Origin of the sequence: Pseudoxanthomonas suwonensis (genome assembly GCF_000972865.1) — a bacterium.
Taxonomy (GTDB): domain Bacteria; phylum Pseudomonadota; class Gammaproteobacteria; order Xanthomonadales; family Xanthomonadaceae; genus Pseudoxanthomonas; species Pseudoxanthomonas suwonensis_B.
The window spans coordinates 3,313,538-3,369,335 of sequence record NZ_CP011144.1 but is presented as its reverse complement, the minus strand read 5'-3'; the positions used below and the strand labels follow the sequence as shown (position 1 = coordinate 3,369,335).

49 protein-coding genes, 2 tRNA genes and 1 pseudogene (2 of these 52 cut by a window edge) are annotated in these 55,798 nt (G+C 70.5%); 14 read left to right on the top strand and 38 right to left on the bottom strand.

What is annotated here, in order from left to right; all coding sequences use genetic code 11:
• Positions 1-449: the 5' portion of a phosphate/phosphite/phosphonate ABC transporter substrate-binding protein gene (locus WQ53_RS13905; RefSeq protein WP_052633308.1), read on the bottom strand. Its footprint begins 427 nt before the window's first position; 449 of the gene's 876 nt are visible here — the first part of the coding sequence; the start codon lies at positions 447-449; the stop codon falls past the left edge of the window.
• 93 nt (positions 450-542) lie between these two features.
• Positions 543-1,337, bottom strand: coding sequence for an RNA methyltransferase (locus WQ53_RS13900; protein ID WP_052633307.1), 795 nt, complete (start codon positions 1,335-1,337; stop codon positions 543-545).
• 92 nt (positions 1,338-1,429) lie between these two features.
• Here WQ53_RS13900 and WQ53_RS13895 point away from each other — a divergent pair, with 92 nt between their 5' ends.
• The gene (locus WQ53_RS13895) at positions 1,430-2,254 is read left to right on the top strand and encodes an inositol monophosphatase family protein (RefSeq protein ID WP_052633306.1); all 825 of its coding nucleotides are present in this window, start codon (positions 1,430-1,432) and stop codon (positions 2,252-2,254) included.
• 1,108 nt (positions 2,255-3,362) lie between these two features.
• Here WQ53_RS13895 and secF read toward each other — a convergent pair.
• The 9 genes from secF to WQ53_RS13850 all read right to left on the bottom strand — a co-directional run bounded on the left by secF (position 3,363) and on the right by WQ53_RS13850 (position 14,310).
• Complete coding sequence (gene secF, locus WQ53_RS13890) at positions 3,363-4,328, bottom strand: protein translocase subunit SecF (protein WP_052633305.1); 966 nt, start codon at positions 4,326-4,328, stop codon at positions 3,363-3,365.
• Positions 4,329-4,344: 16 nt separating this feature from the next.
• Complete coding sequence (secD, locus tag WQ53_RS13885; protein ID WP_052633304.1) at positions 4,345-6,186, bottom strand: protein translocase subunit SecD; 1,842 nt, start codon at positions 6,184-6,186, stop codon at positions 4,345-4,347.
• A 58-nt stretch (positions 6,187-6,244) separates the two neighbouring features.
• Positions 6,245-6,586 (bottom strand): preprotein translocase subunit YajC, encoded by a 342-nt coding sequence (yajC, locus tag WQ53_RS13880; RefSeq protein WP_052633303.1) that lies wholly within the window; start codon positions 6,584-6,586, stop codon positions 6,245-6,247.
• Positions 6,587-7,597: 1,011 nt separating this feature from the next.
• The gene (tgt, locus tag WQ53_RS13875) at positions 7,598-8,713 is read right to left on the bottom strand and encodes a tRNA guanosine(34) transglycosylase Tgt (protein ID WP_052634103.1); all 1,116 of its coding nucleotides are present in this window, start codon (positions 8,711-8,713) and stop codon (positions 7,598-7,600) included.
• A gap of 69 nt (positions 8,714-8,782) precedes the next feature.
• On the bottom strand, positions 8,783-9,790 hold the full coding sequence (locus WQ53_RS13870) for an ABC transporter ATP-binding protein (protein WP_201774013.1): 1,008 nt from the start codon (positions 9,788-9,790) through the stop codon (positions 8,783-8,785).
• Positions 9,787-11,436 carry an ABC transporter permease gene (locus tag WQ53_RS17330; RefSeq protein WP_052633302.1) on the bottom strand — a complete coding sequence of 550 codons (1,650 nt, stop codon included), beginning with the start codon at positions 11,434-11,436 and terminating at the stop codon, positions 9,787-9,789. The genes WQ53_RS13870 and WQ53_RS17330 overlap by 4 nt, the downstream gene beginning before the upstream one ends.
• A gap of 58 nt (positions 11,437-11,494) precedes the next feature.
• Positions 11,495-12,589 carry a Fe(3+) ABC transporter substrate-binding protein gene (locus tag WQ53_RS13860; protein ID WP_082113046.1) on the bottom strand — a complete coding sequence of 365 codons (1,095 nt, stop codon included), beginning with the start codon at positions 12,587-12,589 and terminating at the stop codon, positions 11,495-11,497.
• A 157-nt stretch (positions 12,590-12,746) separates the two neighbouring features.
• On the bottom strand, positions 12,747-13,808 hold the full coding sequence (queA, locus tag WQ53_RS13855; RefSeq protein WP_052633301.1) for a tRNA preQ1(34) S-adenosylmethionine ribosyltransferase-isomerase QueA: 1,062 nt from the start codon (positions 13,806-13,808) through the stop codon (positions 12,747-12,749).
• A 70-nt stretch (positions 13,809-13,878) separates the two neighbouring features.
• Positions 13,879-14,310 (bottom strand): Lrp/AsnC family transcriptional regulator, encoded by a 432-nt coding sequence (locus WQ53_RS13850; protein WP_052633300.1) that lies wholly within the window; start codon positions 14,308-14,310, stop codon positions 13,879-13,881.
• Positions 14,311-14,444: 134 nt separating this feature from the next.
• On the opposite strand from WQ53_RS13850, the gene WQ53_RS13845 reads away from it, so the two are divergent.
• Both WQ53_RS13845 and WQ53_RS13840 read left to right on the top strand, forming a co-directional pair.
• On the top strand, positions 14,445-15,941 hold the full coding sequence (locus tag WQ53_RS13845; protein WP_052633299.1) for an aminotransferase class III-fold pyridoxal phosphate-dependent enzyme: 1,497 nt from the start codon (positions 14,445-14,447) through the stop codon (positions 15,939-15,941).
• 88 nt (positions 15,942-16,029) lie between these two features.
• The gene (locus tag WQ53_RS13840) at positions 16,030-17,592 is read left to right on the top strand and encodes an N-acyl-D-amino-acid deacylase family protein (protein WP_144409334.1); all 1,563 of its coding nucleotides are present in this window, start codon (positions 16,030-16,032) and stop codon (positions 17,590-17,592) included.
• A 17-nt stretch (positions 17,593-17,609) separates the two neighbouring features.
• Here the strand turns inward: WQ53_RS13840 and WQ53_RS13835 are convergent, their stop codons facing one another.
• The 3 genes from WQ53_RS13835 to WQ53_RS13825 form a co-directional block, all read right to left on the bottom strand.
• On the bottom strand, positions 17,610-18,257 hold the full coding sequence (locus WQ53_RS13835) for an inorganic diphosphatase (protein ID WP_052633297.1): 648 nt from the start codon (positions 18,255-18,257) through the stop codon (positions 17,610-17,612).
• 120 nt (positions 18,258-18,377) lie between these two features.
• Positions 18,378-19,772, bottom strand: a complete 1,395-nt coding sequence (locus tag WQ53_RS13830; RefSeq protein WP_144409333.1) for a purple acid phosphatase family protein — start codon at positions 19,770-19,772, stop codon at positions 18,378-18,380.
• Positions 19,769-20,887: a phytase gene (locus WQ53_RS13825; RefSeq protein ID WP_052633295.1), complete on the bottom strand. Its 1,119-nt coding sequence runs from the start codon at positions 20,885-20,887 to the stop codon at positions 19,769-19,771. Before WQ53_RS13825 ends, WQ53_RS13830 begins: the two co-directional genes overlap by 4 nt.
• A 219-nt stretch (positions 20,888-21,106) precedes the next feature.
• On the opposite strand from WQ53_RS13825, the gene WQ53_RS13820 reads away from it, so the two are divergent.
• Positions 21,107-23,923: a TonB-dependent receptor gene (locus WQ53_RS13820; protein WP_158497848.1), complete on the top strand. Its 2,817-nt coding sequence runs from the start codon at positions 21,107-21,109 to the stop codon at positions 23,921-23,923.
• Positions 23,924-24,044: 121 nt separating this feature from the next.
• Positions 24,045-24,674, top strand: coding sequence for a uracil phosphoribosyltransferase (upp, locus tag WQ53_RS13815; protein ID WP_052633293.1), 630 nt, complete (start codon positions 24,045-24,047; stop codon positions 24,672-24,674).
• A gap of 337 nt (positions 24,675-25,011) precedes the next feature.
• On the opposite strand, the gene WQ53_RS13810 is transcribed toward upp, so the two are convergent.
• From WQ53_RS13810 to rsmD, 7 genes are all read right to left on the bottom strand, one after another.
• Positions 25,012-26,772, bottom strand: coding sequence for a glycoside hydrolase family 9 protein (locus WQ53_RS13810; RefSeq protein ID WP_144409332.1), 1,761 nt, complete (start codon positions 26,770-26,772; stop codon positions 25,012-25,014).
• Between the two features lie 100 nt (positions 26,773-26,872).
• Positions 26,873-27,763: an MBL fold metallo-hydrolase gene (locus tag WQ53_RS13805; protein WP_052633291.1), complete on the bottom strand. Its 891-nt coding sequence runs from the start codon at positions 27,761-27,763 to the stop codon at positions 26,873-26,875.
• A 52-nt stretch (positions 27,764-27,815) separates the two neighbouring features.
• Positions 27,816-29,582 (bottom strand): gamma-glutamyltransferase, encoded by a 1,767-nt coding sequence (gene ggt, locus WQ53_RS13800; RefSeq protein ID WP_052633290.1) that lies wholly within the window; start codon positions 29,580-29,582, stop codon positions 27,816-27,818.
• A complete protein-coding gene (locus WQ53_RS13795; protein ID WP_052633289.1) occupies positions 29,579-29,857 on the bottom strand; it encodes a YfhL family 4Fe-4S dicluster ferredoxin in 279 nt (92 codons plus the stop codon). The genes ggt and WQ53_RS13795 overlap by 4 nt, the downstream gene beginning before the upstream one ends.
• Before the next feature lie 174 nt (positions 29,858-30,031).
• On the bottom strand, positions 30,032-30,535 hold the full coding sequence (locus WQ53_RS13790; protein ID WP_052634100.1) for a hypothetical protein: 504 nt from the start codon (positions 30,533-30,535) through the stop codon (positions 30,032-30,034).
• A 48-nt stretch (positions 30,536-30,583) separates the two neighbouring features.
• Positions 30,584-31,084 carry a pantetheine-phosphate adenylyltransferase gene (coaD, locus tag WQ53_RS13785; protein WP_052633288.1) on the bottom strand — a complete coding sequence of 167 codons (501 nt, stop codon included), beginning with the start codon at positions 31,082-31,084 and terminating at the stop codon, positions 30,584-30,586.
• Between the two features lie 12 nt (positions 31,085-31,096).
• Positions 31,097-31,771 (bottom strand): 16S rRNA (guanine(966)-N(2))-methyltransferase RsmD, encoded by a 675-nt coding sequence (gene rsmD, locus WQ53_RS13780; RefSeq protein WP_052633287.1) that lies wholly within the window; start codon positions 31,769-31,771, stop codon positions 31,097-31,099.
• A 96-nt stretch (positions 31,772-31,867) separates the two neighbouring features.
• Between rsmD and ftsY the strand changes: the two are divergent.
• The 3 genes and pseudogenes from ftsY to WQ53_RS13765 all read left to right on the top strand — a co-directional run.
• Positions 31,868-33,019, top strand: a pseudogene (ftsY, locus tag WQ53_RS13775) (signal recognition particle-docking protein FtsY); the annotation flags it as partial.
• Between the two features lie 56 nt (positions 33,020-33,075).
• On the top strand, positions 33,076-34,170 hold the full coding sequence (mutY, locus tag WQ53_RS13770; protein ID WP_428992252.1) for an A/G-specific adenine glycosylase: 1,095 nt from the start codon (positions 33,076-33,078) through the stop codon (positions 34,168-34,170).
• Positions 34,167-34,439, top strand: coding sequence for an oxidative damage protection protein (locus WQ53_RS13765; protein ID WP_052633285.1), 273 nt, complete (start codon positions 34,167-34,169; stop codon positions 34,437-34,439). The genes mutY and WQ53_RS13765 overlap by 4 nt, the downstream gene beginning before the upstream one ends.
• 60 nt (positions 34,440-34,499) lie before the next feature.
• On the opposite strand, the gene WQ53_RS13760 is transcribed toward WQ53_RS13765, so the two are convergent.
• From WQ53_RS13760 to lexA, 6 genes are all read right to left on the bottom strand, one after another.
• Positions 34,500-34,985: a DUF6491 family protein gene (locus WQ53_RS13760; RefSeq protein WP_052633284.1), complete on the bottom strand. Its 486-nt coding sequence runs from the start codon at positions 34,983-34,985 to the stop codon at positions 34,500-34,502.
• A 136-nt stretch (positions 34,986-35,121) separates the two neighbouring features.
• Positions 35,122-35,197: transfer RNA gene (locus tag WQ53_RS13755), tRNA-Phe, on the bottom strand.
• Positions 35,198-35,335: 138 nt separating this feature from the next.
• Positions 35,336-38,467 carry an error-prone DNA polymerase gene (locus tag WQ53_RS13750; RefSeq protein WP_052633283.1) on the bottom strand — a complete coding sequence of 1,044 codons (3,132 nt, stop codon included), beginning with the start codon at positions 38,465-38,467 and terminating at the stop codon, positions 35,336-35,338.
• Positions 38,464-39,909, bottom strand: a complete 1,446-nt coding sequence (locus WQ53_RS13745; protein WP_052633282.1) for a Y-family DNA polymerase — start codon at positions 39,907-39,909, stop codon at positions 38,464-38,466. The genes WQ53_RS13750 and WQ53_RS13745 overlap by 4 nt, the downstream gene beginning before the upstream one ends.
• A gap of 3 nt (positions 39,910-39,912) precedes the next feature.
• Complete coding sequence (gene imuA / locus WQ53_RS13740) at positions 39,913-40,536, bottom strand: translesion DNA synthesis-associated protein ImuA (protein WP_052633281.1); 624 nt, start codon at positions 40,534-40,536, stop codon at positions 39,913-39,915.
• Between the two features lies 1 nt (position 40,537).
• A complete protein-coding gene (lexA, locus tag WQ53_RS13735) occupies positions 40,538-41,146 on the bottom strand; it encodes a transcriptional repressor LexA (protein ID WP_201774056.1) in 609 nt (202 codons plus the stop codon).
• Positions 41,147-41,667: 521 nt separating this feature from the next.
• On the opposite strand from lexA, the gene WQ53_RS13730 reads away from it, so the two are divergent.
• From WQ53_RS13730 to dxs, 5 genes are all read left to right on the top strand, one after another.
• On the top strand, positions 41,668-41,880 hold the full coding sequence (locus tag WQ53_RS13730) for a hypothetical protein (RefSeq protein WP_052633279.1): 213 nt from the start codon (positions 41,668-41,670) through the stop codon (positions 41,878-41,880).
• Between the two features lie 92 nt (positions 41,881-41,972).
• Positions 41,973-42,515, top strand: coding sequence for a lipocalin family protein (locus WQ53_RS13725; RefSeq protein WP_052633278.1), 543 nt, complete (start codon positions 41,973-41,975; stop codon positions 42,513-42,515).
• Positions 42,516-42,564: 49 nt separating this feature from the next.
• Positions 42,565-43,041 (top strand): LEA type 2 family protein, encoded by a 477-nt coding sequence (locus WQ53_RS13720; RefSeq protein ID WP_052633277.1) that lies wholly within the window; start codon positions 42,565-42,567, stop codon positions 43,039-43,041.
• Positions 43,042-43,094: 53 nt separating this feature from the next.
• Entirely contained in the window at positions 43,095-43,742 is a 648-nt protein-coding gene (locus WQ53_RS13715) for an HNH endonuclease (RefSeq protein ID WP_052633276.1), read from the top strand.
• A gap of 233 nt (positions 43,743-43,975) precedes the next feature.
• On the top strand, positions 43,976-45,907 hold the full coding sequence (gene dxs / locus WQ53_RS13710; protein ID WP_052633275.1) for a 1-deoxy-D-xylulose-5-phosphate synthase: 1,932 nt from the start codon (positions 43,976-43,978) through the stop codon (positions 45,905-45,907).
• Between the two features lie 263 nt (positions 45,908-46,170).
• Here the strand turns inward: dxs and WQ53_RS13705 are convergent, their stop codons facing one another.
• From WQ53_RS13705 to WQ53_RS17460, 3 genes are all read right to left on the bottom strand, one after another.
• Entirely contained in the window at positions 46,171-47,241 is a 1,071-nt protein-coding gene (locus WQ53_RS13705) for a TraB/GumN family protein (protein WP_052633274.1), read from the bottom strand.
• A gap of 634 nt (positions 47,242-47,875) precedes the next feature.
• Complete coding sequence (locus tag WQ53_RS16870) at positions 47,876-48,562, bottom strand: hypothetical protein (protein ID WP_144409331.1); 687 nt, start codon at positions 48,560-48,562, stop codon at positions 47,876-47,878.
• A 185-nt stretch (positions 48,563-48,747) separates the two neighbouring features.
• On the bottom strand, positions 48,748-49,092 hold the full coding sequence (locus tag WQ53_RS17460) for an SH3 domain-containing protein (protein ID WP_428992294.1): 345 nt from the start codon (positions 49,090-49,092) through the stop codon (positions 48,748-48,750).
• A 556-nt stretch (positions 49,093-49,648) separates the two neighbouring features.
• Between WQ53_RS17460 and WQ53_RS13700 the strand changes: the two genes are divergently transcribed.
• Positions 49,649-49,897 (top strand): tyrosine-type recombinase/integrase, encoded by a 249-nt coding sequence (locus WQ53_RS13700; RefSeq protein ID WP_236685865.1) that lies wholly within the window; start codon positions 49,649-49,651, stop codon positions 49,895-49,897.
• 81 nt (positions 49,898-49,978) lie between these two features.
• On the opposite strand, the gene WQ53_RS13695 is transcribed toward WQ53_RS13700, so the two are convergent.
• From WQ53_RS13695 to infC, 8 genes are all read right to left on the bottom strand, one after another.
• Positions 49,979-50,055, bottom strand: a tRNA-Pro gene (locus WQ53_RS13695).
• A 73-nt stretch (positions 50,056-50,128) separates the two neighbouring features.
• Positions 50,129-50,485: a MerR family transcriptional regulator gene (locus tag WQ53_RS13690; RefSeq protein WP_028916088.1), complete on the bottom strand. Its 357-nt coding sequence runs from the start codon at positions 50,483-50,485 to the stop codon at positions 50,129-50,131.
• On the bottom strand, positions 50,478-50,783 hold the full coding sequence (locus WQ53_RS13685) for an integration host factor subunit alpha (protein ID WP_052633272.1): 306 nt from the start codon (positions 50,781-50,783) through the stop codon (positions 50,478-50,480). Before WQ53_RS13685 ends, WQ53_RS13690 begins: the two co-directional genes overlap by 8 nt.
• A gap of 17 nt (positions 50,784-50,800) precedes the next feature.
• The gene (pheT, locus tag WQ53_RS13680; RefSeq protein ID WP_052633271.1) at positions 50,801-53,245 is read right to left on the bottom strand and encodes a phenylalanine--tRNA ligase subunit beta; all 2,445 of its coding nucleotides are present in this window, start codon (positions 53,243-53,245) and stop codon (positions 50,801-50,803) included.
• A gap of 63 nt (positions 53,246-53,308) precedes the next feature.
• Positions 53,309-54,319 carry a phenylalanine--tRNA ligase subunit alpha gene (gene pheS, locus WQ53_RS13675; RefSeq protein WP_052633270.1) on the bottom strand — a complete coding sequence of 337 codons (1,011 nt, stop codon included), beginning with the start codon at positions 54,317-54,319 and terminating at the stop codon, positions 53,309-53,311.
• Between the two features lie 109 nt (positions 54,320-54,428).
• Complete coding sequence (gene rplT, locus WQ53_RS13670) at positions 54,429-54,788, bottom strand: 50S ribosomal protein L20 (protein ID WP_024868244.1); 360 nt, start codon at positions 54,786-54,788, stop codon at positions 54,429-54,431.
• A 13-nt stretch (positions 54,789-54,801) separates the two neighbouring features.
• Positions 54,802-54,999: a 50S ribosomal protein L35 gene (rpmI, locus tag WQ53_RS13665; protein WP_024868243.1), complete on the bottom strand. Its 198-nt coding sequence runs from the start codon at positions 54,997-54,999 to the stop codon at positions 54,802-54,804.
• A gap of 378 nt (positions 55,000-55,377) precedes the next feature.
• Positions 55,378-55,798, bottom strand: the 3' portion of a protein-coding gene (gene infC, locus WQ53_RS13660; RefSeq protein WP_082113041.1) for a translation initiation factor IF-3. 101 nt of this gene lie beyond the right edge of the window; the window shows 421 of its 522 coding nt (coding positions 102-522); its start codon lies beyond the right edge, outside the window; its stop codon occupies positions 55,378-55,380.

Below are 55,798 nucleotides of genomic sequence, written 5' to 3'. Positions count from 1 at the left end.
AGTCGCGCGTCCAGCAGTTCGGTCATCGGCACCATGTAGGCGCTGGTGGACGCGGTGCTCTGCAGGGCCAGGGTGTGGCCGCGCAGGTCGGCGAGGGTGCGGATCGGGCCGTCCTTCCTGGCGAAGAACACGGTGTGGTAGCTGCTGACCCCGTTGCGCTCGGTCAGCAGCAGCGGCTTGGCCGCGGCGCGCTGCTGCAGCTGCACGGCGGTGCTGGCGGTCTCGGTGACCCAGTCGACCCGGTTGCGGCGCAGATAGCTGGCCATCTGCTGGGGGTCGCGCGCCATCAGGATGCGGCCCTCGGTGATGCCGACGTCGCGCATGCGCGGCACGACGTAGTCCAGCAGCGGCTTGAGCTGGTCGTGGTGCGCGCTGGGGTCGTCGCTGATGCGGCCCAGGACCAGGACGTGCTCATCCTCGGACGCGTGGGCCGGCAACCCCATGGCCATGACGGCAGCCCAGCACGCCGCCTGGATCCATCTACGCACTCTGGACAACGCACGCCCCTTCGCTGATATGCGCAAAGCCTAGCCGGAAACGGCTCAGGACGACAGACGGCCGGCGTCCCCGGCCAGCCGCGCCATCCGCTGCGCATCGGCCAGCACCCCGCGCAGCAGCCGGACCTCGTTCACGGTCAGGTCGGTGCGCAGGAACAGCCGGCGCAGCTTGCGCATGGCCGATTCCGGCGCGCGGCCCTTGTGGAAGTCGATCGCCTCCAGCGTCTCGGCCAGCTGCGAGAAGAATCCCTCGACCTGCTCGTGCGTGGCCGGCAGCCCGTCCGGGTGCGGCGTCGTCCCATCCTCCGCGGGCCCGCCGGCCAGCAGCGCGCGGCGCAATTCGTAGGCCAGCACCTGCACCGCCGCGGCCAGGTTGAGCGAACTGAACGCCGGGTCGGACGGGATGTGCACCGAGGCGTGGCACAGCTGCAGTTCCTCGTTGGTCAGGCCGGTGCGCTCGCGGCCGAAGACCAGCGCCACCGGCCCGCCGGCCGCGAAATGCAGCAGCCGGCCCGCGGCCGCGTCCGGGTCCAGCTGCTCCAGCTGCACCCGCCGGCTGCGCGCGGTGCAGCCGAGCACCAGCCGGCAGTCGGCCACCGCCTGGGCCAGGGTCGCGTGGACCGGGGCGGCCTCGAGCACGTCCTCGGCCCCGGCCGAACGCCGGTAGGCGTCGTCGTCGAGGGGCTTTTCCGGGGACACCAGGACCAGTTGCGACAGGCCCATGGTCTTCATCGCGCGGGCGGCCGCACCGATGTTGCCCGGGTGCTGGGTGCCGACCAGGACGATGCGGACATGACCGGCCGCGCCGGTGGCGGTGGATTCGTTCAGGGGAGTTGCCATGGCGCAAATGGTAAACTGCGCGGCCGGCCATGCGGGCCGGACCGCTCTTTCCCTTCGCCCGTTCCGTCCCTGCCCTTCCGGGAGCCTTCGCCATGCAATCCCCCGCCGTCAACGTCATGGTCAAGGCCGCCCGCCTCGGCGGCAACGTGCTGCTGCGCCACATCAACCGCCTGGACGCGCTCAACGTGGTCCAGAAGCAGCGCATGGACTACGCCAGCGAGGTCGACGCGGATGCCGAGAAGGTGATCGTCAAGGAGCTGCGCCGGGCCTACCCCGACTATGGCGTGCTGGGCGAGGAAAGCGGCCACCAGCCGGGCCGGCAGGGCCGCTTCCAGTGGGTGATCGATCCGCTCGACGGCACCAGCAACTACCTGCGCGGCTTCCCCCACTACTGCGTCTCGATTGCCCTGGTCGACAACGGCGAGCCGATCGACGCGGTGATCTTCGACCCGCTGCGCAACGAGCTGTTCACCGCCAGCCGCGGCGCCGGCGCGGTGCTCAACGACAAGAAGATCCGCGTGGCCGACCGCAAGGACCTGGCCGGCACCGTGGTCGGCACCGGCTTCCCGCCGCGCGAGCGCGCCCGCGCCGGCGCCCAGCTCAAGTGCGTGGATTCGCTGCTGGTCCAGGCCGAGGATGTGCGCCGCACCGGTTCGGCCGCACTCGACCTGGCCTACGTGGCCTGCGGCCGCCTGGACGCCTACTTCGAGGCCGGGGTGAAGGCCTGGGACATCGCCGCCGGCGTGTTGCTGGTGCGCGAGGCCGGCGGCCGGATCTGCGACTTCCGCGGTGCAGGCACCCCGCGCCTGGACGAGCGCGGCCCGGAGGCGCGGCAGATCATCGCGGCCAACGTGAAGGTCGCCGACGAGCTGCAGAAGCTTGTGGTCAACACCGGGTACGCCGCGGCGTTCAACTGAGTGTGCTGGCCGCCATGCGGCTGCCATGAATGAAAAAGCCGCCCAATGGGCGGCTTTTTTTCTGGTTCAACCACCGCCGTCCCCGCGTTCAACTCACGCCATCCCCGCGTAGGCGGGGACCCAGCTTTCTGCCTCTGACAGGGGACGTTGGCTTCGGACGGGGCCGCCGTGTCGTTGCGGCTGGAGCAAAAGCGCTGGCTTCGGGCGGGGCCGCCGTGTCGTTGCGGCCTGGAGCAAAAGCGCTGGCTTCGGACGGGACCGCCGTGTCGTTGCGGCCTGGAGCAAAAGCGCTGGCTTCGGAACGGGCCGCCGTGCCCAGGGGGTCTGGCGCATCGCTCCGCTCCGGCGTCCTGCCTCCAAGTCGCGACCGCAGCACATCCATGTGCTGCTTGCGCCAGACCCCCTGGGCACGACGGCCTCGTGAGCTTTGAGGGCGCGGCTTCGATCTGGGAACAACAGCAACAGCAACAGCAAATGCACCCCTCCCCGGCTCCTCCCCTTCGCCTGCGGAGAAAGAAAGGGGGCAAGCCCACGGCACTGCCTTCTGTAGGAGCGGGCATGACCGCGACACGGGCGTCGGAATCATGAGGGCATCGCCTGTGCCGACGGCGTCGGGTCGCCGGCTGAACCCGGCTCCTACAACAGCCACGACGCGACCGCTCTTCTGTAGGAGCTGACTTCAGTCGGCGACACGGGCGTCGGGATCATGAGGACGTCGCCTGCGCCCACGGCGTCGCGTCGCGGGCAAGCCCGGCTCCTACAAGAGCCAAGACCGGCAGCCGTGGGCTGTCCTCCGGCCGAACGGAGCCACGACCTGGAAGCTCCCGAAGACGTGGCGGGCCGGGAGTATTGCGGCAGCGGCCAGGGATGGCCGCGTCGGCGAGTCGGCACACGGATGTGCCGCCGAGACGACCGCAATACTCCCGGCTCGCCGCGGCTCAGACCGAAGCCGCGCCACGATGCGTCCGGGCAGCCGAAGTCGATGAACGCGCCGCCGCGCGCTGCGGCAACCACACTCTTGCGGTTGCGGTTGCAAGCAACGCTAGTGCCAAAGAAGAAGCCGCCTTGCGGCGGCTTCTTCCAGAACGGATGTCTGCAACAGAAGCCGTCAGGGCCGCCGCGCCAGCGCCGCCTCGTCCTTGGCCTTGGGCAGCAGGTCCTGCTTGGTGACCTTCAGCGGGCCGACGGTCAGCAACGGGCAGGCGATGAAGATCGAGGACAGGGTGCCGACCACCGCGCCGATCATCTGGCTCAGGGCCAGGCCTTCCAGCGAGCCGCCGCCGTACAGGTACAGCGCCAGCACCGACAGGAAGAACACCACCGAGGTGATGATGGTGCGCGACAGGGTCTGGTTGATCGAGCGATTCATCACCTCCAGCGGCTCCACCCGTAGGCTGCGGAAGTTCTCGCGGACACGGTCGAACACTACGATCGTGTCGTTGATCGAGAACCCCATCACCGACAACAGGCCGGCCAACACCGTCAGGTCGAACTCGCGCCCGGTCAGGGAGAAGAACGCCGCGACCAGCAGCACATCGAACAGCGTGGTCAGGGTCGCGACCACCGCGAACTTCAGCTCGAAGCGGAAACCGATGTAGATCAGGAAGCCGACCACCACGAACAGCGCGGCATACAGGCCGTTGCGGGCCAGTTCCGCGCCGACCTGCGGGCCGACGAACTCGGTGCGCAGCAGGTGTGCCTGGTTGTCAGGGGTCGACGCCGCCGCCAGCACGTCCTGGGCGGTGCGGTTGTTGGCGTCGGTGGTGGTCTGGCCGTCGCGCGGCTGCAGCCGGACCAGCAGGTCGGTGCCGCTGCCGAAGCTCTGCACCTGCGCGCCGTCGTAGCCGGCCGAGGCCAGGCGCTCGCGCACGCCATCGACGCTGGCGGCACGGTCGAAGCGCACCTCGACCACGGTGCCGCCGGTGAAGTCCAGCGCGTAGTTGAAGCCGTTGATGGCGATGGTCGCCACCGAGGCGACGAACAGCAGCGCGGCGATGCCCATCGACACCCAGCGCATCCGCATGAAGTCGATGCGGGTGTCGTTGGGGACCAGGGTAAGCGGGAAGATCTTCATATGCGGTTTCCTCCCGTCAGATGGCCAGGGACTTGAGCTTCTTGCGGCGGGCGTACACCAGGGTGACGATCGCGCGCGAGACGGTGATGGCGGTGAACATCGACGCGAAGATGCCGATCATCAGGGTCAGGGCGAAGCCCTTCAGTGGACCGGTGCCGAACGCGTACAGGGCGATGCCGGCGATGATCGCGGTCAGGTTGGCGTCGAGGATGGTGCCACTGGCCTTCTCATAACCGGTGACAATCGCCGCCTTCGGCGGCACCCCGGCGCGCAGTTCTTCGCGGATGCGCTCGTTGATCAGCACGTTGGCGTCCACCGACAGGCCGATCGACAGGGCCAGGCCGGCGAAGCCGGGCAAGGTCATCGTCGCGCCGAACCGGGACATCACCGCGACCACGATCAGCAGGTTGAACAGCAGCGCGATGCCGGTGATCAGGCCGAACATGCGGTAGTAGACCGCGAAGAACACCAGGGTGAACAGGAACGCGTACAGCACCGCGGTCACGCCGCGCTCCACGTTCTCCTTGCCCAGGCTGGGACCGACGATGCGCTCCTCGACGAAGTCCATCGGCGCGGCCAGCGAGCCGGCGCGCAGCAGCTTGGCCAGCTCGTCGGCCTCCGCCTTCTCCAAGCCGGTGGTCTGGAAGTTCTTGCCGAACACGCCGCTGATGTTGGCCACCGAGATGACCTCTTCCTTGACCCGGAAGCTGCGCACCTCCTCGCCGTTGACGATCGTCACCTGCGGGATGCGCTCGGTATAGACCACCGCCATCGGCTTGCCGACGTTAGCGCTGGTGAAGTCGAACATGCGGTCGCCGCCGACGTTGTTCAGGGTCACGCTGACCGCCGGCTGGCCGTTCTGGTCGATCGCGCTGGTCGCGGCGACCATCTGGTCGCCGGTGACGATCACGCGCTTGTTGAGCAGCACCGGGGAGCCGTCGCGGCGGTAGTAGACCTTGGCCTCGGGCGGCACGCGGCCGGTGGCCAGCGCGTCGGCGGCGTTGCCGTCGAACACCGCGCGGTACTCCAGGGTGGCGGTGGCGCCGATCATGCGCTTGGCCGCGGCGGTGTCCTGCACGCCCGGCAACTGGACCACGATGCGGTCGCTGCCCTGGCGCTGGATGATCGGCTCGGCCACGCCCAGCTGGTCGACGCGGTTGCGCAGGGTGGTGATGTTCTGCTCGATCGCCGAACCGGCGATCTGGTTCAGCTCGGCCTCCGGGACGCGCACGGTCAGGCGGGTGCCCTGGCCCTCCACGCTCAGGGTCGGCATGACCTTGGTCAGCTGCTCCCGGGCCCTGGCCGGATCGGCGTCGGAGGCCAGGGTGACGACGATGCTGTGGTCGGGGCGACGGTCGACCGCGGTGTAGCGGATGCGGTTGTCGCGCAGGGTGACGCGCACGTCCTCCACGTAGGCGTCCAAGCGCTTCTCCAGCGCCGCCTGCTGGTCGACCTGCAGCACGAAGTGCACGCCGCCCTGCAGGTCCAGGCCCAGCACCATCGGCTGCGCGCCGAGGCGGTCGAGCCACGGCGGGACGTTGGAGGCCAGGTTCAGGGCGACGGTGTAGTTCTCGCCCAGGCTGGTGCGCAGGGCGTCGGCGGCCTGGGTCTGGGCCTCGGCGTCGAGCAGGCGCACCAGCAGGCTGTCGTTCTCCACCGCCACCGACGTCGGCTGCACGCCGGCCTCGTCCAGGTAGCCGGTCACCCGGGCCTTCAGCGCATCGTCCAGCGCCGCGCCGCGGTTGCCGGTGACCTGCACGGCGTAGTCGCTCTGGAAGATGTTGGGCAGCGCGTACAGCAGGCTGAGCGCCAGCACGAGCAGGATGACGAAGTACTTCCAGCGGGGAAATTCGAGCATTGCGGGACCCCGCGCGGCCCCGCCACGCGGGACCACGCTCAACGGTGGGACGGGAGGATCAGGCGGACTTCAGGGTGCCCTTGGGCAGGACGTTGCCGATGGCGCCCTTCTGCACGCGGACGCGCACGTTGTCGGCGATCTCGACGGTCACGAAGTTGTCGCCGATGTCGGTGACAGTGCCGGCCACGCCGCCGGAGGTGATGACCTCGTCGCCGCGGGACAGCTTGTCGAGCATGGACTTGTGTTCCTTCTGCCGCTTCATCTGCGGGCGGATCATCAGAAAGTACATGATCGCGATCAGGATGATCGGGAACAGCAGCATGCCGAAGCCACCGCCCTGCGGCTGGCCGCCAGCGGCCTGGGCGTAGGCGGTCGGGATCAGGAAGTCGAGGAAGCTCATCGGGATCGTCCAGTTGTGCGGAAAATAGCCGGGGATTATGCCATAGGGGCGGGCCCAGGCCTTTGCAAGCCCGGGTTGTGACCATTTTCACGGCTGCGGGTTCCCTGGGGGGACGGGCGATGCCTTGGCCGGGATGAACGGGCGGCTTGCTCGGTTCCAAGGACTTCGGGGTATGGACTGTCGCGCCTTGAAGAGCCAGAAGCCGAAGCTCCGGCGTCGGAAGGGCCGGACATGCCTGATAAAAGCGCTGGCTCCGGGCGGGGCCTAGACGTGTCGGGGTGCCTGGAGGAAAAGCGTTGGCTCCGGAAGGGGCTTGGACGTGTCGAGTGCCTGGAGGAAAAGCGCGGGCTTCGGACGGGGCTTAGACGTGTTCGGGTGCCTGGAGGAAAAGCGCGGGCTTCGGCCGGGGCCGCCGTGCCCAGGGGGTCTGGCGCATCGCTCCGCTGCGGCGTCCTGCCTCCGAGTCGCGACCGCAGCACATCCCTGTGCTGCTTGCGCCAGACCCCCTGGGCACGACGGCCTCGGGAGCTTTGGGGGCGTGGCTTCGATTGGTGGAGCAACAGCAACGGCTAAAGCACCCCTCCCCGGCCCTCCCCTTCGCGTGCGGCGAAAGGGAGGGGGTAAACCCACGACGGCGCTGCCTTCTGTAGGAGCGGGCATGACCGCGACAGGGGCGTCGGAATCACGAGGGCGTCGCCTGGGCCGACGGCGTCGAGTCGCGGTCATGCCCGCTCCTACAAGAGCTGTGCATTGCTTCTCGCCTGTAAACGGAGCCACGACGCCAAAGCTCCCGAAGACGTGGCGGGCCGGGAGTATTGCGGCAGCGGCCAGGGATGGCCGCGTCGGCGAGTCGGCACAGGGATGTGCCGTCGAGACGACCGCAATACTCCCGGCCCGCCACGGCTCAGCCCGAAGCTGACCACACCCGGCGCTTTTGACTTTGCGGTTGCGGTTGCGGTTGCGCCCCGCGGTCATGCCGCACCCCTCGCCAGGAAAAGCGAGCCGGGAACCCTACCCGCCCCGCGCGGCGTAGAAGGCGCTGCGGAAGGCCTGGAAGCGGCCTTCGGCGATCGCCGCGCGCATGTCGGCCATCAGCTTCTGGTAGTACCAGAGGTTGTGCAGCGTGCCGAGCATCGGCGCGAGCATCTCGTTGCAGCGGTCCAGGTGGCGCAGGTAGGCGCGGCTGTAGCCACCGGCGCAGGCCACGCAGCCACAACCGGGCTCGATCGGGTCCAGGTCGCGCTCGTACTTGGCGTTGCGGATGCGCACCGTGCCGAAAGAAGTGAAGTAGTGGCCGTTGCGCGCGTTGCGGGTCGGCATCACGCAGTCGAACATGTCCACCCCGCGGGCCACGCCCTCGACCAGGTCCTCCGGCCGGCCCACGCCCATCAGGTAGCGCGGCCGGTCGGCCGGCAGCCGCGGATGCAGGTGCTCGAGCATCGCGTTGCGCTCGTGCTCCGGCTCGCCCACCGCCAGCCCACCGATCGCGTAGCCGTCGAAGCCGATGTCCTGCAGCCCGTCCAGCGAACGGCTGCGCAGGTCCGGGTAGACGCTGCCCTGGACGATGCCGAACAGCGCCGCGTCGTTGCCCAGCTCGTCGTGCGCGTCGCGCGAGCGCCGCGCCCAGCGCAGGCTCAGTTCCATCGAGCGCCTGGCCACGTCTCCGGTCGCCGGATACGGCGTGCATTCGTCGAAGATCATCACCACGTCCGAGTCGAGCACCTGCTGGATGCGCATGCTCTCCTCCGGCCCGAGGAACACCTTGGCCCCGTCGGTCGGTGAAGCAAAGGTCACGCCCTGCTCGGTGATCTTGCGCCGGTGCGCCAGCGAGAACACCTGGAAGCCGCCGGAGTCGGTGAGGATCGGCCCGTCCCAGCGGGTGAAGCCGTGCAGCCCGCCGTGCGCGCCGATCACCTCCAGGCCCGGGCGCAGGTACAAGTGGAAGGTGTTGCCGAGGATGATCTCCGCGCCCAGCGCGTGGACCTGGTCGGGCAGCACGCCCTTGACCGAACCGTAGGTGCCCACCGGCATGAACGCCGGCGTCTCCACCGTGCCGCGCGGGAAGGTCAGGCGGCCGCGGCGGGCGGTGCCGTCGGTGGCCTGGAGCTGGAATTGCAGTCGGGACATCGGCAGGGGAACGGACAAGGCAAGCTGGCCATTGTCGCGCATCGGCGCGGGCGCGACCCAACCGGCCATTCAGGGCTCGGGGAAGCGGACCAGGCCGTCACCCAGAACGCGGAAGCGCAATTCGTGCCCGGGCGCGGCGTCCAGCCCGGCCGGCAGGTCGGCCTCGAAGCGCGCGCCCGACTCCAGCGCCAGCACCGCCACCGTGTCCGGGCCGCGGAAGGCCCGCTCCAGCACGGTCGCCCAAACCGCACCGTCGGGGTCGGGCCGCAGGTGCTCCGGGCGCAGCAGCACGTCCCCGGTCCCCGGCAGGCCCAGCGTCTGCGCCGGCACCAGCGCCCCGCGGCCGACGAACCCGGCCACCATCCGGTCGGCCGGCGTCCGGTACAGGGTCGCCGCATCGCCCCACTGCAGCAGCCGGCCGCGGTCCATCACCCCGATCCCGTCGGCCATCGCGAAGGCCTCGGCCTGGTCGTGGGTCACCAGCAGCGCGGTCGTGCCGGTGGCCTTGAGCAGCCCGCGCACCTCGCCGGCCAGCCGTTCGCGGGTGTGGATGTCGAGGTTGGAGAACGGCTCGTCCAGCAGCAGCAGGTCAGGCGCCGGTGCCAGCGCACGGGCCAGCGCCACCCGCTGCTGCTGGCCACCGGACAGCTCGTGCGGATAGCGCCCGGCCAGCGTCGCCAGCCCCACCAGTTCGAGCATCGCCCGCACCCGCTGCGCCCGCGCGTCGCGGGCGAGCCGGCGCAGGCCGAAGCCGACGTTGCCTGCCACGTCCAGGTGCGGGAACAAGGCGTAGTCCTGGAACATCACCCCCACCCGGCGCCGCTCCGGCGGCAGGTCCACGCCGTCGCCGGCGACGGTGCGGCCGTCCAGCACGATGCGCCCGGCCTGCAGCGGCTCGAACCCGGCGATCGCGCGCAGCACGGTGGTCTTGCCGCAGCCGGAAGGTCCCAGCAGGCAGCCGATGCCGCCGCGCGGCAACCGCAGCGACAGCGCCTCGACCACGGTGCGGCGGCCGCCGGCCGCCGGATAGGCGACCGCGATGCGGTCCAGTTCGAGCATCGCCGGCGTATCGCTCATGGGTTTGCGTCCTCCCCTCCCGGCGCAGCCATCCTGCCGTGCGCAACCCCACTGCGCGCCAGCAACAGCACCGGCAGCAGCCCGGCCAGCACGATCAGCAGCGCGGCGATCGCGCCGTCCTCGTAGGCGCCGCGCGCGGCGTCGGCGTACAGCCAGGTGGCCAGCGTCTCGAAGTTCACCGGCCGCAGCATCAGCGTCGCCGGCAGTTCCTTCATCGCGTCGACGAACACCAGCAGCGCGCCGGCCGCCAATGCCGGCCGCAGCAGCGGCAGGTGCACGCGGCGCAGCATGCCGCCGGAGCCCTCGCCGAGGCTGCGCGCGGCCTGGTCCAGCGAGGCCGGCACCCGTGCCAGCCCGGCCTCGGTGCTGCCGGCGCTGATCGCGAGGAAGCGCAGCATGTAGGCGATCACCAGCGCCGCGACCGAGCCCATCAGCAGCATGCGCGGCTCGCCACCGAACGCGCGCAGCACCGTCCCGGCGCCCACATCGAAGACGGACAACGGCAGCAGCAGGCCCAGCGCCAGCACCGTGCCCGGCACCGCATAGCCCAGGCTGGCCACGCGCAGGCTGGCCGCGGCCAGGCCGGGACGCCGCCGTGCCTGCGCCAGGCGCAGCGCCCAGGCCACCACCAGCCCGGCCAGCACCGTGGCCAGCGTCGCCAGGGTCGCCACCCACACGGTGTTGCCGGCGCTGTCCAGCAGCTGCGGCGACACGCCGTGGGAGCGCAGCCGCGCCAGGCTGGCATGCAGCAGGTAGGCGGCCGGCAGCAGGAACCCCAGCGCCACCGGCAGCAGGCCCAGCGCCAGCGCGCACGCGGCCGCCGCGCCGCGCAACCGCCGCGGCGCCATCGGCCGCGGCCGCTGCGCCGTCGCGTAGCGCTGGCGGCGCCGGCCGTAGCGCTCCAGCACCACCAGCAGCAGCACCAGCACCAGCATGCCCAACGCGATCTGCGCCGCGCCGGGCAGGTCGCTGCGGGTGACCCAGGTCGTGTAGACCGCCACGGTCAGGGTCTGCACGCCGAGGAATTCGGAGGCGCCGATGTCGTTGAGCGCCTCCAGCAGCGCCAGTGCCATGCCGATCGCGATCGCCGGCCGCGCCAGCGGCAGGGCGACGCGCCGGAACAGGCCGGCCTGGGTCACGCCCAGCGAGCGCGCCGCCTCAAGCAGGCTGCCGGCCTGGGTGAGGAACAGCGCGCGGGTGGTCAGGTAGACGTAGGGGTACAGCACGAAGCCCAGCAGCAGGATGCAGCCAGCCAGCGAGCGGATGTCCGGCAGGCGGAAGTCGCGCGGGCTGGCGATGCCCAGCACCCCGCGCAGCGCGGTCTGCACCGGGCCGAGCGGATGCAGCAGGTCCAGGTAGGCGTAGGCGATGATGTAGGTCGGCATGGCCAGCGGCAGCAACAGCGCCCAGGACAGCGCCCCGCGACCGGGAAAGTCGTAGGCGGTCACCAGCCAGGCGCTGCCGGTGCCGAGCAGCGCGCACAACGTGCCCACCCCGGCCAGCAACAGCAGCGTGTTCAGGCCCGCGCGCGGCAGCACGTACGCGGCCAGGTGCGACCACAGCCCGTCGCTGCCTTGCGCCGCGGTCCAGGCCAGGGCCAGCAGCGGCGCCAGCACCAGCAGCGCGACCGCGCCGGAGGCCAGCATCCAGGCGCGATCGCCGCCGCGTCCGGCGGCTGGGGCTGCACTGCTCACCGCGCCGGCGTCACTGGTCGAAGCCGACCCGGTCCACCAGCTCGCTGGCCTGCCTGCGGTGGCGCGCGATCTCGGCCAGCGGCAGCGGATCGACCTTGAGCGGACCGAAGCTGGCGACCACCGGGTCCAGTTCCACGCCGGCCTTCACCGGGTACTCGTAGTTGGCCCGCGCGTACAGGCTCTGCGCCTGGTCGGACACCAGGTACTCGAGCAGCCGCACCGCGTTGTCGCGGTTGGGCGCGTGGCGCGCCACCGCCGCGCCGCTGATGTTGACGTGGGTGCCGCCGTCGGGCGCGCCGGCGAACACCGGGCGCACGACCTTGATCGCCTCGCCCCACTGGTGCTGCTCCGAGCCCGGCTCGGCGTTCTTCATCCGGCCGACGTAGTAGGCGTTGGCGATACCGATGTCGCAGATGCCGCCGAGGATGTCGCGCGCGACCTCGCGGTCGCCGCCGGCGGCCTTGCGCGCGAGGTTGGCCTTGACCCCGCGCAGCCACTGCTCGGTGGCCGCCTCGCCCTGGTGGGCGATCATCGCCGCGATCAGGCTGGTGTTGTACGGGTGCTGGCCGGAACGGATGCACACCCGGCCCTTCCACTCCGGCTTGGCCAGGTCCTCGTAGGCGAAACCGTCCAGGGCCAGGTCGTTGTCCACGTAGAGGATGCGGTCGCGCAGCGACAGCGCGTACCACTGCCCCTGCGGGTCGCGCAGGTGCGCGGGGATGGCCTGGTCGAGCACTGGCGAGGCGATGGGCTGGGTCAGGCCGGCATCGACCAGGTCGAGCAGGTTGCCGGTGTCGACGGTCATCAGCACGTCGGCCGGCGAACGCTCGCCTTCGGCGCGCAGCCGCTCGGCGAGGCCGTCGCGCACGAACACGGTGTCGACCCGGGTGCCGGTCTCGGCGGTGAAGGCGTCCAGCAGCGGCTGGACCAGCCCGGGTTCGCGGGTGGTGTAGAGCGTGACCGCGCCGCCCGGCTGGGCGGGCGCGGCGGCGGCGGCATCGGTTCCGGCGCTGGACGGCTCGCGGCCGCAGGCCGACAGGCACAGCGCCAGGGCGGCGGCGAACAACGACGCGGCAGGCGTCTTGAAGCGGTGGCGGGATGTCATGCGTAGTCCTCTTGCAGGCGTGGGCGCTCTGGCGATGCCCGCCGTGGGCGGCTTGAGCAGAACGTCCGGCCGTGGCGACCGGTCCGCGTCGCGGAATGGGTGGTTCGATACCAGGGGGCGATACTAAACAGTCGCGACGCCGCGACCAAGCCGCGGCTCAGCGCTCGGGCGCGTCGTCCGGCGGGTACAGCAGCATCGCGTCGCCGTAGGAGAAGAAGCGGTAGCGCTGTTCCACCGCGTGCCGGTAGGCGTCGAACACGCGCTGCTTGCCGGCGAAGGCCGAGACCAGCATCAGCAGCGTGCTCTCGGGCAGGTGGAAGTTGGTCAGCAGCGCATCGACGCTGCGGATCCGGTAGCCGGGGAAGATGAAGATGCGGGTCTCGCCGGCGAACGGGCGCAGCTCGCCCTCGGGCCTGGCCTCGCTGCGGTGCCAGGCGCTTTCCAGCGCGCGCACCACGGTCGTGCCCACCGCGATCACCCGGCCCCCGGCCTCGCGGGTGCGACGCACCTGCGCCACCAGCTCGGCGCCGACGTTGAGCCACTCGCTGTGCATGGTGTGCTGGCGCACGTCCTCCACCCGCACCGGCTGGAAGGTGCCGGCGCCCACGTGCAGGGTGACGTGGCCGAAGCGCACGCCGCGCTCGCGCAGTGCGGCCAGCAGCGGCTCGTCGAAATGCAGGCCGGCGGTCGGCGCGGCGACCGCGCCGACCTGTTTCGCGAACACGGTCTGGTAGCGCTCGGTATCGTCCTGGCCCGGCTCGCGGCGGATGTATGGCGGCAGCGGCAGGCGGCCGACCTTCAGCAGCCATGGCTCCAGCCCGTCCTCGACCTCGAAGCACAACCGGTAGAACTCGCCGTCGCGGCCCAACACCTCGGCCTCGCCACCGCCGTCGAGCGCGATCCGGCTGCCGGCCTTGGGCGATTTGCTGGCGCGCACCTGCGCCCGCGCCTGCTCGTCCGGCAGCAGCCGCTCGATCAGGATTTCCACCCGTCCGCCGCTGTCCTTCTGCCCGAACAGGCGCGCCGGGATCACCCGGGTGTCGTTGAACACCAGCAGGTCGCCCGGCTGCAGCAGTCCAGGCAGGTCGCGCACGTGCAGGTCGGAGAACGGGCCGATCGACGGCGGCACGACCAGCAGGCGGCTGGCCGAGCGCTCGGCCAGCGGGGCCTGGGCGATCAGTTCCTCGGGCAGGTCGTAGTGGAAGTCGGACTTCTTCAAGGCGGCGGATTCGGCGCTGGGCGCGAGCCGGCCATTGTAACGACGTACCCGCGCCCGGCCGCAGCGCCGTTCAGCGCTCGAACTTGGTCGACAGCACGATCGCCGAGGAGGTGCGCTCGACCCCGTCGATCGCGCCGATCCGGTCGGTCAGCACGTCCATCTGCTGCACGTCGTCCACCACGCCCAGGGCGATCAGGTCGAAGCTGCCGCTGACCGACTGCAGGGTCCGCACCTCGGGCATGGCCTGCAGTTCCTTGACCACCGCCGCCATCCGCTTCGGGAACACGGTGATCATGATGTGGGCGCGGATCCGGGCCTGGTCCACGGCCTCGTCCACCCGCACCGTGTAGCCGCGGATCACCCCTGCACGCTCGAGCCGGTCGATCCGGCTCTGCACGGTGGTGCGTGACAGGTCCAGCCGCCGCGCGATCTGCGCGGTGGAGGCGCGCGCGTCCTCGCGCAGCAGGGACAGGAGTTGTTCGTCGGCCTCGGTGATCTTCATTCCGCCCACCCGATTTCGTCGAATCGACGAAAAACGGCCGATTCCTGCCCGGATCATAGCTGCCAAACGACGATCCCATCCAGATAATAGGGACGGAAGCCCGTACCAGGGCGCCGTCGTTCCGGGAGAACCGCATGTCCGTCCTCGCCCCCCTCGCCCCGCTACGCGCCCACCCCGGCCAGCGCCTGACCGCCGGCCTGGACGATGCCACCGTCGTCCGCCTGGCCGGCTCGCACCCGGACCTGGCCGCGGCGATCGAGGCGGCGGCCGCCGAGTACGCGCGCCTGGCCGGCGACATCGGCGGACTGCTCGACCTGGACGAGGCGGCGCAGATCGAGGCGCTGCAGGCCGGGTTCGTCAACTTCTACGCCGACGATGCCATCACTCCGTACGTCGCCCTGGCCGCGCGCGGCCCGTGGGTGGTCACGCTCAAGGGTGCGGTGCTGTACGACGCCGGCGGCTACGGCATGCTCGGCTTCGGCCACGCCCCGGCGGCGGTGTTGGAGGCGCTGGCGCGGCCGCAGGTGATGGCCAACGTAATGACCCCGAACCTGGCCCAGGGCCGCTTCATCTCCATGCTGCGCCGGGAGATCGGCCACACCCGGGGCGGCTGTCCGTTCGAGCGCTTCATGTGCCTCAACTCCGGCTCGGAGGCCGTGGGCCTGGCCACCCGCATCGTCGACATCAACGCCAAGCTGCAGACCGATCCGGGCGCGCGCCATGCCGGGGCGACGATCAAGCGCGTGGTGGTCAAGGGCAGCTTCCACGGCCGCACCGACCGGCCCGGCCTGTATTCGGACTCCAGCCGCCGCGCCTACGTGCAGCACCTGGCCAGCTACCGCGGCGAGGACTCGGTGATCACGATCCCGCCGTACGACGTCGCCGCCCTGCGCCGGGCCTTCGCCGACGCCGAGGCCAAGGGCTGGTTCATCGAGGCGGTGTTCCTGGAGCCGGTGATGGGCGAAGGCGACCCCGGCCGCGCGGTGCCGGTGGACTTCTACAAGGCCGCTCGCGAGCTGACCCGCGGCCACGGCAGCCTGCTGCTGATCGATTCGATCCAGGCCGGCCTGCGCGCGCACGGCGTGCTGTCGCTGGTCGACTATCCCGGCTTCGAGGGCGTCGAGCCACCGGACATGGAGACCTATTCCAAGGCGCTCAACGCCGCCCAGTTCCCGCTGTCGGTGCTGGCGGTGACCGCGCACGCCGCGGGCCTGTACCGGAAAGGCGTGTACGGCAACACCATGACCAGCAACCCGCGCGCGCTGGACGTGGCCTGCGCCAACCTCGGCCTGCTCACCCCGCAGGTGCGCGACAACATCCGCGTGCGTGGCGAACAGGCCATGCGCAAGCTCGAGCAGCTCAAGGCCTCGCTGGGCGGGCTGATCACCAGGGTCCAGGGCACTGGCCTGCTGTTCTCCTGCGAGCTGGCCCCGCAGTTCAAGTGCTATGGCACCGGCTCCACCGAGGAATGGCTGCGCGCGCACGGGGTCAACGTGATCCATGGCGGCGAGAACTCGCTGCGCTTCACCCCGCACTTCCTGATGGACGAGGAGGAGCTGGACCTGCTGGTGTCGATGGTCGGCCGCGCGCTGCGCGAAGGGCCGCGCCGGGAACAGGCCTCGGCGGCCTGACCCGCCGCGATCGGCAACAGGGGACGGGCCGCGCGTGCCCGTCCCATCCGCGGCACCTTCGCATCGATCGGTCGCACGGGAGAACGGCATGGGATGGTCACGACGCGGTTTCCTGGTGGCGACGGCGGCAGGCGCCGCCTCGGCCTCCCTGTCCGGCTGGGCCAGGGCCGCATCCGGCTCCGCGCCGGCCCTGCTGCTCCGCGACGTGCGCGTGGTCGACGGCACCGGCGCGCCGGCGCTGGCCGCCGACGTCCTGGTGCGCGGCGACCGCATCGAGCACATCGGCCGCATCGCCGCCAGCGCAGCGCGCGGCGCGCGCATCGTCGAAGGCGGCGGCCGGGTGCTGGCACCGGGCTTCATCGACCTGCACGTGCACGGCGATCCGACCACCCAGTCCTACGCGAGCCACCTGGCGATGGGCGCCACTACCGTCGTGCTGGGCCAGGACGGCGCCAGCCCGGCGGCGGGCGACGGTACCGCCGGTGGCATCCGGGCCTGGTTCGAAGCGCTCGAACGCGCCCTGCCGGACATCAACGTCGCCACCACGTCCGGGCACGGTTCGCTGCGCCGGCAGGCGGGCATCGACGATGGCACCCGCGTGCCCTCGGCCGCCCAGCAGGCGCGCATGGCCGCACTGCTCGAGGCCGACCTCGCCGCCGGCTCGTTCGGCATGTCCACCGGCCTGGAATACGTGCCCGGCCTCTATGCCTCCCCGGCCGAGATCGCTCCGCTTGGCCAGATACTCGCGCGCCACGACGCGGTGGCGATGAGCCACCTGCGTTCGGAGGACGAGGACAAGGTGGATGCGGCGATCCGCGAGCACGTCGAGGCCAGCCGTCCGGCGCGCACCCACGTCTCGCACCTGAAGGTGGTGCACGGCAAGGGCGCCGGGCGCGCCGAACGCACGCTCGCCGAACTGCAGCGCATGCGCGAGTCCGGCATCCCGCTGACCGCCGACGCCTATCCCTACCTCGCCAGCTATACCGGCATCGGCATCCTGTTCCCGGAATGGGCGCTGCCGCCCACCGACTATGCGCAGGTACTGGCCAACCGGCGCGACGAACTGCGCGCCTGGGTGGAGCAGCGCCTGCTCCGCCGCGGCGGGCCGGACGCATTGCTGTTCGGCACCGGGCAGCATGCCGGCAGGACCCTGGCCCAGGTGGCGCAGGCCGACGGCCGGCCGTGGCCGGAGGTGCTGCTGGCGCTGGGGCCGCGCGGCGGCCAGGCGGCGCACTTCGTGATGGACAAGGAGCTGCAGGCACGGATCCTGGTCGACCCCCACGTAGCCATCGCCAGCGACGGCTCGCCCAGGGGACGGCACCCGCGCGGCCACGGCACCTTCGCCGCCTGGATCGAGGACTTCGTGGTGAACGAGCGCCGGGTGTCGCTGGAGGAAGCCGTGCGCAAGGCCACCGGCCTGCCGGCGCGGATCCTGGGCCTGAAGGACCGCGGCACGCTACGCGCCGGCGCGATCGCCGACCTGGTGCTGTTCGACCCGGCCCGGGTGCGGGCGCGCGCGGATTACGTCGATCCGTTCGCGCTGGCCGAAGGCTTCGACCTGGTGCTGCTCAACGGGCAGCCCGCCTACCAGGACGGCGAGCCCACCGGTGTCCGCGGGCGGCTGGTGCGGCATCGCGCCGCCGGGGCCTGACGCCGCGCCGACGGCGGCTACCTGCCCGCTTCGCGCCGGGCCTGGTCCGCGTTCCCGGCGAAACGGTCCAGCGACTGCCGCACCAGCGCCCTGGCTTCGGCGGCATCGCCCCAGCCGTCCAGTTCGATCGGATTGCGACCGGCCGGCAGATCCTTGTAGACCCGGAAGAACGCCTCGATCCGCTGCCGCTCGATCTGCGGCAGGTCGGCCAGGTCGCGGATGCCGGCATAGGTCGGATCGATCTTGTCGGTGGGCACGCCGATGATCTTCTCGTCCTGCTCGCCCTTGTCGGTCATGCGCAGCACCCCGATCGGGCGGAAGCGGATCAACACGCCCGGATGCAGCGGTTCGCGGGTCAGCACCAGCGCGTCGAGCGGATCGCCGTCGCCGGCCAGCGTGCGCGGCAGCGAACCGTAGTTGGCCGGATACACCACCGGCATCGACTGGAAGCGGTCGACGAAGACCAGGCCCTGCTCGTTGATCTCGTACTTGGTGAAGCTGCCGGCCGGGATCTCCACCGCCAGCAGCACCTCGCCGGGCGCCGAGTCCGGCTGCGCGACCAGGAAAGGATGGACGACGTGGTCCGAAGCAACTGCATCGGCCGACGGGAAAAGCGCCGAGGCCAGGACGGCGACCAGGGCGATGGCGGGACTGCGCAGGATCATGGGTAGCTCCGGAGAAGATGGCGCCGTGTCGCACGGCGTGGCGTCGGGAAACAGGAAGCCGTTGGGCGATCTGCGGCAGAATCGTTGCGAAGCCGCATCCGGCGCCGGCAGTGCCGGCGCCTATTCCCAGCAACGGTCGGCGCGCCCCTTGAGCGTTGCCGCGCGTTCGCAGTCGCGCTGCGGTATCCGTTCCTCTTCCAGTTCGCGCAGCCGGCGACCACCGTCGGGCGCCCGCTCCAGTTCGAAGGCGTCGTACAGCCTGCCGGTGGCGGTGCGCGCCTCGTAGCGCAGCCGGTCGCCGTCGACGCGCAGCACCTGGAACAGCTGGGTGTCCTCGGCCACCGGCGCCATGGTTAGGCGCGCTTGCGGCGACAGCCGGTACTGCTTGGCGCCGGCCACCGACACCACGAACTGCGGTGTGGGCTGCCCGGGCACGCGGCCGCCGCGGCGGCCATAGACGTGGTCGTGCCCCTGCAGCACCAGGTCGACCCGACGGCGCTCCAGCACCGGCAGCACGTGCCTGCGCAGCAGTTCGTTGTCGCGGTCCTGGCGTGGCGAGAACATCGGCTGGTGGACGACCACGATGCTCCAGCGCCGCGTGTTCCCGGCCAGCACGCGATCCAGCCAGGCCGCCTGGGCGCGCGCCGTGCCCAGGTCCAGCGCGGAGGTGCCGTCCAGCACCACCACGCGCACGTCCTGCGCATCGAACCAGTAGGTGGTGGCGGCCGCGCCCTCGGCGCCGTTGCCCGGCAGCGCGAAGGTGCGCGGCCAGTGCGCGCCGAGCACGCGCCGCTCCTGCGGGGTGTCCTCGAACTCCTCGAAGTACTCGTGGTTGCCGGCCGCCGGCGCGACCAGCATCGAGGTCGGCAGCGACTCGCCGGCTTCGAACCACTCGCCCCACTCGTTGTCGTCCTCGCCGTCGCCGCCGCTGACCAGATCGCCGGCGAACAGCGCCAGCCGCGCGTCGGGCGCATGGCGCATCGCCTCGCGCACCACCCGCGTGGTCAGGCTCGTGTTCTTGTTCTGGGTGTCGCCGAAGTACAGCAGGGTCAGCGGCGTGCCCGGCGACGCTGGCGTGCGGGTGTGGTGCCACGGGCTCCAGGTGCCGCCGCCCTGCACCCGCCAGGCGTACAGGGTATCGGCCTGCAGGCCATCGACCTCGGCGCGGTGGTGGTGGCCGATGCCGTTCTCGGTGCGCAGCGCGGTCGTCGCCGCGCGCACCTGTCGCGGCACGCCCATGTCCGGAGAATCGCCGGCCAAAACGATCTCCAGCACCGGCGCCGCCACACTGGCGTCGGTACGCCAGGCGACGGCAAAGCCGGTCGCCGCATCCTGCACGGGCGAGGCGACGATGCGGTCGGGGAAGACGCTCGGCGCATGGCGCGCCACGCCTGCCGGAACGCGCGTGTTCGGTTCCGGCGGCCGCGGCGCCTCCTGCGGCGGCGCGAACGTGGCGGCAGCGACCAGCCACGCGGCCAGCACGGCGCGCAATCCGGAGGAGTGCACGCACCTCATGCGACGGGACATGCCGGCAGTGAAAGCGTCCTCGCCATCTCCCGCCAGTCCAGCGCGACCACGCCCTGGTCGTCGTGCACCGCGTACAGCACGCCTTCCGGGAACCGGTCGGATGCCACATCGTGCAGCCAGATGCCGTCGGTGTTGGCGACCATCACGCCCGTCACCGCGCCGACGTGCGCCAGGCCGCGGCGATCGAACAGGTGGAACACGGTGCGACCCTTGCCCTGCTCGGTGGTGATCCACCAGCCACTGCCGTCGGCGCACGACTTGAGCATGATGCCCTCCGCCTGGGCCTCGAACACGTCGCGACCGACGGTCCTGCCGCTGAAGCGGCCGGCCAGGTCGTAGACCTTGAGCTCGTTGGCGTAGGTTTCGTCCTCCTCGGCGATCAGCAGGCGGTCGTTGGCCGGGTCGCCCCACAGCGACTCGACCACACGCAGTGCGCCTGCCGGCGTGGTGTCGCCGAAGGCGCCCAGCGCACGCACCTCCAGCCCGTCTCCCCGGCGATCCAGCGCGTAGCGGTGCACGCGGCGGTCCAGTTCCTCCAGCGGCGGCAGGATGTCGTTGCCCTGCGCATCCTCTCCCTGGTCGTAGGAATCGGTGACATAGAGCTCGTAGCCCGTATCGGTGCGGTTGACCCACAGGCCATAGGGCTTGACCAGGTCGTCGGCGGCGAACGTGGCCACGTGCGCGAACTCCGGCAGGCGCAATACCTGGACCCGGTGATTGTCGCGTTCGACCACGAACAGCAGGTCGTCGACGGTGGCGATGCCGTTGGGGCGCTCGAACTGGCCCGCACCCGTGCCGGCGGAGCCCACGCTGCGGAGGGTCTCCCCGGTGGCGCCGTCGTAGACCACCAGCTTGTCGGTGGCCTTGGCGGTGGCGATCAGCCAGGTCTTCCCATCGGGCGCGGTCCAGGCGGCCGGCGAGTCGATGTTGTCTTCCGGCGTGAGTGCGGTAACGAAGGCTTCGGCCACGACCGGGAGATCGCGCGCGGCATCCACCGCAGGCGCCGGCTCGGCGGCAGGCGCAACCACCGGTTCGGGTGCGGGCGCTACCCCGCAAGCCGCCGGAAACAATGCAGCAACTACTGCCATGAACCTCAGCCTCATCTCGATCCTCGATTCTCACGGATGTCCGCGCAAGGCGGCGATCCTATGAATGCAATGTTGCGGTTCGATGACGCGCGCAAGAGACGGTCATGGACTCGCATGCGCATGGGCTCTGCGTGCATCGCTTTCATAATGTCGAAACATTGCCGGGTGAAGGTTTCGTTACGCCATGGGACGCATTCCATGGCGCCTCTCCTCCATGACGAAGCCATTGTCCACATGAATCTGAGACTTTCCGCCGTTGCAACGGCGATCGCCACCGTGCTTGCACTGTCGGCCCATCCGGTGAATGCGCAGCCAGCCCCGTCCGTCGCCGAAGAAGGCAATGCCGGCACCGTCATCGGCCAGGTCAAGGAGGCCACGCGCGGCGTCTACCTGGACGGCGCCCGCGTGACCCTCAACGGCACCCAGGTCGTGACCCAGCGCGATGGCAGCTTCCGGATCACTGGCGTTGCGTCCGGCAGGTATCGCCTTTCCGTCGACTATCTGGGCTACCAGCCGCAGGAAGTCGAAATCGAGGTCGGCGGTTCGCGCGGCGTGCGCGTGGACGTCACCCTGCGCAGCACCGCCATCGCCACCGATGCGATCGACCTCGAGCGCGTGGACGTCCGCGCCATGCGCGACGCCCAGGCGATGGCGCTGAACCAGCAACGCAGCTCGGTGAACTACGTCAACGTCGTCTCGGCCGACCTGCTCGGCCAGTTCCCTGACAACAACATCGCCGAATCGACCCAGCGCATCCCGGGTGTCTCGATCGAGCGCGACCAGGGCGAAGGCCGCTACGTGACCGTGCGCGGCGCGCCCAAGGAATACACCACCGTCTCCATCGACGGCGTGCAGCTGGCCAACCCCGACTCGACCACCCGCGGCGTCGAGCTGGACACCATTCCTTCCGACGTGATCTCCGCCCTGGAAGTGACCAAGGCCATCACTCCCGACATGGACGGCGACGCCATCGCCGGCAACATCAACATCCGCACTCAGAGCGCGCTGGACCGCGACGGCATGACCCTGCGCGCGTCCGCCGGCGCGGGACGGTACCAGCTGGGAAGCGGCGACAACGAGCGGTACAACGCGACCGTCGGCAACCGCTTCGGCGCCGACCGCAACATCGGCGTACTGGTATCGGCCTCGCACAGCCGCCAGGGCCGCTTCACCGACAACGTCGAGACCCTGTACCAGCAGTTCGACGACGGCCGCATCATGCCGACCGAGGTCCAGATCAAGGACTACGAAGGCACCCGCACGCGCACCGGCGTCACCGGCCGCTTCGACTTCCGGATCGACCCGGGCAACCTGGTCTACTTCATCGCGTCCGACTCCACGTTCAAGGACCACGAGTACCGCGACAACCTCATCATCACGATGGACCAGCACACGGCCGCGTCCACCCAGACCGTCGGCAATGTCCGCGCCACGTTCGACAAGGAACTGCGCGAGCGCACCTACGACAAGAACATCCGCACCTACAACCTGGGCGGCGAGCACTACGTCGGCGACGACTGGACCTTCGAATGGCAGGCGTCGCAGAGCAAGGCGGAAAAGGAAACCAGTCCGCGCATGCAGTACATCTTCCGGTCGAACGTGCGTCCGCGCATGGACTACGACTACAGCAACCACGATTTCCCGATCTGGACGATCCTCGGACGCCCCGACGCCCCGGCCACCGGAGTCGACCTGCCGGAAAGCTGGTTCGCGTTCCGCCGCCTGAACGACCGTTACGAGTACGGCGAGGAGAAGGAAACCGGACTGCGCTTCGACGCCGACCGCAAGCTGGACTCCATCGGCGACGAGGGCAGCATCAAGTTCGGCCTGCGCGCGCGCCTGCGCGACAAGTTCTTCGACGACGAGCGCTACCGCAACGGCTCGGTGGCGGACTTCAACGCGCTCGGCATCACCATGTCCGACATGCTGTGCGATTCGATCTCGAACAACTTCGGCTACTTCCTCGCCGGACGCAGGTTCTGCCGCGACATCTTCCGGAACTACGCCGGCCCGCTGCAGGACAGCGCCAACCACCAGCGCCTCATCCCGGACTCGATCAGCGGCGACTACCGCGCCGAGGAGGACATCCACGCCGCCTACGTGCGCCTGGACGGCACCTGGGACAAGCTGACCATGATCACCGGCGTGCGATACGAGCGCACCAAGACCCATGGCGAGGCCGCGCAGTACAACGAGGACACCGGCGAGATCACGCCGCTGGCCGCTGGCCGCGACTACGGCCACGTGCTCCCGAGCCTGCATTTCCGCTACGAGTCCGGGCCCGACAGCATCCTGCGCGCGTCGTACTCGACCGCGCTGAACCGCCCGGACTTCATGCACACGGCGCCGTACCGCACCATCGGCGAACTGGAAACCTCGCCGGTCGCCGAGGGCAACCCGGAGGCCAAGGCGGCCTATGCCCACAACCTCGACCTGTCCTATGAGTACTACATCCGCCCGCTCGGGCTGCTTTCGGCCGCCGCGTTCTACAAGCGGATCAACGATCCGCTGTTCGTGGCCACCCACTCCGAGGACATCGGCGGCGGCCTCAGCCGCCAGGTGACCCGCCCGGAGAACGGCGACCGCGGACGGATCTACGGCTTCGAGCTGGCCTGGCAGCAGACGTTCGACTCGCTGCCTGCGCCGTTCGACGGCCTCGGCATCTACGGCAACTACACCTACGCCGATTCACGCGCCGACCTGCCTTTCGGCGAAGGCAGCACCGAGCTCCCGGGCACCTCGCGCACCAACTACAACCTTGCGCTGACCTACGACAAGTACGGGATCACCGCGCGCCTGGCCTACAACTACCGCTCCAAGTTCATCCAGTCCTTCGACGTGGAATCGCCGGAACTCAACGTGTACTGGGGCGATCGCGCCAGCCTCGACCTCTCCGCCAGCTATGCCCTGACCGACAACTGGCGCCTGTTCGCGGAGGCCAACAACCTCAGCAATACCAAGCAGGTCCGCTTCCAGGGCCAGCGCAGCCGCGTGCTGGAGATGGAGAGCTTCGGCCGCTCCTGGCTGGCGGGGGTCCGCTACGAGTTCTGAGCGATGCGGTTTGCATGCAGGCAAGGGCCGGGCTTCCCGGCCCTTGCTTTTTGCGCAGGGCGCGCGCTGCGGGAGCCGGACGGCATCGCGTACCCTATGCCATCCCTTACGGCACGCGCCCATGAAGACCGTCGAAGTCCGCCACCCCTTGGTCCAGCACAAGATCGGCCTGCTGCGCGACGTCGGGCTCAGCACCAAGGGTTTCCGCGAACTGGTGACCGAGCTGGGCACGCTGCTGGCCTACGAGGCCACCGCCGACCTGGAGACCGAGACGGCGACCATGCAGGGCTGGGCCGGCGAGGTGGAAGTGCGCCGGATCGCCGGCGCCAAGATCACCCTGGTGCCGATCCTGCGCGCCGGCCTGGGCATGCTGCCCGGCGTGCTGGCGCTGATTCCCGCGGCGAAGGTGAGCGTGGTCGGGCTGCAGCGCGACGAGGCCACGCTGCAGCCGGTGCCCTACTTCGAGCGCCTGACCGGGCGCCTGGACGAGCGCGACGCGCTGATCCTGGACCCGATGCTGGCCACCGGCGGCACGCTCATCGCCACCATCGACATGCTCAAGCGCGCCGGCGCGCGGCGGATCAAGGGCGTGTTCCTGGTCGCCGCGCCCGAGGGCCTGGCGGCGCTGGAGGCCGCGCATCCTGACGTGGAGGTCTACACCGCCGCGATCGACAAGCGCCTCAACGAGAAGGGCTACATCCTGCCCGGCCTGGGCGATGCGGGTGACCGGATCTTCGGTACCCGCCTTTAGGCGCCGTCCGGCCTGTGTGTCCGCCACGCCGGCACAGGCGACTTCCTTGTGGTTCCGACGCCCGTGTCGCCGGCTGAACCCGGCTCCTACAGGAGCAAGGCTGCAGCTCGTCTGTCTTCTGTAGGAGCTGGCTTCAGCCGGCGACACGCCACGCTGGGCACAGGCGACTTCCTCGTGGTTCCGACGCCCGTGTCGCCGGCTGAACCCGGCTCCTACAGGGGCAACGCTACAGCTCGTCTGTCTTCTGTAGGAGCTGGCTTCAGCCGGCGACGCGACGCGCTGGCACAGGCGACTTCCTCGTGGTTCCGACGCCCGTGTCGCCGGCTGAACCCGGCTCCTACAACGGCGTCAGCTGCTGCAGCGCGGCGGCGACGTAGACCAGCGGCGCGTTCCAGTTGATCGCGATCTCGTTGCTGGCGTAGCTGCAGCCGTGGTCGAGCCACGACAGCGCCGGCAGCGAGGAGGGATAGGCCACCCCCGGGCAGTCGCCGGCATCCTGCTGCCGCGGATTGGGCCCGCCGGACAGCCAGCCGGGCACCGGCGCCGCGATGCCGTCGGCCTGCGAGGGCCGGTGGTGGATGTGCTGCGGCGTGCGCAGGCCATGGCCGGTCACGAACGACACCCCCAGCGGGTTGCGCCCGAGCACGTAGTCCAGCTGCGACTGCGCCGCGTCCAGGTACTCGCGCCGCGGCGCGAGCCGGTAGCCCTGCAGCAGCACCATCGCCTGGTTCAGCGCCATCGCGTTGCTGCCCCAGACGAAATCCGGCGGCTGCATCGCCACCCGCCAGGGCGAGGCCTGCCACCGCCCGGTCAACCGCGCCGCCAGGCCGCCGACGGCAGCGGCCACCCGTTCGCGCGCGGTTGCGTCGGGCAGGCGGTGCGGGTGCTGCGCCAGCGAGATCCAGCCCAGCGTGCCCACGTCGGACCACGAGGGTACCGTCGGCACGGCGGCGTGGCGTTCGAATGCCTGCCAGTAACCGGACTCGCCGGTCAGCAGGTACAGCTCGGCCGCGGCCCAGGCGAATTCGTCGTCCAGCTTCGCATCGCCGTAGGCGCCGGTATGCACGTCGTCCGGCTGCCGGTAGGCGACGTCCGGATGCGCCTGCGCCCAGCGCCAGGCCGCTTCGGCGGCGGCGCGCATCCGCGCCGCCACGCCGGGGAACTGCGCCTCGTAGCCGGCGTAGACCCGGCTGGCCGTGGCCATCACCGCGGCGAAGTCCAGCGCGGCCGCGGTGGTCTTCTGCACCACGTAGCGCCGTTCGGTCGCCTGCTCCGGCATCACCTCGCCGTCGAAGCGCAGGTTGGTGAGCTTGTGGTACACGCCGCCGTCGCCCGGATCCTGCATCGCCAGCATCCACTCCAGGTTCCACCAGGCCTCGTCGAGGATGTCCGGCACCGCGTCGCCGCTCTCGGGGATGCCCAGGTCGCGGCCGCGGAAGAACGCCGGGAAGTGCTCGTACGCGGCCAGCAGGGTCCAGGTGGTGATGCCGGAATTGACGATGTACTTGTTGTAGTCGCCGGCGTCGTACCAGCCGCGCGGCGCGGAGATCAGCGTGCCGGCCGGCCTTCCTGGCGAGGCCGCCGACGCGTGGATTTCGACCTCGGTGTCGGGATGGCCGCCGGTATGCGCGTACGCGCCGGCATGCGCGGGATCGAGCGCGCTGCCGGAACGGTTGAAGTAGAACGCCTTGAGCGCGGCGTCGGCCAGGCCGGCGTAGGCCTGGGCGTCGACCGGGAACGGATCGGACGGCGGCATGCCCTCGATCCGGATCCGGTAGCGTCCCGGCGCCTCCAGCGCGCCGAGGTCGGCGATGGCCGCGTCGCGCGCGGCCGGCTCCCAGGACGCGGGTGCCCCCGTTTCCCCGTGCAGTACCACCTGCCCGTCCCCCTCGCGCACCACCTCGAACTCGCGCGAACGGTCGCTCTCCACCACCGCCAGCTTGCGCGAGCCGGGCAGGAAACCGAGCTGGTTGATGCGGATCTGCCCGGCCGCGGCGGCGTCGCCCGCCGTCTCGGCCGCGTGCGCGGGCGCAGGCGGCACCGCAGGCGCGAACAGGGACCCAAGGGCGATCAGGCAAACGATTCGCGAGCGCAGCATGCGCATGGCCTCCGGCTGGACCGGTGCATCGTCACCGCAGCGCCCGGCGCGAGCAAGTCGCCACCGGGAATAGCCGGCGGCGGCGTCAGGCATAGGCCGCTCAGGCCGCCAGCGGCCGCGCCTGCAGTTCGGCGACCTCGTGCTCGGTGCCGAAGCGGCCCTTGGCGTCGCGCACCACCCGCGCCAGGGCGCAGCCCGGGTCGTGGGTGAAGAACAGGTGCACGTTGCGCGCCAGCTTGTCCTCGAGGAAGGCGCGCTTCTCGTCGATCAGCAGTTCGGCGTTGCGGTCGTAGCCCATGGTGATCGGCAGGTGCACCCAGGAACGCCCGGGTATCAGGTCGGCACAGAACGCCACCCCGCCGTGCGGCTGCCCGTCGACGGTTTCCGGCCCGGCGATCTCGGCCAGCATCAGGCCGGGCGTGTGCCCGTCGCTGAAGCTGAAGCGCACCGACTGGCCCAGCGCGCGCGAATGCGGGCCGTCGACGATCTCCAGCCGGCCGCTGGCCTCCAGCAGCCCCGGCAGTTCCGGGATGAAGCTGGCGCGGTCGCGCGGATGCGGATGCCGGGCCCGTTCCCAGTGCGCGGCGCCGACCAGGTAGGTGGCGTTGGGGAACAGCAGTTCCGGTCCACGCCCTTCGGCCCACGGCGCCAGCAGGCCGCCGGCGTGGTCGAAGTGCAGGTGGCTGAGCACCACCACGTCGATGTCCTCGTGCTCGAAGCCGGCCGCGCGCAGCGATTCGACCAGCACGTGGCGGTCCTCCTGCACGCCGTAGCGCTCGCGCAGCCTAGGCTCGAAGAACGCGCCGATGCCGGTCTCGAACAGCACCGTCCTGCCGTTGAGCGGGCTGGCCAGCAGCGCACGGCAGGCCAGGTCGATGCGGTTGTGCTCGTCGGGCGGGGACCACTGCTCCCACATCGCCTTCGGCGCGTTGCCGAACATGGAGCCGCCGTCGAGCTTCTGCGAATTGCCGCGTATGGACCAGAGTTTCATATGAGGCAAGACTAGCCGCGGGACGGTTAAGAATCCGCAAGCCGGACCGCCTTCAGGGCGTGGCGGCCGCCGGCACCGCTGGTCGCACCTGCGCGCTGCCGACGTCGTTGCGCGGGTCGCTGCCGCCGCCGAGCACGTTGCCGCGCCGGTCCCACAGCACCGTCTGCATGTTGCCCCAGGTGTGGCTGGACGCGCGGCCGGACACGGTGTCCTCCGGCAGCCTGAGGGTATGCCCCTTGGCCCGCAGCTGCGCAGCCAGGCCGGGGTCGAAGGCGCCGCTCTCGGCCTGGACCACGTCCGGCATCCACTGGTGGTGGTAGCGCGGCAGTGCCGCCGCCTGCTGCGCGTCGAGGCCATCGGCGAAACCGAGCGCGCCGAGCAGGACCATGGTGATGATGCGGCTGCCGCCGGGCGTGCCCAGCACCGCCACATGGTCGGGCGAGACCATGAAGGTCGGGGTCATCGAACTGAGCGGGCGCTTGCCCGGCTCCGGGGCGTTGGCCTCGAAGCCCATCACCCCGAACGCGTTGGGCTGGCCCGGCTGCAGGGCGAAGTCGTCCATCTCGTTGTTGAGCAGCACGCCGGTGCCCGGCGGCACCAGGCCCGAACCGAACAGCAGGTTCACCGTCTGGGTGACCGCGGCGCGGTTGCCGTCGGCGTCGACGATCGAGAAGTGGGTGGTCTCCTCGTCCTCCAGCGGCGTCGGCCGGCCCGGCAGCATGTCGCTGGGCGTGGCCTTCTCCGGGTTGATCGTGGCACGCAGGCCGGCGGCGTAGTACGGGCTGGTCAGCACGTCCACCGGTACGTGCACGAAGTCCGGGTCGCCCAGGTAGAAGGTGCGGTCGCGGAAGGCGCGGCGCATCGACTCGATGGTCAAGTGGGTGCGCAGCGCCGGATCGAGTTTGGCCAGGTCCCAGCCGGCCAGGATCTGCATCATCTGCGCCAGGGCCACGCCACCGGACGACGGCGGCGGTGCGGTCACCACCTCCCAGCCGCGGTAGTTGAAGCGCAGCGGTTCGCGCTCGCGCACGCGGTAGGCGGCCAGGTCAGCGGCGGTCCAGCGGCCGCCCTCGGCGCGCACGCCGGCGACCAGCTTCCTGGCCACCGGGCCGCGGTAGAAGCCGTCGAAACCGTGCGCGGCAAGCTGCTCCAGGGTGCGCGCCAGGTCCGGCTGCTTCAGCGTTTGCCCCGTCTTCGGCGGCTGCCCGCCGACGAGGAATACGCCACGGGTACCCGGATAGCGCTCCATCACCGCGCGCCGCGCGGCATAGCCGCGCTCCAGCCGCCCGTAGACCGGGAAGCCGTCGCGGGCCAGCCGGATCGCCGGGGCCAGGCTGTCCGCCAGCGGCAGCCGCCCGTACTTCTCCGCCACGTGGACCAGCGCCGCTGGCAGGCCGGGAATCGCCGCGGCCCAGGGGCCGTTCTCGGCCAGGTCCGAATCCAGCTTGCCGTCCGCGGTGCGGTAACGGTCCATGGTCGCGGCGGCCGGCGCGGTCTCGCGCGCGTCGATGAACACGTCGCGCCCGTTGTCTGCCTGGTGCAGCAGAAAGAACCCGCCGCCGCCCAGGCCCGAGCTGATCGGCTCGACCACCGACAGCGCCGCCGACACCGCGACCGCCGCATCGAACGCGTTGCCGCCCTTGTCGAGCACCTCGAAGCCGGCGTCGGTGGCCAGGCGGTGCGCGCTGGCGATGGCGGCCTGTCCCGGGCGCTGGGCCAGGGTGGCGGAACCGTCGGCGGCCGCGGCCAGTGCCGGCAGGGCGATGCCCGGGAAGAACAGGAACAGCGCCAGCATCAGGCGTGGCAGCGCACGGGTCATCGGGCCTCCGGCAGGTAGATCTCGGGGTGTTCGCGCTCGAGCCCGCGCAGCTTGGCCAGCAGCGCTTTCTGGCTCTCGGGGTGTTCGGGATCGGGGTCGATGCACTCGACCGGGCATACCACCACGCACTGCGGTTCGTCGAAGTGGCCGACGCATTCGGTGCAGCGCGCCGGGTCGATCACGTAGATGGTCTCGCCCATCGAGATGGCCTGGTTCGGGCAGGCCGGCTCGCAGACGTCGCAGTTGACGCAGAGGGCGTTGATCTTGAGGGACATTGGTGCAGTTCAGGAGTACCCGTCGTTCCCGCGTAGGCGGGAACCCAGTGACTTTGCTTGCTTCGCGATTTCGCTAGGCTGCTAAAAGCAAAAGCGATGAGTCACTGGATCCCCGCCTGCGCGGGGATGACCTTCCCGCAAAGGCCCGGCCGCAAGCGGCCGGGCGCGGGAAGGTCACTTGGCTTCCACGAACACGTAATCGGCACCGGTCGGCGCCAGCCCGGCCTGCACCCGCTCGTTGTCGACGGCGTCGCCGATGAACAGGATGCGCACGCCCGAGAGCGTGTTCTCCGGCACGTCAGCGAAGGCATACAGCATCAGGTCGGCCATCCTGGCCGAGGCCGGCGAGCCGAAGGCCAGCAGGTTGCCCTTCTGCACGCCGCGGGCCATGGCGGTCTTGGCCGCCTCGGCCTGGCGCTCGTACTTGGCCTCGAACTCCGGATCGGACTCCGGCGGCAGGTAGTACAGGAACGGGTTGTTGGTGATGGTGCCCATGTTCTCCTGCACCACCGCCGGCAGGTAGGCCTTCCAGCCGGCATCGTCGTCCTTGGCCGGCGCGACCAGCACCTTCTTCTCGGCCGCCTCGTTGCCCACCGCCGCTTCCTTCTTGCAGGCAGTCAGCGCCAGCGGCGAAGCCAGCATGCAGGCGAGCAGAAGCGCGCGCGTCGTCTTGTTCATCAGGAACCTCCCGTCGTTCATTGAATCGTTCATTGGAAACGCTGTGAATCACTCGGAAACCGCACCACGCCTCGCCTCCCGCAAGGCCGTGGCCACCGCCGGCGGCACGAAGCCCGAGACGTCGCCGCCCAGGCGGGCGATCTCGCGCACCAGCGAAGATGAGATGAAGCTGTACTGTTCGGCCGGGGTCAGGAACAGGGTCTCGACCTCCGGGATCAGGTGGCGGTTCATGCTCGCCATCTGGAACTCGTACTCGAAATCCGACACCGCGCGCAGCCCGCGCAGCAGCACGCCGGCGCCGACGTCGTGGACGAAGTGGGCCAGCAGCGAGTCGAAGCCGCGCACCTCGACGTTGGCGTGTCCGGCCAGCGCCTCGCGCGCCAGCCCCACGCGCAGCTCCAGCGGCAGCGTCGGACCCTTGGCCTGGCTGGCGGCCACGCCCACGATCACCTTCTCGAACAGCGGCGCGGCCCGGTCGACCAGGTCGATGTGGCCATTGGTGATCGGGTCGAAGGTGCCGGGGTAGACGGCAGTGCGGCGTTGGACCACAGGCTGGTGCGCTCAGGGTGCCGGATTGGCGGCGGCCAGTGTATCAGCGCGTTCATTGTCCGGTGTATCGCCCGGCACGCCCGCGCGCCCCGGCCCCGGGCCGCGATACAGCGCCGCATGCGCCTGCGCGGTGCGCAGTTCCCGGTGCAGCGTCCAGCCCGGCGGCCCGGGCTGCACGTCGGGCGACTCGAGGTAGAGCCAGCCGTCGGGCGCCAGCCGCGGCAGCAGCGCCTGCAGCGCGGGCTGCCACAGGCCGGCGGCGAACGGGGGATCGAGGAAGGCGATGTCGAAGCCGGCCGCCGGGTCCATCCCGGCCAGCCAGCGCAGCGCGTCGTCCTGCACCACCTGCACCCGCCCGTCCGCCTGCAGCCGCCGCACCGCCTCGCGCAGGCAGGCGGCCTGCGCCGGATCGCGCTCGACCAGCACCGCCTGCGCGGCTCCCCGCGACACCGCCTCCAGGCCCAGCGCGCCGCTGCCGGCGAACAGGTCGAGCACGCGGCTGCCCGGCAGCGCCGGCTGCAGCCAGTTGAACAGCGTCTCGCGGACGCGGTCGGAGGTCGGGCGCAGGCCTTCCAGGTCCGGCACCGGCAGCCGGGTGCCGCGCCAGCGCCCGCCGACGATGCGCACGCTGCCCGGCGCGCGCGCGGGCTTGGCCTGCGTGCGGGGCCGACGCGGCGGTCTGTTCATCGGGGGGCGAACGGGGGCGGTGCTAGCATGGCGCGCATTCTCCGACATCCGCAGGCAATGGTCAGTTTTTTCCGCCGCAAGAAGCCGCAGGACAGCCCTGCATCCCCCGCCGGCAGCCGCTACAGCGCCGAGGAACTGGCCGCCGCGTTCCCGCAGGCGCCGTCCGCCGCCACGGCCGAGGATGTCGATGCCGCCGCCGGTGCCGCCCTGGTCGAACCGGTGGTGGTGGAACAGACGCCGGTCGAGGAAACCAGCGAGGCGGTGATCGGCGCCGATCCCGGCATCGTGGCCGATGCCGGCGAGGTGGTGCAGCCGGCGGCCGCGGCGGGCAAGTCCGGATGGCGCGAGCGCCTGCGCAACAGCACCTTCGCGCGCAGCGTCGGCAGCCTGTTCTCGCGCAACCCCAAGCTCGACGACGACCTGCTCGACGAGATCGAGACCGCGCTGCTGAGCGCCGACGTCGGCGTGGCCGCGACCACCGCCCTGATCGAAGACCTGCGCAAGCGGATGAAGGCGCGCGAGTTCGCCGACACCAGCGCCCTGCTGGCCGCACTGCGCGGCGAACTGGTCGCGCTGCTGCGCCCGGTGGCGCAGCCGCTGGCGATCGACCGCGGCGCCCGGCCCTTCGTGCTGCTGACCGTCGGCGTCAACGGCGTCGGCAAGACCACCACCATCGGCAAGCTGGCGCGCCGCTTCAAGGACGAAGGCCGCGGCCTGATGCTGGCCGCCGGCGACACCTTCCGCGCCGCGGCGGTGGCCCAGCTGCAGGCCTGGGGCGAGCGCAACGGCGTGACCGTGATCGCCCAGGGCCAGAACGCCGATGCCGCCTCGGTCGCGTTCGACGCGCTGCAGGCGGCCAAGGCGCGCGGCACCGAGGTGCTGATCGCCGACACCGCCGGCCGCCTGCACACCCAGGTCGGGTTGATGAACGAACTGGGCAAGATCAAGCGCGTGCTGCAGAAGCTCGACCCGGCCGCGCCGCACGAGGTGCTGATGGTGATCGACGGCACCACCGGCCAGAACGCGCTGAGCCAGCTGCGCCAGTTCCATGCCGCGGTCGGCGTCACCGGCCTGGTGGTGACCAAGCTCGACGGCACCGCCAAGGGCGGCGTGGTGTTCGCGCTGGCGCGCGAGTTCGGCATCCCGATCCGCTTCGCCGGCATCGGCGAACGGCCCGAGGACCTGCGCGTGTTCGACGCCGAGGCCTTCGTCGACGCCCTGCTGCCGGAAGCGCTGGGCGGCAGCTGAGCATGCCCGTCGCATCGCGAGGCCGCCGACGGCACGCCGCAAGCTCCGCGTCTGACGTGCCGGCCCTGGCCACGGCCGGCGACACACCGGCGACGGCAGGCCAGCCCGCGACCGACGACGGCTTCGCCCCGCGCCTGCTGGCCTGGTTCGACCGCCACGGCCGCCACGACCTGCCCTGGCAGCACCCGCGCGCGCCATACCGGGTGTGGCTGTCGGAGGTGATGCTGCAGCAGACCCAGGTCGCCACGGTCATCCCCTACTTCGAGCGCTTCCTGCGCGCCTTCCCCGACCTGCCGGCGCTGGCCGCCGCGCCGGCCGACGCGGTGATGGCGCAGTGGGCCGGCCTCGGCTACTACAGCCGCGCGCGCAACCTGCACGCCGCGGCGAAGCTGTGCGTCGAACGGCATAGTGGCGACCTGCCGCGCGACTTCGGCGCGCTGCTGGCGCTACCCGGGATCGGCCGCAGCACCGCCGGCGCGATCCTGGCCCAGGCCTGGGGCGACCGTTTCCCGATCATGGACGGCAACGTCAAGCGCGTGCTCGCCCGCTACCACGGCATCGAGGGCTGGCCCGGCCTGCCGGCGGTGGAGAAGGCGATGTGGGCGCTGGCCAATGCGCACCTGCCGCAGGCGCGCCTGGCCGACTACACCCAGGCGCAGATGGACTTCGGCGCGACCCTGTGCACCCGCGCCAATCCGGCCTGCGTGCTGTGCCCGCTTCAGGACGGCTGCGCCGCGCTGGCCACGGGTCGCACCGCTACGCTGCCGACGGCGCGACCGGGCAAGGCGCTGCCGGAACGCAGCGCGGTGGTACTGCTGGCCGAGGACGCGCAGGGCCGGATCCTGCTCGCCCGGCGCCCGCCCACCGGCGTGTGGGCCACGCTCTGGTCGCTGCCGCAGGCCGACGACGAGGACCAGGCGCGCAACTGGTCCGTGCGCCACCTGGAAGGTGACTGGAACGCCGAAACGTTGCCCGAACTGCCGCATGCCTTCAGCCACTACCGCCTGCGCCTGCAGCCGCGCCGTCTGCGCCAGGTCGCGGCGAAAGCCGCGGTCGGCGACAATCCCGACCTGCGCTGGGTGGCGCGCGAGGAACTGCACGCCTTCGCCCTGCCCGCGCCCATCCGCAAGCTGATCGAATCCCGGACATGAGCCGCACCGTCTTCTGCCAGCACGAACAACGCGACACCGAGGGCCTGGATTTCGTGCCCTGGCCCGGCGAACTGGGCCGACGCATCCATGCCCACATCGGCAAGAGCGCCTGGGCCGCCTGGCTGGCGCACCAGACCATGCTGATCAACGAGAACCGGCTCTCGCCGCGCGACCCCAAGCACCGCGCCTTCCTGGAAGGCGAGATGGAGAAGTTCCTGTTCGGCGGCGGCGCGCAGAAGCCGGCCGGCTACGTGCCGCCGGAAGCCTGATCGCGAACCCAGCAAAGACAGGGCCCGGCGCGAGCCGGGCCCTGTTCGCGCGAAAGCCGCTCAGTTGGCCGGCGGATTTTCGGCCGGCGGCGGATCCGTGCGCGTCTCGCTGTTGGCCTCGCGGATCTCCTCGCGGCTCTGGTTGAGCGCACGGGTGTCGATCGGACGGATCTGGGTGATCCGGCACGGGATGCGCCCGACCTGGCTCATGCCCGGACCGTGCGGCGTCACGGTGTCGAAGCCGGCGGTCACGGTGTTGGCGAAGTTGGAGATCGAGATCGAAACCGCGAACTGCAGGTCCTGGCACGAGGTGACGTCGAGCAGCCAGGCTTCGTTGGGCCGGGTCCAGACCACCAGCGCGTTGTTGCCCAGCGGAGTCCAGCCGTTGAGCCGGCCGAACAGGCGGAAACTGCGCACCGGCTCGCCGGCATGCGCCTCGTAGAAGGCCAGTCTCTCCGCCGGGGTCGCCCGCGGCGTGCTGCTGCACGCGCCCAGTCCGACCGTCATCACCATCGCCAGCATCAGCACCGAAAGCAACCGCTTCATGGCCTATCCTCCTGATGGGACTACCTGAACAATCATGCTCCCAATGCGGTCGACTGCCAATATGCCTGTGCCGACGCTACCGCCCAAAAGCAAAAAGGCCTGCATCGCTGCAAGCCCTTGACGTTCCACCAGTGGATGGTGGCCGGGGAGGGAATCGAACCCCCGACACGGGGATTTTCAATCCCCTGCTCTACCAACTGAGCTACCCGGCCGTGCGCGGCAAGGCCGCGACGAGGGGCGGAATCATACCGGCAGCCTCCGGATCAGACAAGCAGGCGATTGCGGCAAGCCGTTGGCCGCGATGCCGGGTCCGCATCCACCCACGCACTGAGCCGACGCCTGGTGGCGTCTCAGCGGAAGTCGCGGCTGCGCACGTCCAGCCCGTCCAGCAGCGGGGTCAGGTCGTGCAGGCGCCGGGCCAGCAGGTGGCGGACCTGGCCCGAGGTCTCCAGCCGGCCCTCCACCATCAGCAGCCGCGACTGCAGGAACTCGCGGCGCTGGCGCGCGGCCAGGTCGCGGCGCACGATCACGTTGAGCAGGCCGTGCTCGTCCTCGAGGGTGACGAAGGTGACGCCGCTGGCGGTCTGCGGGCGCTGGCGGCCGGTGACCAGGCCGGCGGCGAGGATCCGGCGCCCGGACTCGACCCCGTCCAGCTCGTTCGAGGCCAGGCAGCGGCGCGCGCGCAGTTGCCGCCGCAGCAGCGCCAGCGGATGCCGGCCCAGCGTAGTGCCGAGGCTGGCGTAATCGGCATGCATGTCCTCCCCGGCGCTGGGCAGCGGCAGCGCCACTTGCGCTTCGCGCGGCGCGCTGGACGCAGCCAGCAGCGGCCGCGACGGCTCCACGCCCGCCGCGGCCCAGCGCGCGCGGTGGCGGTGCCCGGCCAGGCCGCGCAGCGCGCCGGAGTCGGCCAGGCACTCGCGCATGGCCGCATCCAGGCCGGCGCGCCCGGCCAGGTCGGCGACGTCGGCGAAGGCGGCCTGCGCGCGTGCCTGCTCGATGCGCACGGCCGCGTCCTCGCCGAAGCCGCGCAGCAGGCGCAGTCCCAGGCGGATCGCCAGTGCATCGCCGCGTTCCGGTTCCAGGCTGCAGTCCCAGCCGCTGTAGCGCACGTCCAGCGGCCGCACCGCCACGCCGTGCCGGCGCGCGTCCTGCAGCAGCTGGTCGGGGCTGTAGAAGCCCATCGGTTGGCTGTTGAGCAGCGCGCAGGCGAACTCGGCCGGGTGATGGCACTTGAGCCAGGAGGTGGCGTAGGCGATCAGGGCGAAGCTGGCGGCGTGGCTCTCCGGGAAGCCGTAGCTGCCGAAGCCCTTGATCTGCTCGAAGATGCGTTCGGCGAATTCGGGCGGGTAATTCCTTTCGAGCATGCCGGCGATCAGCTTTTCGCGATGCTTTTCCAGACCGCCATGGCGCTTCCATGCCGCCATCGAACGGCGCAGCCCATCGGCCTCGCTGGCGTCGTAGCCGGCAGCGACCATCGCGATCTGCATCACCTGTTCCTGGAACAGCGGCACGCCCAGGGTGCGCCTCAACACCTGCTTCAGTTCCGGCGAGGGATAGGTCACCTTTTCCTCGCCGGTGCGCCGGCGCAGGTACGGATGGACCATGTCGCCCTGGATCGGCCCGGGGCGCACGATCGCCACCTCCACCACCAGGTCGTAGAACTTCTCGGGCTTGAGCCGCGGCAGCATCGCCATCTGCGCGCGCGACTCGATCTGGAACACGCCGATGGTGTCGGCGGCCTGGATCATCCTGTAGGTGTCGGCATCCTCCTTCGGGATCGTGGCCAGGGTGTAGTCCACGCCATGGTGCCGCTCGATCAGCTCGAACGCCTTGCGCACCGCGGTCAGCATGCCCAGCGCCAGCACGTCGACCTTGAGCAGGCCCATCGCCTCCAGGTCGTCCTTGTCCCACTGGATCACGGTGCGCCCGTCCATGGCCGCGTTCTCCACCGGGACCATGGTGTGCAGCGCGCGCTCGGAGACGACGAAACCGCCGGGATGCTGCGACAGGTAATGCGGGAAGTTCACCAGTTCGCCAGCCAGTACGATGATCCGGTGCATCAATGGGCTTTCCGGGTCGAAGCCCTGTTCGCGCAGGCGCTCGCCGGTGGGCAGTTCGTCGCCCCAGTGGCCGATGGTGGACGTCAGCCGGCCGATCGCGTCCTGCGGCAGGCCCAGCACCCGGGCCACGTCGCGCAGCGCGCCGCGGCCGCCGTAGGTGGTGGCCACCGCCGCCAGCGCGGCGCGCTCGCGGCCGTAGCGGGCGAACACGTACTGGATCACCTCCTCGCGGCGCTGGTGCTCGAAGTCGACGTCGATGTCCGGCGGCTCGTCGCGGTCGGCGGAAATGAAGCGTTCGAACAGCAGGTCGTGCCCGGTCGGGTCCAGTTCGGTGATGTGCAGGGCGTAGCACACCGCCGAATTGGCCGCCGAGCCGCGGCCCTGGCAGAGGATGTGCTGCCCGCGCGCGTAGGCGACGATGTCGTGCACGGTCAGGAAATAGGACTCGTACTTCTTGGTCGCGATCAGCGCCAGTTCCTTCTCGATCAGCGCGGCGGCCTTGGCGGGGATGCCTTTTTCCCAGCGCTCGCGGGCGCCGCGCATGACCAGTTCGCGCAGCCAGCTGGTCGCGTCGTGCCCGGCCGGCACCAGCTCGTGCGGGTACTGGTAGTCGATGTCCTTCTTCAGGTCGAAGCCGATGCAGCGCCCGGCGATCCGCAGCGTCTCCTCCCGCCACTCGCGCGGATACAGCGTCGCCAGCACCGGCAGCGGGCGCAGGTGACGCTCGCCGTTGGGGAACAGCAGGCCGCCGGCCTCGGCCACGGTGGTGCGGTGGCGGATCGCGGTCATCGCGTCCTGCAGCGCGCGGCGGCCGCGCGCGTGCATGTGCACGTCGCCGCTGGCCACCAGCGGCAGCGCCAGTTCCGCGGCCAGCGCCTGCCAGCGGGCGATGCGTTGCGCGTCGTCGGCCTGGCAGTGCAGCCCGGCGGCCAGCCAGGTGCGCCGCGGGAAGCGCGCCCGCAGCCAGCGGCCGTGCGCGGGATCGGGTTCGGCGCCGGCCAGCCACAGGCACAGCAGGCCTGCGCCGATATCGTCGAAGTCCTCGCCCAGCAGCCGGTACTCGCCCTTGGGCGCGCGCCGGCGGGCGCGGGTGATCAGCCGGCACAGATCCCGGTAGCCGGCCGCGTCCTCCACCAGCAGGACCAGCTTCGGCCCGCCCTCGACCTGCAGTTCGCTGCCGACGATCAGCGGCAGGCCGGTTTCCCGCGACGCCTGCCAGGCGCGGACGATGCCGGCCAGGCTGCACTCGTCGGTGATCGCCAAGGCGCGGTAGCCCAGCCTCAGCGCGCGCTCGAACAATTCGCGCGCGCTGGAGGCGCCGCGCTGGAAACTGAAGTTGGACAGGCAGTGCAGTTCGGCGTAGCCGCATTCCACCGGCGGACGCGCCGGCAGCGGGCGCAACGGGACCAGGGACGCGCTCATGCGAACCACCCGTGCAGCATCCAGCCGCCTTCCCTGCCCTCCCCGCGCTTGTCTCCTGTGGCCGCCGGCCGGTACGCCCAGGCGTCCTGGCCCAGGCGCGTACGCAGCCGGTAATAGTCCCGGCGCAGGTCGGCGGCGTCCCACCAGCCGGTCTCGATCCGCTCCGGCCCGGACAGGACCTGCGCCACCGCGCCGCGCAGCGGGATCGGGCCCGGCAGCAGCCAGCCCGGGCGCGGCGCGGTCGTCGCCGGCGCGGTGGGTCGCGCGGTCTCCGCCACGCTCTCGCCGCGCCAGGCGCATTCCGGGCGATGGTCGGCGTGCACGCGCAGGCCGTGCACCGCATCCTCGCCCAGCCGCGCGCGCAGCCGTTCGCGCAGCTGCTCCCAGGGCACGGCCTGCTGCACCCGCGGCTCGAACAGGCCGCGGTGCGCGGGCACGAACGCCGGCAGTTCGTCGGCGTGCAGGGCCAGCGCGCGCACCGCGGCCGGCACCTGCACGCGCTCCAGGCGGCTGCGCGCGATCTCGAACAGCAGCGCCGGGTCGCGCTCGGCGGCGAGCAGGCCGACCTCCAGCGCGGTGTCGGCGCGGCCCTCATGCTCCAGGCGCAGGACGAAGCGCTGCACGCCGCCGTCGCGCCCGGCCAGGAACGCGGCCAGGTCGGCGGTCAATCGCCGCAGCGGGAACAGCAGCGCCTGCGAGGACTCGACCTCGTAGCCCAGCTCGAGCCGGGCGTCGAAGCGGTCCGGCGGCCGGTACCACTCCAGCAGCGCCGGCTCCCCGCCGAGCAGCCGGTCCAGGTGCTGCAGCACCGCCGGCGGGAAGCGCCGGGCGATGCCCGCGCGCGGCAGCGCCAGCACCTGGCGCAGCCGGCGCAGGCCCATCCGCGCGAACGCGGCCGCGGTTTCCGCAGCGAAACCGGCGCGCTGCACCGGCAGCCGCGCCAGCGCCGCGCGCAGCCCGTCCGCGTCCACCGCCAGGCCGTCATGGGCATTGGCCAGTGCCCGCGCCGCGAACGGGTTGGGCGCCAGCACGATGCGGTGGCGGAAGCCCAGTTCTTCCAGTTCCGCGCGCAGCCGTGCCTGGAACCGTGGCCATGGCCCGAACAGACCATGGCTGCCTGCGACCTCCAGCAACAACGCGTTGCCGCCGTGCAGGCTGACCTGCGAGCTGTAGCGGTAGGCCCAGGCGGCAAGCAGCCGCTGCCATTGGCCCAGCTCGCGCGGATCGCATTCGGACTCGGCGAAACCGCGCGCCACAGCGCGCGCCTCGGCCAGCGCCTGGCCCGGCTTCAGTCCCTGCGCGCGCGCGGCCGGGTTGGCCGCCTGCAGTACCCGGCGCTGCGCCGGGCCGGCGACCAGCACCCGCGGCGCGGCCGGATCGGCGAAGCCGCGCAGCACGCCGTCCATCGCCAGGTGCGGCAGCAGCAGGCAGGCCCAGCGCATCGCCTAATCCACCACCCACGGGATCGGCCGCACCGGCGCCAGGCCGCCGCGGCACTTGAGCACCCGCAGCTGCGCCGGCTGCGCGTCGATGGCGATGCGCAGCGCCGCCGGCGACGGATTGCGCGCGGCCGCCAGCGGGCGGGTGGCGAAGGCCAGCGCGGCGCCGGCCTCGGCCGCCACCTGCAGCCGGCGCAGGGCACGGTCGTCGGCCTGCAGCGGCCAGCACAGCAACGCGGCGCAACTGCCCGAACGCAGGCACTGCTCGGCCGCCCACAGTGCATCGCGCGGCGCGGTGGCCGCGCCGCCGGCCACCAGCAGCCGGCGCAGGTCGATGCCGGCCGCTTGCCAGGCCGGCGCGTACGGCAGGTACGGCGGCGCCACCAGCACGATCCGCCCGCCGGCCTGGCTCAGCCGCGCCAAAGTCGGCCACAGCAGGCGCAGTTCGCCGATCCCGTCGCAGGGCAGCAGCAGTTCGCTCAGCGCCGCCTGCGGCCAGCCGCCGCCGGGCAGGGCCGCATCGAGCGCGGCGTGGCCGGTCGGCTGCGCCCCCGGCACCGGCGCGAACGGACGTCCCTTCCAGACGCGCCGCTCCTGCAGCAACGCGTCGATCGCCACCACCGCGCCCATCTCAACCCCGCCGTACCAGCCCGCAGAACACGCCCTCGACCGCGAAGTCCTGGCCCGGAGCCACTTCGATCGGCGCGTAGGCCGGGTTGCGCGGCAGCAGGCGCAGCGCGTGCCGGCCGCGTTCCAGCCGCTTGATGGTCAGTTCGCCGTCCAGCCTCGCCACCACCACCTGGCCGTCGCGCGCCTCGGGAGTGCGCTTCACCCCGACCAGGTCGCCGTCGAGGATGCCCTCCTCGATCATCGAGTCGCCCTGCACCCGCAGCAGGTAGTCGGGCACGGCCGAGAACAGCCGCGCGTCCAGGGTCAGGGTGTCGGCCAGGCCGGCGTCGGCGCCGATCGGCGCACCGGCCGCCACCCGGCCCAGCAACGGCAGCCGCAGCAGGTCGGCCCGGGCCCGCATCCCGGCCGGGCGGACCCCGCGCGCCTGCCCGGCGGCGAGTTCGACCAGCCCGGCCTCGGCCAGGGCCAGCACGTGCTTGCGCGCGGCCCCGCGCGAGGCCAGGCCGCAGGCGGCGGCGATCTCGGCCAGGCTCGGCGGCCGGCCGTGGCCGGCCACGCGGTCGCGGATGAAGGCCAGGATGGCGGCGCGGCGGGGGCTGAGCTCGGGCATGGAGTACATTTGTACTCCTTCCCGTCGCACAAGCCAAGATTGTGCCGGCTGACTCCTGTCCCACCCGTCGCCAGAGGCCCGAGAGGCTCGGGCCGTACTGCATGAAGACACTGGATCCTCGCCTGTGCGGGGATGAAAGCTGAAGCGGCTGTTGTTGTAGGAGCCGGGCTTGCCCGCGACGCGACGCCGTCGGCACAGGCGACGCCCTCATGGTCCCGACGCCCGTGTCGCCGACTGAAGTCAGCTCCTACAGAAGAGCGGCCGCGCCGCGGCTGTTGTAGGAGCCGGGTTCAGCCGGCGACCCGACGCCGTCTGCACAGGCGATGCCCTCATGGTCCCGACGCCCGTGTCGCCAGCAAGCTGGGCTCCTACAAAGAACCGATGCGTGCAGGGCCCCGGTTCGGAGATTTCCTACAGCGCCGGCCGGCCTGCGCCGACTTCCCTGCACCGCCCGGGGCCGGAGACTCTAGGGCCTTCCGGCCCGCTTCCATGCCAGTCGGAGCCAACGGGGAACCGCGCCCATGGAGTCACGGCTGCTCGTCGTCCGCAAGGACCATCGGGGCTGCACGCTGTTCGACGGCGGCAGGCCGCTGGCCTGGTATTCCTCGCTCGACGCCGCGCTCGAGCTGGCGCGGATGCTGGCCGATGCCAGCGCGCTGCGCGACGGGCCACCGGCGAGGGTGGAGATCCAGCGCTTCGGGCCGCCGCCGCGGGAACGGTCAGGACCGCGATGAGCCGGCCCCGGCCGGCGCACGGGGAAGCCGCGCCCTGAGCGGTGCCGCCGCGGGCAGGTGCTAGGATCGGCGCGCCGCTCCGTGGAGGCATCATGCGCGCCCTTCCGACGCTGCTCCTGGCCTGCCTCGCCCTGTCGCCGTCGCTCCCGGCCGCCGCCGCCGCGCCGGTGACCTCGGTCCCAGAGCTGGAACTGTCCCGCTACGCCGGCCACTGGTACGAGATCGCGCACCTGCCGGTGTCGTTCCAGCGCCAATGCGCCGCCGACGTCACCGCCACCTACTCGCTGCGCGCCGACGGCACGATCGGCGTGCGCAACGCCTGCCGCACCCGCGGCGGCGACCAGGCGGTCGCCGAGGGCGTGGCCCGCACCGTCGAGGACCACCCCGGCCGCCTGCAGGTGCGGTTCGTGCCCGGCTGGCTGTCGTGGGTGCCGCTGGTGTGGGCCGACCACTGGGTGATCGTGCTGGACCCGGAGTACCAGTGGGCGGTGGTCGGCGACCCGGGCCGCAAGTACCTGTGGATCCTCGCGCGAGAGCCGACCATGGAGGCCGGCCTGTTCGAGCAGCTGAAGGCGCAGGCCGAGGCCATGGGCTACGACCTGTCGCCGCTGGTGCTCGCCGCACCGCTGCGCTGACCGCCGGCGCCAGCGTACTATCCTGCCCAGTCGCCACACCGGAGCAGGCATGAAGCACGCACTGAAACTGTCCCTGGCCGCCACCGCGCTCGCGCTGCTCGCCGCCTGCGGCACCGGGGCCAAGCGCGTGTCGCCACCCTCGGCTGCGATCCAGCAGCTGACCGTGCAGGCCAACGGCGACTGGACCGTGGACCTGCGCCTGCACAACTTCAGCAGCGTCTCCATGCGTTTCGACAGCGTGCGCCTGGAAGTGAGCGTGGACGAGCACACCGCCGGCACGCTGAACGCCACGCCGGCCATCTCGATCGGGCCGACCGCGGCGGACGTGGTCAAGGTGTCGCTGAAACCTGAGGGCATGGCGCGCATCGCCGTAGCCGATGCGCTGGCCGGCCGCCGGTCGCTGTCCTACCGGCTGCAGGGCAAGGTAAGCGCCACGCCCGAGGGCGCCAGCAAGCCGCGCGAGTTCAAGGTCGACGACCGCAGCCAGCTCAATCCGGCGCCCGGCCTGGAAGGCGTGCTGCGCTGAGCGGGCGCTTCATTACACAAAACGTCAACATTCGGGTATAAGCTGTCTTCCCGATGGAGACGGACACAGCAACGCTAAGTCTGGTCTGCACCGGTGCCGACGCTCCGGTCGCCGTCCCACCCCCGCGGGAACACACGCCGGCGGTACGGGTCCTTTCGCTGGATGCGCACGGCCGCGCCATGGACTGGATCGGCTGGCAGGACGCGACCTGCCTCTACGCACGCGACGCCGTCGCCTGGACTCTGGGCGATCCCTGCCTGCGCGTGCACGGCGGCGTGTGCCGGATGACCGGCGAGCGCAGCATGATCGAGCTGCATCCGATCGTCGCCACCCGCGGCCACGCGCGCGCGCGCGCGCTGGACCCGACCCCGACCCTGTCCAATACCGCCCTGTTCGCCCGCGACGCGCACCTGTGCCTGTACTGCGGCGAGCAGTTCGCCCGCCCGCACCTGACCCGCGACCACGTCATGCCCCTGTCCAAGGGCGGCCGCGACGTCTGGGAGAACGTGGTCAGCGCCTGCTTCCACTGCAATTCGCGCAAGGGCAACCGCACCCCGCAGCAGGCGCACATGCCGCTGCTGGCCGTGCCCTACCGGCCGAGCTGGATCGAGCACCTGATCCTGTCCAACCGCAACATCCTGGCCGACCAGATGGCGTTCCTGAAGGCGCAGCTGCCGAAACGGTCGAAGCTGGCGGCCTGAGGGCCAGCCGGTGGGCGGCCGGCGCCCGCGGATGGGGCGCTGAATATCTTTGCTGCATGCACGGCTGCCGGCAGCACGCAGTGGCCGGCCTTCCCCTCGTCCCCGCGCAGGCGGGGACGAGGGGGGATGTTCCCGGCGACCGGGGCATCCTGCCGGCAACGCCCCTGAACGGCCTTGCTTGCCCCGTCACGCCCCCGGGGAGGAAAATGGCGGCCCGTACCGCGTCCCGCCCGATGAGCATCGACTCCACCCGCTACCCGCGCCTGTCGCGCATCGACACGCCCGCCGACCTGCGCCGGTTCGACGAGGCGGAGCTGCCCGCGATCGCGCAGGAACTGCGCGCCTACCTGATCGAGTCGGTCGGCCGCAGCGGCGGCCATTTCGGCGCCGGCCTGGGCGTGGTCGAGCTGACCGTGGCCCTGCACTGGCTGTACGAGACCCCGGTCGACCAACTGGTCTGGGACGTGGGCCACCAGACCTACCCGCACAAGATCCTGACCGGCCGCCGCGACCGCATCCATACGGTCAAGCAGAAGGACGGCGTGGCGCCGTTCCCCAAGCGCGAGGAAAGCGAGTACGACACCTTCGGCGTCGGCCATTCCTCGACCTCGATCTCCGCCGCGCTGGGCATGGCCATCGCCCTGCAGCAGGGCGGTGACCCGGACAGGGCGGCCGTTCCCAAGGTCGTCGCCGTGATCGGCGACGGCGCGATGACCGCCGGCATGGCCTACGAGGCGCTCAACCACGCCGGCGGCATGGACGACGAGCCGAATCTGCTGGTGATCCTCAACGACAACCGGATGTCGATCTCCGAAGCCGTCGGCGGGGTCACCAAGATGCTCGGGCGCCTCACCGGCAGCGCCACCCTGAACAAGCTGCGCGAGGGCGGCAAGAAGCTGCTCGGCGACAAGAACAAGCCGCCGGCCCGCTTCGTGCGCCGCTGGGAGGAGCACTGGAAGGGCATGTTCGTGCCCTCCACGCTGTTCGAGGAGATGGGCTTCCACTACACCGGCCCGATCGACGGCCACGACCTGCCGGCCCTGCTCAACGCGCTGAAGACCCTCAAGACCCTCAAGGGCCCGCAGCTGCTGCACGTGATCACCACCAAGGGCAAGGGCTACGAGCTGGCCGAGGGCGACCAGATCGGCTACCACGCGGTCGGCCCGTTCGACCCGTCCAAGGGCCTGGTCGCCAAGCCCGGCGCGAAGAAGCCGACCTACACCGATGTGTTCGGCGACTGGCTGTGCGACATGGCCGCCGCCGAGCCGCGCCTGCTGGGGATCACCCCCGCCATGCGCGAAGGCTCGGGCCTGGTCCGCTACTCCAGGGAGTACCCGGAACGCTACTTCGACGTGGCCATCGCCGAGCAGCACGCGGTGACCCTGGCCGCGGGCATGGCCACCCAGGGCGCGAAACCCGTGGTGGCGATCTACTCCACCTTCCTGCAGCGCGGCTACGACCAGCTGGTCCATGACGTGGCCACGCAGAAGCTGGACGTGCTGTTCGCGATCGACCGCGGCGGCGTGGTCGGCCCGGACGGCGCCACCCACGCCGGCAACCTGGACCTGAGCTACCTGCGCTGCGTGCCGCACATGCTGGTGATGGCCCCGGCCGACGAGAACGAGTGCCGGCAGATGCTCAGTACCGGCTTCCGCCACGAGGGCCCGGCTGCGGTGCGCTATCCGCGCGGCACCGGCCCGGGCGTAGCGGTCGGCACCGACCTGGACACGCTGCCGATCGGCAAGGCGCAGCTGCGCCGCAGCGGCGGCCCCGTCGCCCTGCTCGCGTTCGGCGCGACCGTGGCCGCGGCCGAGCAGGTCGGCGCCGAGCTCGGCCTGACCGTGGTCAACATGCGCTTCGTCAAGCCATTGGACCGCGCGCTGGTGCTGGAACTTGCGAAGACCCACGAGGGCTTCGTCACCATCGAGGACAACGTGGTGGCCGGCGGCGCCGGCTCGGCGGTGTCCGAACTGCTCAACGCCGAAGACGTGCTGTTGCCGGTGTTGCAGCTGGGCCTGCCCGACGCCTTCCAGCACCACGCCAGCCGCGAGGATCTGCTGGCCGAGGCTGGGATCGACGCGGCAGGCATCCGCGCCGCGGTGCTGCGGCGCTGGCCGCAGTTGGTGGCCACCGATGGCGGGCTGTCGCGCGCTGCTGGCGCCTGACCTGCGCCGCTTCATCCGCAACCCGGTTCCCAAAAAAGCTACCGTCGTCCCGGCGAATGCCGGGACCCAGTGACTTTCAGCTTTGCGGCAATACCAGGCTAAAGGCGAAAGACGCTGGGTCCCGGCATTCGCCGGGACGACGGCAGGGAACCCATTCAGGGCGACGGGTGTGTCGGGGGAATGAAGTCATCGCTCGTGCTGGTGCGTGGCGTGTCGCATAGATTGAAGCACGGCTCATGCGACGCGCCGGAGCGCCGGACGGCTCAAGGGGAAGCCGCGTCCGCCGCCAACTCGGCCTCGGCGCCCCCCTCCTCCTCGAACTCGTCCGGCGCCTGGATCCGGTATCCGCGCCCGGCCAGCGCCGCCAGGTAGCCGTCCGCACGCAGCAGGTCGTCCACCGAGACAGTGCCGAAGGACACCGGATGCTCGGCCACCGCCTTGTCCACCGCCGCCAGCCAGCTTTCCATGACGCGGGCGTCGATGTCGGTGAGTCCGCGCTTGCGCGCGGTATCGGTTTCCGTCCAGGCGGACAGGCAGGCTTCGACCTGGCGGCGGCCCGCGGGCATCGCCCGCAATGCATCCAGATCCCCCACCGCCCAGGCATTGGCCCGTGCAGCGACCTGCGGCAGGCCGTGCTCGATGATGTCCAGGGTGTCGCGGAAACACTCCAGGTCCTGCGGCTTGAATTCTTCCTTGCGGAAATCGGCAATCGCACTGCGTGGATCGTCGATCTTCAGTTCCAGCAACGTGGGCGTGGCTTTCATGCCACGGGCCTTGAGCGCCTCGGCGATCACCGGCCCGACGACGCCGCCCTCACGCAGGCCGTTGCGCTTGAGCGCCTCCCTGTACAACCCGTAGACGGCGATCAGCGGACGCTTCTTCTCCACCCCGCGGTCGCGGCCCAGGTATCGCTGCTTCAGTCCACTCCAGCGCGCGTACACGTCTGCGGGCAGCAGCTCGTCCAGGGTTGCACCCTCCGGACTCTTCATCGCCTTCAGCGCCGAGGGTGCCAGCGCGAGTCCGCGGAAGAAGCCGGCATCAGTTCTGATGGAAACGCCAGGCGGGTTGAGCACGATGCCGGCTTCGGCCAGCACCTCGCGCACCTCGCGCGCCTCCCACTGCATGTCGCGCGGCAACGGCGACTGGGTGCCGAGGATGTACAGCACATGGTCGCCCTTGCTGACCCGCCACATGCCTGGCCCCGGCTGCACGCCGCTGACCACGACCGTGTCCATGTCCACGACCAGCGCCGCGGCATCCGCGATCCCTTCCTGCGCCTGCGCGCCACCCGCGAACAACAGCCCCAACGCCAACGTCACCGTCCTTGCCGACATGCCCGCTCCGTAATGGGAAATGACGGCCGAGCATACGCAGGCCGCGGCGTCGCATGGAATCGGCTGCAGACAATGGAGCATGCGTCGTTCAGGCGCGGTTCGCACCACGCGGGCAGCCTGCGGCCATCCCATGGCACGGCCTCGTGCACGGTACACCGGGCCTCGGGCGGCCCCGGGTCATGGCGATGCGCTCGCATCGAACGAAGCTATGGCCCCGACCTGCCCGAAGACGTGGCAGGGTGTGTTGCGGCAGCGGCCAGGGATGGCCGCGTCGTCGAGTCGGCACACGGATGTGCCGCCGAGACGACCGCAACATACCCGGCCTGCCGCGGCTCGGACCGAAGCCGACCATGTCCAACGCTGTTGCTCGCCGTTGCCGTTGTCGTCGCCGTGCGATGCGGTGTGGGCGATCCAGCTGATCGGCACAGACACAAAGAAAACGGCCCGCGAGGGATACCCGCATGTTCTCCAACTCGAGGGTAGCCTCTACCGAAAAGCACCCGGAAACGACCGAACTGCGCGAATCTTGCCGGCACATCGGGTGGAATGCCCCCAAGAATGCCCCCTGACTCAGACTGCTGCTTGGATTCGGGGCATCAAGGGGCGCCCACCCTCTGCTCAGTCGGCCATCGCTCTAGTCGCTTTTCACAACGCTGTCGGCACGACGCCGTGACATGGCGGCCAAGATGCGATCAACCTGAGGTTCGGCCTTCCCGATCGCCTCCACGGCGAACTTGACGTCACCCTGTAAAGGCAGGGGACGGTTCCATACGGTCACAGGCATGCCTGACTCTAAGCGCAAGGGCTGAAACCCCGTCGGAAGACTAATACCTTCATCCGCTATCAGGATGTTCATATGCGGAAGAATTAGACGATAGAAGTCTGGTTGACTGCTCATGTGCACTGGGCTACCTGCCATGGCTGCCAATGGGTGCGTCACAAAGATGATCACGACATCGCGCCCAGTATCGATGGTGGAATGGCCATCGATCAGGCGTTGGCGCACTTCCTCTTCGATCCACGGAGCGGCCACCTGCCTACACTCGGGTCGGCCACTAAGGAACGCGCGATACAGCGTGAACATGGCAAAGCTGTGAAGCTTGCTTGCATCCACATCATAGGAAGCAATTAGCCCGAGTTTCGGGTCAGGAGATCGCTCTATACGCACTGGGGGGATGGACCCGGTCAGAACGCCACGGCGGAACTCGATGGCAACCTGATCCGTATGGGCAAAGAGGCTCTCGCACGCGGCACATGCGATGTGCTTATCAAACAAGCCGATGGGAGCCGGAGTCGCCCTTCCTCCATGGTCGGCAGTCATGGACACTAGCTCCCGTCCAGTACCCCCGAGCTCCTTGAACATGGCATCCGGATAAATGTGGGAGCGGACAAGCCGCTTGTGCTCGGCCCGGCAAATCTTGCATACCGGCATATGCGTTCCCTTGTTCGTTTACTTGGAAGCCCAGCAGGCTTCGCGAGCTTAACCGAGCGTTGTCGTCCTTAGGTCTACCGGTACCGCTTGTTGCCACCGGAGGTGATGCAGTACCTGCCCCCCCTGGGACCAATACAGTTCGTCGATCCTGAGCAGGGGCAGCCTGATCCGTACGATTGTCGGCTGACCCGCGCCACAGGAGTTGGCGCAGGAACAGGCCGCCAGCAACCTGCCGTCCCGCAGGTGTACCGAGAGGCGATCCAGCCCGACGTATCGCCACCGACCACTCTCAGCCAGCCGGCACGAGACTCCTGGACCTGCACCTCCTGGCCGCGGGCAAGCTTCCCTACGACGTTGCCATCTGGGGACTCGCGAACGTTCAGCGAGGCTGCATCGACATAACGCCTCTCGATCGGCATCGCCGGCTTGGGAGCCTCCACCGGAGCCAGAGAGGCTGGTTGGCTCACCACTTGCGGCTGCGAATATGCCCGCGGCGGCTGGGGAGCATCGTTGCTCGACCCTCCCGAGCAGCGCCCAAGTACCCAGGCGATGAACAGCATTACCACAACCACACTGGCCGAAAAGCCTTGTGCCTTGCTCGTACGCGCCATGGTCACCCCCCCAATCCCCGGACCTATTCTGCAGCCTTAGCTATCAGATTTTTCCTACCCCATACCACCCCGCTTCTTCCGGATGACTTCTTGGTCGCCCTAGCCCACCTCGCCACGATGGCCGACCCGGACGCCCTGACGGCCGCCTACATGGCCGGCGCAGAACGTGCGCGGACAGAGATGCAGGCCAAGATCGACAGGCTGCGGAGCGCTACCGGTGGCTCACCGCCATGAACGACGGCACGATTGTGGCGTTCGAGGTGGACCGAAATGGATGTCCGATCCCAGGCACGTCCTTAGTAGGAGGCCTGCTCGACGCCACGATCGACGCGGCCAGGAGGGCCGCACGCACCACACGCAGGTGATGCCCGACAAGCTCACCTGCGAGTTCAAGGTCGCGCGCGAGGCCGCGAAGATGGAGGGCGACAAGCCGCCAACCTTCCATGAGGTCCGCAGCCTTGGCGGTGCGATGCTGATGCAGGAGAAGGGCTGGACCCTGAAGCAGGTGCAGGAACTGATGGGCCACGCCAGTGAGGCGATGACCGAGAACTATCTGGAGGGCCACGACATCCCGTGGCAGGAGGTCACCCCAGGCCTTTCTCTGCCTGCATAGGGTGAGAATAGGGTGCTGATAGGGTGATATACGAAAAAGGCTCACACCGTATGGCGTAAGCCTTTGCCGTAAAAGGGAATTTGGTCGGGGTAGCCGGATTCGAACCGACGACCACCAGTCCCCCAGACTGGTGCGCTACCAGGCTGCGCTATACCCCGAGGTAGCTTTCCGCCAGAGGCGGGCCGGCGATTATACCGGTTTGGCCTCGCCCGCGGCGAGGCCGGCGTGTCCTCAGCGCCGCAGCAGCTGCAGCACTTCCTCCAGTTCCATGCGCACCTGGCGCACGATCTGGCTGCTCAGCGCCGACTCCTGCTTGGCGCCCTCGCCTTCCAGGCGCAGCCGCGCGCCGCCGATGGTATAGCCCTGCTCGTACAGCAGGCCGCGGATCTGGCGGACCATCAGCACGTCGTGGCGCTGGTAGTAGCGGCGGTTGCCACGGCGCTTGACCGGGCTCAGGCTGGGGAACTCGGTCTCCCAGTAGCGCAGCACGTGCGGCTTCACGTCGCACAGCTCGCTGACCTCGCCGATGGTGAAGTAGCGCTTGGCCGGGATCGGCGGGAGCTCGCGGTTGCTGCCGGGATCAAGCATGCGGTTCGGCTCCCGAATACGCCTCCACCCGCTCCTTCAGCTTCTGCCCGGGGCGGAAGGTGACCACGGTGCGCGCCGAGATCGGGATCTCCTCGCCGGTCTTCGGGTTGCGCCCGGGGCGCTGGTTCTTGCGGCGCAGGTCGAAATTGCCGAAACCCGACAGCTTCACCTGCCGCCCGCCCTGCAGCGCCTCGCGCAGCACGTCGAAGAACGCGTCGACGAATTCCTTCGCCTCGCGCTTGTTCAGGCCGACTTCGTCGAACAGACGTTCGGCCATCTCCGCCTTGGTCAATGCCATCCGGTACTTCCCCTGTGTCAGCCGCGGATCCGGGCGCCGTGGTGGCGACCCAGTTCGGCCACCACCCGTTCCACCACCGCATCCGCGTCCTGGTCGGTCAGAGTGCGCGCGTTGTCCTGCAAAATCAAGCCCATAGCCAGACTCTTGCATCCGGATTCAACACCCGGGCCCTGGTAGCGGTCGAACAGCAGCAGGTCGCGCAGGACCGGGCCGGCGGCGGCGCGGGCGCTGGCGGCCAGGGCCGCCCAGGCGACATCCATGCCGACCACGAAGGCCAGGTCGCGGCGCACGGCCGGGAAGCGCGACAGCGCCTCGGCGCGCGGCAGGGCGCGCCGTTCCAGCGGCGCCAGGTCCAGTTCGAAGGCGACCACGTCCACGTCCAGGTCCAGCGCCTTCTGCAGGCGCGGGTGCAGCTGGCCGATCCAGCCGATCCGGACCGGCCCGCCTTCCAGGTCGATGCGGTGCACGTCGGCGCTGCGGCCCGGATGGCCGAACGGCTCGGCCGAGGCGCGGAACTCCAGGATCGCGCCCGCGGCGGCGGCCAGCGACTCCAGGTCGCCCTTGATGTCGTGGAAGTCGACCCTGCGCGTGGCCTCGCCCCACTGCTCGGCATGGGCATCGCCGCAGGCGACCGCCGCGATCCGGCGGGTCTCGACCGGTGCCGGGTCGGGACCGCCCGGCGCGCGCTGCGCCGGATCGGCTTCGGCGAAGGTGCGGCCCAGTTCGAACAGGCGCACCCGGCCGGCCTGGCGGGCGGCGTTGCGCGCCAGCGCATCGACCAGCCCGGGCAGCAGCCGCGGCCGCATCACCGCCAGTTCGGCGCTGAGCGGATTGGCCAGCGGCACGGTGCCGGCGGCGCTGTGCCACTTGTCCAGCAGCGCGGTCTCGACGAAGGCGAAGCCGATCGCTTCCAGGTAGTCGCGCGCGACCAGCTGGCGGCGGATGTCGGTCTCGGCCAGACGGATCTCGCTGGGCGCGGCGATCCGCGCCGGGCCGCCGGGGACGGTGGTCGGCACGCGGTCGTAGCCGTGGATGCGCGCCAGCTCCTCGATCAGGTCTTCCTCGATCGCGATGTCGAAGCGGCGACTGGGCGGGGTCACCTGCCAGCCGTCGGCGGCGGCGGCGACCTGCATGCCCAGCGCGCGCAGGATCCGCTCGATCTCGGCGTCGGCGATCTCGATGCCGAGCACGCGGGCCACGCGCGCGCGGCGCAGGCCGATCGCGGTCGGCCGCGGCAAGTGTTCGGCCAGCGCGGCCTCGGTGAGCGGGCCGGGGACGCCGCCGGCGACGTCCAGGATCAGGCGGGTGGCGTACTCGACCGCCATGCGCGGCAGCTCAGGGTCCACACCGCGCTCGAAGCGGTGACCGGCATCGGTATGCAGGCCGAGCCGGCGGCTGCGGCCGATGATCGCCGACGGGATCCAGTGCGCGGCTTCGAGGAACACGTTGCGGGTGGCGTCGCCGACCTTGGTGTCCTCGCCACCCATGATCCCGCCCAGCGCGACCGCGCGCGCGGCGCGGCCCCCGCGGCTGTCGGAGACCACCAGGAATTCGCCGTCCAGCACCGCCTCGCGGCCGTCGAGCAGCTTCAGCCGCTCGTCCGCGCGTGCAGGACGCACCACGACCGGGGCTTCCAGCTTGTCGCGGTCGAAGGCGTGCATCGGCTGGCCGAGTTCCAGCATCACGTACTGGGTCACGTCGACCAGGAAGCTGATCGGGCGCACGCCGGCGCGGCGCAGCCGCTCGGCCATCCACACCGGCGTGGGCGCGGTCGCGTCCACGCCCTCGATCACCCGACCGGCGAAGCGCGGCACGCGTTCGCCCGCCTCCAGCGCCACCTCCATCGCCGCCGCGCCCTGCGCCGGCACCGGCGCCACGTCCAGCGGCACGACCTCGCTGGCCAGCGCGGCGGCCACGTCGTAGGCGATGCCGCGCACGCTGAAGCAGTCGGCGCGGTTGGGGGTCAGCTTGATCTCGATGCTGGCGTCGGGCAGGCCGAGGTAGTCGGCCAGCTGCGCGCCGACCGGCGCGTCGGCCGGCAGCTCGAGCAGGCCGGAGGCGTCGGCATCCAGGCCCAGTTCCCTGGCCGAGCAGAGCATGCCGTTCGACTCCACGCCGCGCAGCTTGGCCGCCTTGATCGCGATGCCGCCGACGCTCGAGCCGACCATGGCCAGCGGCGCGACCAGGCCCGGGCGCGCGTTGGGCGCGCCGCAGACGATCTGCAGGTATCTGTCAGGAGCGGGCGCGTCGCCGCCGACGTCGACCTGGCAGACCTGCAGGCGGTCGGCCTCCGGATGCCTGGCCGCCTCGACGATGCGCGCGACGACGACCCCGGTGAGACCGTCGCCCAACGCAGTCACTTCCTCGACCTCCAGGCCGATCGCGGTCAGCGTGGCGGCCAGCCCGTCACGGTTGGCCGAGGTGGGCACGTGGCTGCGCAGCCAGTTCTCGGAGAATTTCATCTTGATCGTGGTCCGTGGGGCGGGACCGGGCCCGCCGTGAATGACGAAGGAGGAGCGGCGGCCTCAGGCGAACTGGCGCAGGAAGCGCACGTCGTTCTCGAAGAAGGCGCGCAGGTCGTTGACCCCGTAGCGCAGCATGGCGAAGCGCTCCACGCCCAGGCCGAAGGCGAAGCCGGTGTAGCGCTCCGGGTCGATGCCGCAGTTGCGCAGCACGTTCGGGTGGACCATGCCGCAGCCAAGCACTTCCAGCCAGCGCACGCTGCCGTCGGGCTGCTGCCAGGCGATGTCGACCTCCGCGCCCGGCTCCACGAACGGGAAGTAGCTGGGGCGGAAACGCATCTGGAAGTCGCGCTCGAAGAACGCGCGCACGAACTCGGCCAGGGTGCCCTTGAGGTCGGCGAAGGTGGCGTGCTCGTCGACCAGCAGGCCCTCGACCTGGTGGAACATCGGCGAATGGGTCTGGTCGGAGTCCGAACGGTAGACCTTGCCGGCGGCGATCATCCGCAGCGGCGGTGCGTGTTCGTCCATGTAACGCACCTGCACCCCGGAGGTGTGGGTGCGCAGCAGCCGCGCCACGCCGCTGGCGTCGGGCGGGAAGTAGAAGGTGTCGTGCATGGCGCGCGCCGGGTGGTGCGGCGGGAAGTTCAGCGCCTCGAAGTTGTGCCAGTCGTCCTCGATCTCCGGGCCGTCGGCCAGCTCGTAGCCCAGGCGGCCGAAGATCTCGGCGATCCGCTCCAGCGTGCGCGAGACCGGGTGGATGCCGCCGCGCTGCGCGTTGCGGCCCGGCAGGGTCACGTCGATGCTCTCGCCGGCCAGGCGCGCGTCGAGCGCGGCCTCCTCCAGCACCGCCTTGCGCCCGGCCAGCGCCTGCCCGACCTGGTCGCGCACGCGGTTGATCGCCTCGCCGGCCGCCTTGCGCTCCTCGGCCGGCAGCGCGCCGAGTTGCTTGAGCTGGGCGGTGATGCTGCCGTGCTTGCCGAGCAGGCCCACGCGCAGCGCTTCCAGCGCGTCGGGGGCCTGCGCTGCGGCGATGTCGGCCAGCGCCTGCGCGGCCAGGGATTCGATTTCGCTCATGGGAATCAGGATTCCGGCTTTCGGAAAAACAAATGGGGAAGGACTCGCGCCCTTCCCCACGTGTCGGACGGCGAACCGTCCAGTGCCACTTTTACGGTGGAGAGGCGGCTCAGGCCGCCAGGGCGCTCTTCGCCTTCTCGGCCAGCGCCGTAAACCCGGCCGCGTCGTGCACGGCGATGTCCGCCAGCACCTTGCGGTCCAGGGTGATGCCAGCCTTCAGCAGGCCGTTCATGAAACGGCTGTAGCTCAGGCCGTTGCTGCGGGCAGCCGCGTTGATGCGGGTGATCCACAGCGAGCGGAAATTGCGCTTCTTCTGCTTGCGGCCGATGTAGGCGTACTGCTGCGCCTTGATGACCGCCTGCTTGGCGACGCGGAAAACCTTGCGGCGGGCGTTGTAGTAGCCCTTGGCGAGGTTGAGGACCTTCTTGTGACGGCGGCGCGCCTGGACGCCACGCTTGACTCGTGCCATGACCTAGTCCTCCTCAGAGATACGGCAGCATGCGGGTCAGACGGCCCGCATCCTCGGCACGGACGTGGTTCGTCTGCCGCAGGTTGCGCTTCCGCTTGGTCGCTTTCTTGGTGAGGATGTGGCTACGGTTGGCGTGGCCGGCCTTGAACTTGCCGGAGGCGGTCTTGCGGAATCGCTTGGCCGCCGCCCGGTTGGTCTTGATCTTGGGCATTGCAATGTCCTTGATGGGATCTGTCACTGGCGCGGGCGGTGGCCTTCCAGGCTTCGCAAAGCCCTGAACCACGCTTTCCATCCTTGCCCACACCGGTCGGTAAGCCTTTGATTCCATGAAGGAATCCAGGCGGGTCCTGCGGCTGTTGCCAGCCACCCCGGCGAACCGGAGCCGCGCATTATGCCCGGTGGCGGTTTGCCTTGCAAATCAGCGGGTTCCGGAGCGGAAAGCGGACGGGCGCCGGTGGCGCGCGCCTCCCCTTCACTCCAGTTAAAAAGCGAAGGGCGCCTGCGGCGCCCTTCCCCCTCTCCCTTTAGCCCTCTCCCCCGCGAGCGAAGGAGAGGGGAACGGGTGGCCTTCCGCGCCTGAGCGCGGAAGTCATTTCTTCTTGGGGGCGATCATCATCACCATCTGCCGGCCTTCCAGGCGCGGGCGCGACTCGATGACGATGTCCTCGCCCAAGTCGGCCTCGATCCGCGCGGCCATCTGCCGGCCCAGCTCCTGGTGGCTCATCTCGCGGCCACGGAAGCGGATGTTGACCTTGACCTTGTCGCCCTCCTCCAGGAAGCGGCGCATGTTGCGCAGCTTGATCTGGTAGTCGCCCTCGTCGGTCACCGGGCGGAACTTCAGCTCCTTGATCTCGACCTGCTTGGTCTTCTTCTTGGCCTCGTTCGCCTTCTTCTGCTGCTCGAAGCGGAACTTGCCGAAGTCCATGATCTTGCAGACCGGCGGATCGGCATTGGGCTGGATTTCGACCAGATCGAGACCTTCGTCCTCTGCCATGCGCAGCGCTTCGTCG

Bases quoted from the DNA above. Each gene is read 5' to 3' on its own strand.
- WQ53_RS13900 (WP_052633307.1), bottom strand. From the start codon at position 1,337: ATGGCAACTCCCCTGAACGAATCCACCGCCACCGGCGCGGCCGGTCAT.
- WQ53_RS13895 (WP_052633306.1), top strand. From the start codon at position 1,430: ATGCAATCCCCCGCCGTCAACGTCATGGTCAAGGCCGCCCGCCTCGGC.
- secF (WP_052633305.1), bottom strand. From the start codon at position 4,328: ATGAAGATCTTCCCGCTTACCCTGGTCCCCAACGACACCCGCATCGAC.
- secD (WP_052633304.1), bottom strand. From the start codon at position 6,186: ATGCTCGAATTTCCCCGCTGGAAGTACTTCGTCATCCTGCTCGTGCTG.
- yajC (WP_052633303.1), bottom strand. From the start codon at position 6,586: ATGAGCTTCCTCGACTTCCTGATCCCGACCGCCTACGCCCAGGCCGCT.
- tgt (WP_052634103.1), bottom strand. From the start codon at position 8,713: ATGTCCCGACTGCAATTCCAGCTCCAGGCCACCGACGGCACCGCCCGC.
- WQ53_RS13870 (WP_201774013.1), bottom strand. From the start codon at position 9,790: ATGAGCGATACGCCGGCGATGCTCGAACTGGACCGCATCGCGGTCGCC.
- WQ53_RS17330 (WP_052633302.1), bottom strand. From the start codon at position 11,436: ATGCTGGCCTCCGGCGCGGTCGCGCTGCTGGTGCTGGCGCCGCTGCTG.
- WQ53_RS13860 (WP_082113046.1), bottom strand. From the start codon at position 12,589: ATGACATCCCGCCACCGCTTCAAGACGCCTGCCGCGTCGTTGTTCGCC.
- WQ53_RS13850 (WP_052633300.1), bottom strand. From the start codon at position 14,310: ATGAAGATCACCGAGGCCGACGAACAACTCCTGTCCCTGCTGCGCGAG.
- WQ53_RS13845 (WP_052633299.1), top strand. From the start codon at position 14,445: ATGTCCGTCCTCGCCCCCCTCGCCCCGCTACGCGCCCACCCCGGCCAG.
- WQ53_RS13840 (WP_144409334.1), top strand. From the start codon at position 16,030: ATGGGATGGTCACGACGCGGTTTCCTGGTGGCGACGGCGGCAGGCGCC.
- WQ53_RS13835 (WP_052633297.1), bottom strand. From the start codon at position 18,257: ATGATCCTGCGCAGTCCCGCCATCGCCCTGGTCGCCGTCCTGGCCTCG.
- WQ53_RS13830 (WP_144409333.1), bottom strand. From the start codon at position 19,772: ATGAGGTGCGTGCACTCCTCCGGATTGCGCGCCGTGCTGGCCGCGTGG.
- WQ53_RS13825 (WP_052633295.1), bottom strand. From the start codon at position 20,887: ATGAGGCTGAGGTTCATGGCAGTAGTTGCTGCATTGTTTCCGGCGGCT.
- WQ53_RS13820 (WP_158497848.1), top strand. From the start codon at position 21,107: ATGAATCTGAGACTTTCCGCCGTTGCAACGGCGATCGCCACCGTGCTT.
- upp (WP_052633293.1), top strand. From the start codon at position 24,045: ATGAAGACCGTCGAAGTCCGCCACCCCTTGGTCCAGCACAAGATCGGC.
- WQ53_RS13810 (WP_144409332.1), bottom strand. From the start codon at position 26,772: ATGCTGCGCTCGCGAATCGTTTGCCTGATCGCCCTTGGGTCCCTGTTC.
- WQ53_RS13805 (WP_052633291.1), bottom strand. From the start codon at position 27,763: ATGAAACTCTGGTCCATACGCGGCAATTCGCAGAAGCTCGACGGCGGC.
- ggt (WP_052633290.1), bottom strand. From the start codon at position 29,582: ATGACCCGTGCGCTGCCACGCCTGATGCTGGCGCTGTTCCTGTTCTTC.
- WQ53_RS13795 (WP_052633289.1), bottom strand. From the start codon at position 29,857: ATGTCCCTCAAGATCAACGCCCTCTGCGTCAACTGCGACGTCTGCGAG.
- WQ53_RS13790 (WP_052634100.1), bottom strand. From the start codon at position 30,535: ATGAACAAGACGACGCGCGCGCTTCTGCTCGCCTGCATGCTGGCTTCG.
- rsmD (WP_052633287.1), bottom strand. From the start codon at position 31,771: ATGAACAGACCGCCGCGTCGGCCCCGCACGCAGGCCAAGCCCGCGCGC.
- WQ53_RS13765 (WP_052633285.1), top strand. From the start codon at position 34,167: ATGAGCCGCACCGTCTTCTGCCAGCACGAACAACGCGACACCGAGGGC.
- WQ53_RS13760 (WP_052633284.1), bottom strand. From the start codon at position 34,985: ATGAAGCGGTTGCTTTCGGTGCTGATGCTGGCGATGGTGATGACGGTC.
- WQ53_RS13750 (WP_052633283.1), bottom strand. From the start codon at position 38,467: ATGAGCGCGTCCCTGGTCCCGTTGCGCCCGCTGCCGGCGCGTCCGCCG.
- WQ53_RS13745 (WP_052633282.1), bottom strand. From the start codon at position 39,909: ATGCGCTGGGCCTGCCTGCTGCTGCCGCACCTGGCGATGGACGGCGTG.
- imuA (WP_052633281.1), bottom strand. From the start codon at position 40,536: ATGGGCGCGGTGGTGGCGATCGACGCGTTGCTGCAGGAGCGGCGCGTC.
- lexA (WP_201774056.1), bottom strand. From the start codon at position 41,146: ATGCCCGAGCTCAGCCCCCGCCGCGCCGCCATCCTGGCCTTCATCCGC.
- WQ53_RS13730 (WP_052633279.1), top strand. From the start codon at position 41,668: ATGGAGTCACGGCTGCTCGTCGTCCGCAAGGACCATCGGGGCTGCACG.
- WQ53_RS13725 (WP_052633278.1), top strand. From the start codon at position 41,973: ATGCGCGCCCTTCCGACGCTGCTCCTGGCCTGCCTCGCCCTGTCGCCG.
- WQ53_RS13720 (WP_052633277.1), top strand. From the start codon at position 42,565: ATGAAGCACGCACTGAAACTGTCCCTGGCCGCCACCGCGCTCGCGCTG.
- WQ53_RS13715 (WP_052633276.1), top strand. From the start codon at position 43,095: ATGGAGACGGACACAGCAACGCTAAGTCTGGTCTGCACCGGTGCCGAC.
- dxs (WP_052633275.1), top strand. From the start codon at position 43,976: ATGAGCATCGACTCCACCCGCTACCCGCGCCTGTCGCGCATCGACACG.
- WQ53_RS13705 (WP_052633274.1), bottom strand. From the start codon at position 47,241: ATGTCGGCAAGGACGGTGACGTTGGCGTTGGGGCTGTTGTTCGCGGGT.
- WQ53_RS16870 (WP_144409331.1), bottom strand. From the start codon at position 48,562: ATGACTGCCGACCATGGAGGAAGGGCGACTCCGGCTCCCATCGGCTTG.
- WQ53_RS17460 (WP_428992294.1), bottom strand. From the start codon at position 49,092: ATGCCGATCGAGAGGCGTTATGTCGATGCAGCCTCGCTGAACGTTCGC.
- WQ53_RS13700 (WP_236685865.1), top strand. From the start codon at position 49,649: ATGCCCGACAAGCTCACCTGCGAGTTCAAGGTCGCGCGCGAGGCCGCG.
- WQ53_RS13690 (WP_028916088.1), bottom strand. From the start codon at position 50,485: ATGCTTGATCCCGGCAGCAACCGCGAGCTCCCGCCGATCCCGGCCAAG.
- WQ53_RS13685 (WP_052633272.1), bottom strand. From the start codon at position 50,783: ATGGCATTGACCAAGGCGGAGATGGCCGAACGTCTGTTCGACGAAGTC.
- pheT (WP_052633271.1), bottom strand. From the start codon at position 53,245: ATGAAATTCTCCGAGAACTGGCTGCGCAGCCACGTGCCCACCTCGGCC.
- pheS (WP_052633270.1), bottom strand. From the start codon at position 54,319: ATGAGCGAAATCGAATCCCTGGCCGCGCAGGCGCTGGCCGACATCGCC.
- rplT (WP_024868244.1), bottom strand. From the start codon at position 54,788: ATGGCACGAGTCAAGCGTGGCGTCCAGGCGCGCCGCCGTCACAAGAAG.
- rpmI (WP_024868243.1), bottom strand. From the start codon at position 54,999: ATGCCCAAGATCAAGACCAACCGGGCGGCGGCCAAGCGATTCCGCAAG.